50 protein-coding genes and 1 pseudogene (1 of these 51 only partly in view) are annotated in these 53,380 nt (G+C 56.4%); 28 read left to right on the forward strand and 23 right to left on the reverse strand.

What is annotated here, in order from left to right; genetic code table 11:
- From rhaS to rhaM, 6 genes are all read left to right on the forward strand, one after another.
- A protein-coding gene (rhaS, locus tag N5C09_RS19000) for a rhamnose ABC transporter substrate-binding protein (RefSeq protein ID WP_047364479.1) crosses the window boundary here: on the forward strand, positions 1-725 show its 3' portion. 262 nt of this gene lie to the left of the window's left edge; only the last 725 of its 987 coding nucleotides appear in the window; its start codon lies beyond the left edge, outside the window; it ends in the stop codon at positions 723-725.
- Between the two features lie 99 nt (positions 726-824).
- Positions 825-2,327, forward strand: a complete 1,503-nt coding sequence (locus tag N5C09_RS19005) for a sugar ABC transporter ATP-binding protein (RefSeq protein WP_279749664.1) — start codon at positions 825-827, stop codon at positions 2,325-2,327.
- Positions 2,328-3,332 carry an ABC transporter permease gene (locus N5C09_RS19010; RefSeq protein WP_279749665.1) on the forward strand — a complete coding sequence of 335 codons (1,005 nt, stop codon included), beginning with the start codon at positions 2,328-2,330 and terminating at the stop codon, positions 3,330-3,332.
- Complete coding sequence (locus tag N5C09_RS19015) at positions 3,329-4,333, forward strand: ABC transporter permease (RefSeq protein WP_279749666.1); 1,005 nt, start codon at positions 3,329-3,331, stop codon at positions 4,331-4,333. The genes N5C09_RS19010 and N5C09_RS19015 overlap by 4 nt, the downstream gene beginning before the upstream one ends.
- A gap of 97 nt (positions 4,334-4,430) precedes the next feature.
- Positions 4,431-5,579 (forward strand): lactaldehyde reductase, encoded by a 1,149-nt coding sequence (fucO, locus tag N5C09_RS19020; RefSeq protein ID WP_279749667.1) that lies wholly within the window; start codon positions 4,431-4,433, stop codon positions 5,577-5,579.
- On the forward strand, positions 5,576-5,890 hold the full coding sequence (gene rhaM, locus N5C09_RS19025) for an L-rhamnose mutarotase (RefSeq protein WP_063449695.1): 315 nt from the start codon (positions 5,576-5,578) through the stop codon (positions 5,888-5,890). The genes fucO and rhaM overlap by 4 nt, the downstream gene beginning before the upstream one ends.
- Positions 5,891-5,928: 38 nt before the next feature.
- On the opposite strand, the gene N5C09_RS19030 is transcribed toward rhaM, so the two are convergent.
- From N5C09_RS19030 to N5C09_RS19050, 5 genes are all read right to left on the reverse strand, one after another.
- Positions 5,929-6,663 (reverse strand): hypothetical protein, encoded by a 735-nt coding sequence (locus N5C09_RS19030; RefSeq protein WP_226847953.1) that lies wholly within the window; start codon positions 6,661-6,663, stop codon positions 5,929-5,931.
- 404 nt (positions 6,664-7,067) lie between these two features.
- Entirely contained in the window at positions 7,068-8,339 is a 1,272-nt protein-coding gene (locus N5C09_RS19035; protein WP_279749668.1) for an MFS transporter, read from the reverse strand.
- Positions 8,340-8,383: 44 nt separating this feature from the next.
- Positions 8,384-10,507: an alpha-galactosidase gene (locus N5C09_RS19040; protein ID WP_279749669.1), complete on the reverse strand. Its 2,124-nt coding sequence runs from the start codon at positions 10,505-10,507 to the stop codon at positions 8,384-8,386.
- A gap of 104 nt (positions 10,508-10,611) precedes the next feature.
- Positions 10,612-11,607, reverse strand: a complete 996-nt coding sequence (locus tag N5C09_RS19045) for a LacI family DNA-binding transcriptional regulator (RefSeq protein WP_279749670.1) — start codon at positions 11,605-11,607, stop codon at positions 10,612-10,614.
- 17 nt (positions 11,608-11,624) lie between these two features.
- A complete protein-coding gene (locus N5C09_RS19050; RefSeq protein WP_003861973.1) occupies positions 11,625-12,173 on the reverse strand; it encodes an XRE family transcriptional regulator in 549 nt (182 codons plus the stop codon).
- Between the two features lie 103 nt (positions 12,174-12,276).
- Here N5C09_RS19050 and N5C09_RS19055 point away from each other — a divergent pair, with 103 nt between their 5' ends.
- Together N5C09_RS19055 and N5C09_RS19060 are read left to right on the forward strand one after the other, a co-directional pair.
- Positions 12,277-12,936 carry an AzlC family ABC transporter permease gene (locus N5C09_RS19055; RefSeq protein ID WP_063449690.1) on the forward strand — a complete coding sequence of 220 codons (660 nt, stop codon included), beginning with the start codon at positions 12,277-12,279 and terminating at the stop codon, positions 12,934-12,936.
- Complete coding sequence (locus tag N5C09_RS19060) at positions 12,936-13,259, forward strand: AzlD domain-containing protein (RefSeq protein ID WP_193037566.1); 324 nt, start codon at positions 12,936-12,938, stop codon at positions 13,257-13,259. The genes N5C09_RS19055 and N5C09_RS19060 overlap by 1 nt, the downstream gene beginning before the upstream one ends.
- Before the next feature lie 40 nt (positions 13,260-13,299).
- Here N5C09_RS19060 and N5C09_RS19065 read toward each other — a convergent pair whose 3' ends face one another.
- Both N5C09_RS19065 and fdhD read right to left on the reverse strand, forming a co-directional pair.
- Entirely contained in the window at positions 13,300-13,512 is a 213-nt protein-coding gene (locus tag N5C09_RS19065) for a DUF1471 domain-containing protein (RefSeq protein WP_003861966.1), read from the reverse strand.
- Between the two features lie 114 nt (positions 13,513-13,626).
- Positions 13,627-14,463, reverse strand: a complete 837-nt coding sequence (gene fdhD / locus N5C09_RS19070) for a formate dehydrogenase accessory sulfurtransferase FdhD (RefSeq protein WP_279749671.1) — start codon at positions 14,461-14,463, stop codon at positions 13,627-13,629.
- Between the two features lie 371 nt (positions 14,464-14,834).
- Between fdhD and fdnG the strand changes: the two genes are divergently transcribed.
- From fdnG to fdhE, 4 genes are read left to right on the forward strand one after another with little or no spacing between them, the layout of a single operon-like run.
- Positions 14,835-17,885, forward strand: a complete 3,051-nt coding sequence (gene fdnG, locus N5C09_RS19075) for a formate dehydrogenase-N subunit alpha (protein ID WP_279749672.1) — start codon at positions 14,835-14,837, stop codon at positions 17,883-17,885.
- A 12-nt stretch (positions 17,886-17,897) separates the two neighbouring features.
- Positions 17,898-18,800, forward strand: coding sequence for a formate dehydrogenase subunit beta (gene fdxH / locus N5C09_RS19080; protein ID WP_003861960.1), 903 nt, complete (start codon positions 17,898-17,900; stop codon positions 18,798-18,800).
- Positions 18,797-19,432, forward strand: coding sequence for a formate dehydrogenase cytochrome b556 subunit (fdoI, locus tag N5C09_RS19085; RefSeq protein WP_015569914.1), 636 nt, complete (start codon positions 18,797-18,799; stop codon positions 19,430-19,432). The genes fdxH and fdoI overlap by 4 nt, the downstream gene beginning before the upstream one ends.
- Positions 19,429-20,358, forward strand: coding sequence for a formate dehydrogenase accessory protein FdhE (gene fdhE, locus N5C09_RS19090; protein WP_003861956.1), 930 nt, complete (start codon positions 19,429-19,431; stop codon positions 20,356-20,358). The genes fdoI and fdhE overlap by 4 nt, the downstream gene beginning before the upstream one ends.
- Before the next feature lie 39 nt (positions 20,359-20,397).
- On the opposite strand, the gene N5C09_RS19095 is transcribed toward fdhE, so the two are convergent.
- The gene (locus N5C09_RS19095) at positions 20,398-20,769 is read right to left on the reverse strand and encodes a type II toxin-antitoxin system VapC family toxin (RefSeq protein WP_077221056.1); all 372 of its coding nucleotides are present in this window, start codon (positions 20,767-20,769) and stop codon (positions 20,398-20,400) included.
- Positions 20,770-20,771: 2 nt separating this feature from the next.
- The gene (locus N5C09_RS19100; RefSeq protein ID WP_279749674.1) at positions 20,772-21,014 is read right to left on the reverse strand and encodes a ribbon-helix-helix domain-containing protein; all 243 of its coding nucleotides are present in this window, start codon (positions 21,012-21,014) and stop codon (positions 20,772-20,774) included.
- A gap of 198 nt (positions 21,015-21,212) precedes the next feature.
- On the opposite strand from N5C09_RS19100, the gene N5C09_RS19105 reads away from it, so the two are divergent.
- Positions 21,213-22,133 (forward strand): alpha/beta hydrolase, encoded by a 921-nt coding sequence (locus N5C09_RS19105; protein ID WP_279749675.1) that lies wholly within the window; start codon positions 21,213-21,215, stop codon positions 22,131-22,133.
- 8 nt (positions 22,134-22,141) lie between these two features.
- Here N5C09_RS19105 and fabY read toward each other — a convergent pair whose 3' ends face one another.
- From fabY to N5C09_RS19135, 6 genes are all read right to left on the reverse strand, one after another.
- Positions 22,142-23,083 (reverse strand): fatty acid biosynthesis protein FabY, encoded by a 942-nt coding sequence (gene fabY / locus N5C09_RS19110; protein ID WP_279749676.1) that lies wholly within the window; start codon positions 23,081-23,083, stop codon positions 22,142-22,144.
- A 44-nt stretch (positions 23,084-23,127) separates the two neighbouring features.
- On the reverse strand, positions 23,128-23,565 hold the full coding sequence (gene dtd / locus N5C09_RS19115) for a D-aminoacyl-tRNA deacylase (RefSeq protein WP_063449680.1): 438 nt from the start codon (positions 23,563-23,565) through the stop codon (positions 23,128-23,130).
- Positions 23,562-24,443, reverse strand: a complete 882-nt coding sequence (locus N5C09_RS19120; protein ID WP_063449679.1) for a virulence factor BrkB family protein — start codon at positions 24,441-24,443, stop codon at positions 23,562-23,564. Before N5C09_RS19120 ends, dtd begins: the two co-directional genes overlap by 4 nt.
- Complete coding sequence (gene yihX, locus N5C09_RS19125; RefSeq protein WP_063449678.1) at positions 24,437-25,036, reverse strand: glucose-1-phosphatase; 600 nt, start codon at positions 25,034-25,036, stop codon at positions 24,437-24,439. Before yihX ends, N5C09_RS19120 begins: the two co-directional genes overlap by 7 nt.
- A gap of 118 nt (positions 25,037-25,154) precedes the next feature.
- A complete protein-coding gene (locus N5C09_RS19130) occupies positions 25,155-25,955 on the reverse strand; it encodes a DeoR/GlpR family DNA-binding transcription regulator (RefSeq protein ID WP_063865422.1) in 801 nt (266 codons plus the stop codon).
- A gap of 34 nt (positions 25,956-25,989) precedes the next feature.
- On the reverse strand, positions 25,990-26,886 hold the full coding sequence (locus N5C09_RS19135; protein WP_204643958.1) for a sugar kinase: 897 nt from the start codon (positions 26,884-26,886) through the stop codon (positions 25,990-25,992).
- A gap of 155 nt (positions 26,887-27,041) precedes the next feature.
- Here N5C09_RS19135 and yihU point away from each other — a divergent pair, with 155 nt between their 5' ends.
- The 7 genes from yihU (at position 27,042) to ompL (ending at position 35,779) form a co-directional block, all read left to right on the forward strand.
- On the forward strand, positions 27,042-27,932 hold the full coding sequence (yihU, locus tag N5C09_RS19140) for a sulfolactaldehyde 3-reductase (RefSeq protein ID WP_063865420.1): 891 nt from the start codon (positions 27,042-27,044) through the stop codon (positions 27,930-27,932).
- Between the two features lie 17 nt (positions 27,933-27,949).
- On the forward strand, positions 27,950-28,825 hold the full coding sequence (gene yihT, locus N5C09_RS19145; protein ID WP_045260226.1) for a sulfofructosephosphate aldolase: 876 nt from the start codon (positions 27,950-27,952) through the stop codon (positions 28,823-28,825).
- 14 nt (positions 28,826-28,839) lie between these two features.
- Positions 28,840-30,081, forward strand: coding sequence for a sulfoquinovose isomerase (gene yihS / locus N5C09_RS19150; RefSeq protein WP_064910937.1), 1,242 nt, complete (start codon positions 28,840-28,842; stop codon positions 30,079-30,081).
- Between the two features lie 16 nt (positions 30,082-30,097).
- Positions 30,098-32,122 (forward strand): alpha-glucosidase, encoded by a 2,025-nt coding sequence (locus N5C09_RS19155; RefSeq protein ID WP_279749677.1) that lies wholly within the window; start codon positions 30,098-30,100, stop codon positions 32,120-32,122.
- A gap of 45 nt (positions 32,123-32,167) precedes the next feature.
- On the forward strand, positions 32,168-33,550 hold the full coding sequence (locus N5C09_RS19160) for an MFS transporter (RefSeq protein ID WP_049138041.1): 1,383 nt from the start codon (positions 32,168-32,170) through the stop codon (positions 33,548-33,550).
- Positions 33,551-33,593: 43 nt separating this feature from the next.
- Complete coding sequence (locus N5C09_RS19165) at positions 33,594-35,018, forward strand: MFS transporter (protein ID WP_279749678.1); 1,425 nt, start codon at positions 33,594-33,596, stop codon at positions 35,016-35,018.
- 74 nt (positions 35,019-35,092) lie between these two features.
- Positions 35,093-35,779 (forward strand): porin OmpL, encoded by a 687-nt coding sequence (gene ompL / locus N5C09_RS19170; protein ID WP_279749679.1) that lies wholly within the window; start codon positions 35,093-35,095, stop codon positions 35,777-35,779.
- Positions 35,780-35,858: 79 nt separating this feature from the next.
- Here ompL and typA read toward each other — a convergent pair whose 3' ends face one another.
- Complete coding sequence (typA, locus tag N5C09_RS19175) at positions 35,859-37,682, reverse strand: ribosome-dependent GTPase TypA (RefSeq protein WP_006808726.1); 1,824 nt, start codon at positions 37,680-37,682, stop codon at positions 35,859-35,861.
- Positions 37,683-38,059: 377 nt separating this feature from the next.
- Between typA and glnA the strand changes: the two genes are divergently transcribed.
- The 4 genes from glnA to N5C09_RS19195 all read left to right on the forward strand — a co-directional run bounded on the left by glnA (position 38,060) and on the right by N5C09_RS19195 (position 42,330).
- On the forward strand, positions 38,060-39,469 hold the full coding sequence (gene glnA, locus N5C09_RS19180; RefSeq protein ID WP_003861925.1) for a glutamate--ammonia ligase: 1,410 nt from the start codon (positions 38,060-38,062) through the stop codon (positions 39,467-39,469).
- A 167-nt stretch (positions 39,470-39,636) separates the two neighbouring features.
- Positions 39,637-40,686 (forward strand): nitrogen regulation protein NR(II), encoded by a 1,050-nt coding sequence (gene glnL / locus N5C09_RS19185; protein WP_003861923.1) that lies wholly within the window; start codon positions 39,637-39,639, stop codon positions 40,684-40,686.
- Positions 40,687-40,697: 11 nt separating this feature from the next.
- Positions 40,698-42,110 carry a nitrogen regulation protein NR(I) gene (gene glnG / locus N5C09_RS19190; RefSeq protein ID WP_063449670.1) on the forward strand — a complete coding sequence of 471 codons (1,413 nt, stop codon included), beginning with the start codon at positions 40,698-40,700 and terminating at the stop codon, positions 42,108-42,110.
- 109 nt (positions 42,111-42,219) lie between these two features.
- Positions 42,220-42,330: a YshB family small membrane protein gene (locus N5C09_RS19195; protein ID WP_017382667.1), complete on the forward strand. Its 111-nt coding sequence runs from the start codon at positions 42,220-42,222 to the stop codon at positions 42,328-42,330.
- Positions 42,331-42,430: 100 nt separating this feature from the next.
- Here N5C09_RS19195 and hemN read toward each other — a convergent pair whose 3' ends face one another.
- The 3 genes and pseudogenes from hemN to N5C09_RS21360 form a co-directional block, all read right to left on the reverse strand.
- Positions 42,431-43,804, reverse strand: coding sequence for an oxygen-independent coproporphyrinogen III oxidase (hemN, locus tag N5C09_RS19200; RefSeq protein WP_279749680.1), 1,374 nt, complete (start codon positions 43,802-43,804; stop codon positions 42,431-42,433).
- A gap of 188 nt (positions 43,805-43,992) precedes the next feature.
- Positions 43,993-44,508, reverse strand: a complete 516-nt coding sequence (gene yihI, locus N5C09_RS19205; RefSeq protein ID WP_006808729.1) for a Der GTPase-activating protein YihI — start codon at positions 44,506-44,508, stop codon at positions 43,993-43,995.
- A gap of 145 nt (positions 44,509-44,653) precedes the next feature.
- Positions 44,654-44,810, reverse strand: a pseudogene (locus tag N5C09_RS21360) (hypothetical protein).
- Positions 44,811-45,088: 278 nt separating this feature from the next.
- Here N5C09_RS21360 and yihA point away from each other — a divergent pair.
- Positions 45,089-45,718, forward strand: a complete 630-nt coding sequence (gene yihA, locus N5C09_RS19210) for a ribosome biogenesis GTP-binding protein YihA/YsxC (protein ID WP_003861913.1) — start codon at positions 45,089-45,091, stop codon at positions 45,716-45,718.
- A 311-nt stretch (positions 45,719-46,029) separates the two neighbouring features.
- Here the strand turns inward: yihA and polA are convergent, their stop codons facing one another.
- Positions 46,030-48,822, reverse strand: a complete 2,793-nt coding sequence (gene polA, locus N5C09_RS19215; protein ID WP_063865409.1) for a DNA polymerase I — start codon at positions 48,820-48,822, stop codon at positions 46,030-46,032.
- 439 nt (positions 48,823-49,261) lie between these two features.
- Here polA and N5C09_RS19220 point away from each other — a divergent pair, with 439 nt between their 5' ends.
- Positions 49,262-50,170, forward strand: a complete 909-nt coding sequence (locus N5C09_RS19220; protein WP_279749681.1) for an acyltransferase — start codon at positions 49,262-49,264, stop codon at positions 50,168-50,170.
- A gap of 22 nt (positions 50,171-50,192) precedes the next feature.
- Here the strand turns inward: N5C09_RS19220 and dsbA are convergent, their stop codons facing one another.
- The 3 genes from dsbA to N5C09_RS19235 all read right to left on the reverse strand — a co-directional run bounded on the left by dsbA (position 50,193) and on the right by N5C09_RS19235 (position 52,175).
- Positions 50,193-50,816 carry a thiol:disulfide interchange protein DsbA gene (gene dsbA / locus N5C09_RS19225; RefSeq protein ID WP_063449666.1) on the reverse strand — a complete coding sequence of 208 codons (624 nt, stop codon included), beginning with the start codon at positions 50,814-50,816 and terminating at the stop codon, positions 50,193-50,195.
- 27 nt (positions 50,817-50,843) lie between these two features.
- Positions 50,844-51,830: a serine/threonine protein kinase gene (locus N5C09_RS19230; protein WP_279749682.1), complete on the reverse strand. Its 987-nt coding sequence runs from the start codon at positions 51,828-51,830 to the stop codon at positions 50,844-50,846.
- 75 nt (positions 51,831-51,905) lie between these two features.
- The gene (locus N5C09_RS19235) at positions 51,906-52,175 is read right to left on the reverse strand and encodes a YihD family protein (RefSeq protein WP_003861904.1); all 270 of its coding nucleotides are present in this window, start codon (positions 52,173-52,175) and stop codon (positions 51,906-51,908) included.
- Between the two features lie 68 nt (positions 52,176-52,243).
- Here N5C09_RS19235 and mobA point away from each other — a divergent pair, with 68 nt between their 5' ends.
- A complete protein-coding gene (gene mobA / locus N5C09_RS19240; RefSeq protein WP_279749683.1) occupies positions 52,244-52,828 on the forward strand; it encodes a molybdenum cofactor guanylyltransferase MobA in 585 nt (194 codons plus the stop codon).
- Positions 52,825-53,328: a molybdopterin-guanine dinucleotide biosynthesis protein MobB gene (gene mobB / locus N5C09_RS19245; RefSeq protein WP_279749685.1), complete on the forward strand. Its 504-nt coding sequence runs from the start codon at positions 52,825-52,827 to the stop codon at positions 53,326-53,328. The genes mobA and mobB overlap by 4 nt, the downstream gene beginning before the upstream one ends.
- Positions 53,329-53,380: the final 52 nt, after the last annotated feature.

Below are 53,380 nucleotides of genomic sequence, written 5' to 3' on the forward strand. Positions count from 1 at the left end.
CCGCGAACGATCCGGACGCCGTCGTGCCGGTGCTGAAAAAAGCGATGCAGCGCGGCATCAAGGTTGTGTCGTGGGATTCCGGCGTGGCGAAAGCCGGACGTCAAATCCATCTCAATCCCTCCAATAACGCCCTGATTGGCGAAACCAACGTCAAGCTCGCCGCCGATGCCCTGAAAGCGCTGAACGTGGAGAAGGGCGACGTCGCCGTGCTGAGCGCCACGCCAACCTCCACCAACCAGAACACCTGGATTGCGGAGATGAAAAAGGTGCTGCCGAAGTACCCTTCCGTCAACCTGGTGACGGTGGCCTACGGGGACGATCTCTCTGACAAAAGCTACCGTGAGGCGGTCGGTCTGCTGAAAACCTATCCGGACCTGAAGGTTATCGTCTCGCCTTCATCCGTGGGCATCGTGGCCGCCGCGCAGGCGGTAAAAGACCAGGGCAAGATTGGCAAAGTGTACGTCACCGGCTTAGGTCTGCCGTCTGAGATGGCGGGCGCGGTGAAATCCGGCGCGAGCAAGAGCTTTGCCATCTGGAACCCGATCGACCTCGGCTATGCGGCAACCTACCTGGCGGATGATCTGGTGAAAGGCACGGCCACGAAAGGCGAGGCCAGCATGGGCAAACTGGGCAAAGTGAAGCTGGATGCGGACGGCAACGGCGCGATGGCCGAGCCGTTCGTCTACGATGCCAGCAATATTGATAAGTTCTCAAAAATCTTTTGATGCGATTTGTAGGCCGGATAAGCGTAGCGCCATCCGGCAAAAGGCGGGTGGCGCTGCCGCTTACCCGCCCTACACATTCCCTTGTCCAGGAGAACTATCATGACCCCATTGCTACAGCTTTCTGGCATCACGAAGGTGTTCCCCGGCGTGCGTGCCCTTGAGAACGTGCAGCTTGCGCTGTGGCCCGGCAAAGTGACGGCGCTTATCGGCGAAAACGGCGCGGGCAAGTCGACGCTGGTCAAAGTGATGACCGGCATTTATCAGCCCGACGAGGGCGAGATCCTCTACAAAGCGATCCCCGTGCACCTCCCGACGCCGGAGTCGGCGCATAAAATCGGCATCACCGCCATTCACCAGGAAACCGTACTGTTCGATGAGCTATCGGTCACCGAAAATATCTTTGTCGGTCAGTACCTTCACAAGGGCTTCCTGAAAAAGCTCGACTGGCCGGAAATGCACCGCCGGGCGCAGGCCATCCTCACACGGCTGGAAGTGCAAATCGACCCGCGCGCGACGCTGAAAACCCTGAGCATCGCCCAGCGTCACATGGTAGCGATTGCCCGCGCGCTCTCCTTTGAGGCGCAGGTGGTTATTCTTGATGAACCCACGGCGGCGCTGTCGCAGCATGAAATCCTCGAGTTTTACCAGATTGTGGAGCGCTTAAAGCAGGAGGGAAAAGCCATCCTGTTTATCTCCCACAAGTTCGACGAGATTTTTGAGCTGGCGGATCATTACACCATTTTGCGCGACGGCGCGTTCGTCGGCGCAGGTGCAATAAATGAGATCACCGAGGAGCGCATGGTGTCGATGATGGTCGGGCGTGCCATTACGCAAACCTTCCCGAAAATCGACTGCGAGAAGGGCGAAACGGTGCTGGAAGTGAAAAACCTCTGCCACCCGACCGAGTTCGCACACATCTCCTTCTCCCTGCGTAAAGGCGAAATCCTTGGCTTCTACGGGCTGGTTGGTGCCGGGCGTACCGAACTGATGCAGGCGCTTTCCGGCGTTACGCGGCCAGCGTCCGGGGAAATTATCCTCAACGGTCAGCCCCGTCGCTTTCGCCAGCCTGCGGATGCCATCAAAGCCGGTATTGTCTGCGTGCCGGAAGAAAGGCAGAAACAGGGGGCGATTATCGCGCTGCCGATTGCCCAGAACATCAGCCTGCCTCAGCTCAGCACGCTCAATCCGAGCGGCGTACTGCACGACGACCGCGAATGGAAGCTGGCAGACGAGTATGCCAAACGTCTGCACGTGAAGGCCTTCAGCTGGAAGCAGGCGGTGGAGACCCTCTCCGGCGGCAACCAGCAAAAGGTCGTTATCGGCAAATGGCTGGCAACGCACCCTGATGTGATCATCCTTGATGAGCCGACAAAAGGCATTGATATCGGCTCAAAGGCAGCCGTTCATCAGTTTATGTCCGAGCTGGTCAGTCAGGGGCTGGCGGTGATTATGGTCTCGTCCGAACTGCCGGAAGTGATGGGCATGGCGGACCGCATCATCGTAATGCACGAGGGGCTGATGGTCGCCCAATACCGAGCGGGGGATGCGACGGCGGAAACCATCGTCAGCGCCGCCAGCGGTGCAAAACAGGAGGCGGCATAAATGCTGAGCTCACTCTTAAAACACCGTGAAGCGCTGCTTGGCGCGGTGATTGTACTGATGATCGTCGCCATCGGCAGCCGCGTACCGTCGTTTGTCGCGCCGGGCAACCTGGTGGAAATGTTTAACGACACCGCCATTCTGATCGTCCTCGCGCTCGGGCAGATGATGGTGCTGCTCACCAAAGGCATCGACCTGTCGATGGCGGCCAATCTTGCCCTGACCGGGATGATTGTCGCCCTGATTAACTTCCACTACCCGGACGTGCCCGTCTGGGCGCTGCTTATCCTGGCAAGCGCGCTTGGGCTGCTGATGGGCGCGATGAACGGCCTGCTGGTGTGGAAGCTGGGTATTCCGGCGATTGTGGTGACGCTCGGCACCATGAGCATCTACCGCGGAATTATCTTTTTGCTCTCCGGCGGCGGCTGGGTGAACGCCAACCAGATGAGCGCCGACTTCCTCGGGCTGCCGCGTGCCTCTTTGCTGGGCTTGCCGGTACTGAGCTGGTGCGCCATCGCCGCGCTGCTGCTGGTGGGCTACTTCCTGCGCTACAGCCGCACCGGACGGGCGCTCTATACCGCAGGCGGCAACGCGACGGCGGCGTACTATACCGGGATCAACGCCGGGAAAATGCAGTTCATCAGCTTTTGCCTCTCCGGACTGCTGGCCGGGTTCTGCGGCTACCTGTGGATCTCGCGCTTTGCCGTTGCGTATGTCGACGTCGCTAACGGTTTTGAATTGCAGGTGGTGGCCGCCTGCGTGATTGGCGGGATCAGCACCATGGGCGGCACCGGGCGCGTGCTCGGCTGTCTTTTTGGCGCCCTGTTCCTCGGGGTGATTAACAACGCCCTGCCGGTGATCGGCGTCTCGCCGTTCTGGCAGATGGCCATTTCCGGCACGGTAATTGTCGTTGCAGTGCTGCTGAATGAGCGCGGCAACAGGCGCAAAGGCAGGCTGATCCTGCGCGACGCCGCGCTGGCGCGTCAGAAACTGGCGGTGAAATCATGAGCAAAATGATGACATCTGAAGCGATCGAACCGACCTCTGCGACGGGCATCTTCCGGCGCCTGCTGTGCTGGGAAGGTTTCCTGCTGGCGGTGACGCTGGCGGTATTCATAGTGAACGCGCTCGCCTCGCCCTACTTCCTCAACGTCTGGAACCTTTCCGATGCGACGTTCAACTTCACCGAAAAGGCGATCATCGTGCTGCCGATGGCGATGCTGATTATCGCCCGGGAAATTGACCTGTCGGTGGCCTCCACCATCGCGCTCAGCTCCACGGTGATGGGCTTTTGCGCGGCGGCGGGCGTCGATACGCCGGTGCTGGTCTGCGTGGGACTTGGCGTCGGGCTGCTGTGCGGACTGCTTAACGGCATCCTGGTGACGCGCTTTAATCTGTCGTCCATCGTCATCACCATCGGCACCATGAGCCTGTACCGCGGGATCGCCTACATCCTGCTCGGGGACCAGGCGCTGAACAGCTACCCGGAAAGCTTCGCCTGGTTCGGCCAGGGCTACGTCTGGGGCGCGCTGTCGTTTGAGTTCGCGCTGTTTATCGTGCTGGCCGCTCTGTTTGCCTTTGTGCTGCACCGCACCAACTTTGGCCGCCGCACCTACGCCATCGGCAATAACCCGACCGGCGCGTGGTATTCCGGCATCAACATTAAACGCCACAATCTGATGCTGTTCGCGCTGGTGGGGCTAATGTCCGGCCTGGCGTCAGTGCTGCTCACCTCGCGTCTGGGCAGCACTCGCCCGACGATTGCGATGGGCTGGGAGCTGGCGGTGGTGACGATGGCGGTGCTCGGCGGCGTCAATATTCTCGGCGGGTCCGGCAGCATGGTGGGCGTGATTATCGCCGCCTTCCTGATGGGGCTGGTGACCTTTGGCCTGAGCCTGCTCAACGTGCCCGGCATTGTGATGTCGGTGATTATCGGCGCGATGCTGATTGTGGTGATTTCACTGCCGATTATTACCCGCCGGGTGATACAGCGAAGACGGATCTCATAGCCGGGTGGAGCTGCGTTTACCCGGCCTGCTTAACCGTAGGCCCGCGCAAGCGCAGCGCCGCCGGGCATAAAATTCACAGTAATTAAGGAGAATTATCATGAGCTTTATGTTGGCACTTCCAAAAATCAGCCTGCACGGCGCGGGGGCAATCGGCGATATGGTCAATCTGGTGGCAAACAAGCAGTGGGGAAAAGCGCTGGTTGTCACCGACGGCCAGCTGGTGAAGCTCGGCCTGCTCGACAGCCTGTTTACCGCGCTGGACGCCCATCAGATGGCGTATCACCTGTTCGATGAGGTGTTCCCGAACCCGACGGAGGCGCTGGTGCAGAAAGGCTTTGCCGCTTACCAGGACGCGGGATGCGATTACATCATCGCCTTTGGCGGTGGCAGCCCAATTGATACCGCCAAAGCGATAAAAATCCTCACCGCCAACCCGGGTCCGTCAACCGATTATTCCGGCGTCGGCAAGGTGAAAAACGCGGGCGTGCCGCTGGTGGCCATCAACACCACCGCGGGCACGGCGGCGGAGATGACCAGCAACGCGGTGATCATCGATTCCGCGCGTCAGGTGAAAGAAGTCATCATCGACCCGAACATCATCCCGGATATCGCGGTGGACGATGCCAGCGTCATGCTCGATATTCCGGCCTCCGTGACCGCCGCAACCGGCATGGACGCATTAACCCACGCCATTGAAGCCTACGTGTCCGTTGGCGCGCACCCGCTGACCGATGCCAATGCGCTGGAGGCGATTCGCCTGATCAACCTCTGGCTGCCGAAAGCGGTCGACGACGGTCATAACCTGGAAGCGCGCGAGCAGATGGCCTTCGGTCAGTACCTGGCGGGTATGGCGTTTAACAGCGCCGGGCTGGGGCTGGTACACGCTCTGGCGCATCAGCCGGGCGCAACGCACAACCTGCCTCATGGCGTATGTAATGCCATCCTGCTGCCGATCATCGAAAACTTTAACCGCCCGAACGCGGTCGCGCGTTTTGCCCGCGTGGCGCAGGCAATGGGCGTTGACACGCGCGAAATGAGCGACGAGGCCGCCAGCATGGCAGCGATTCAGGCGATTCGTGAGCTGAGCGCCCGCGTCGGCATTCCGTCCGGCTTCAGCCAGCTCGGCGTCACCAAAGCCGACATTGAAGGCTGGCTGGATAAAGCCCTCGCCGATCCGTGCGCGCCGTGCAACCCGCGCACCGCCAGCCGCGACGAGGTCCGCGAGCTGTATCTGGAGGCATTATGATCCGCAAAGCGTTTGTGATGCAGGTAAACCCGGACGCGCACGAAGAGTACGCCCGACGCCACAATCCGATCTGGCCCGAACTGGAAGCGGTGCTGAAAGCCCACGGCGCGCACCACTACGCCATTTATCTCGACAGAGAACGCAACCTGCTGTTTGCGACGGTGGAGATTGAGTCGGAGGAGCGCTGGAACGCGGTGGCGAATACCGACGTCTGCCAGCGCTGGTGGAAACATATGGCTGACGTCATGCCGTCGAACCCGGATAACAGCCCGGTGAGTTCGGATCTGAAAGAGGTGTTTTACTTAGCGTAACGGCAAAGCGGGTGATGCAACGCACGCGTCACCTGCTTTTAGCGCAAAGTTCTCAATCCATAAACTACCGTATCATGCTCCCAGATGATGGTTTCGTTCCTCTCTTTCGCATCGTGACAGTACTGTTCAATAACGGCAATCTGCTCGGGCGATAACGCACAAAACGGTTTCGTATAACGATAGATATTGAGCTCTTCTAGTGAGCAAACGCGTCTGGCATTCTCAAACAGCCCTACCTTTTTCATCACCTTAAGCAGATTAATATCAAGGGCTTCGATGATAAGTTCAATCTTGTTTATCTTGACTCTTATCGTATCAATCGCCGTTCTTGCGTCATTCACGTTTGGCGCTTTAACCCAGATAGGTTCGTGATGGAAAATACGGTTTCGATACTCTCTCAGTTCAAAGATGAGATCGATCAGCGCTTTTCTGACTTTTTGCGGGTTCGTGTTAATTCTGGCGTAATTTTTAAAGACTTTACTCAATGATTTTGGCCATAAATACCCATGGTTATCTCGCGGCGCGGGAGCGTTAAATTCATTGTTCAAAACATAATGCCAGGTACTAAAATCCGTTGAGGCAATAATCCGATCGTGACTCCATTCCGGGACCGGTTGCACCTGAGTATATGCTCCTCGCCTGCGTCCCATCTCTTTTTTGCGCCATTCACGGGTAAGGCACTCTTTAGCCTTCTCGATGTTTTTATAGAAATGACACTCATCCCGATCTTTTGTGCAGTGAATCGTTTCCCACCACATATCGCCAAATCTCATCCTGGCTTCTCTGTCGACGGCGTTTCTTAAAGAGATCTCAAGGTTTTGGAGGAGAGGATAAATGGACGCTGCTGCATGCTGAGACCAGATGTATATACCGTATAATTCGCATTCATTATTTGGACGAAACGTTGTGCGATATCCGTCCAGACGTATTGATGAGATCAATGAAATAATCGGTTTATAATTAGTGACTTGCGGCATTTTTTCGTGCTCCCAGAACGATGTGCCGAAGCATATCATAGACCTGTAGATACAGTTGACGGTGGATCCTTCAACCGTTAGAATTTGGTCCTGAAAGCCTGTACTGTCTACTTCCCCTTTTTATAGGTTCTGGTTGCGTACACCATAGGCAAAGCGATTTATGAAACCCACCTCTGGTGGGTTTCGTCGTTTTACAGCGCCTATGCCTGGTTCGCCTCCACCGTGTTACTTCGTGCAGCAATCTCCCGCCTGCTGCTCAGCGTAAACGCCGACACCACCGTAATCGCCAGCACGAAACAGCCCAGCATCAGGTACGTCTCCTGGAAGCCAATCCGGTCATACATATTTCCGGCAAAGGCGGAGAGGAAAATCGCTGCCGACTGTTTGGCAAACTGGAAGCCAATCAGGTAGATGGTGGCCGACAGGCGCGTATCAAACACTCCGGTAATGTATTTGAATGCCCCCACTAGCAGGAACGGGACCTCCAGCGCGTGCAGCATCTTCAGGGCGATCACCTCCACGGCGGTGGTGGCAAACGACGAACCGATGATGCGCGTCGCCATAATTACTCCGGCAATCAGCAGCGTGTTTTTCGCGCCGATGCGGTTAATGATCCACGGCGAGCAGAACATGATGATGGCGTTACAAACCTCCCCCGCCGTGGTGGCAAAACCGAACGCCCGGGTGCCCGCTTCCGGCGTAGCGAAGAAGGTTTTAAAGAAGGTGGCAAACTGCTGGTCGAAAACGTCATACACGCAGGCCACGCCAATCACGTACAGAATGAACATCCACATTCTGCGCTGGCGGAACAGGTTGAACACGGTTTTAGCGGTGATCTGCGGCTGGTTCGCGCCCAGGGCGTTCATCACCTGCGCCGTCTGGTTGGGCTTCGGTTTCGCGACCACCAGCAGCAGCATCAGCAAAAGCGCCGCCGCCGATCCCATCCAGAAAACATACGACGGGTCGATGCCGAACAGGATGCCGCCCGTTGAGGCGCACAGCCCCCAGCCGAGGCAGCCAAACATGCGCGCCTTACCGTACTCAAAGAAGCTGTTGCGGCTCACGCGTTCAATGTAGGCCTCAATCGCCCCGGATCCGGCTGAAAAAACAAAGCCGATATACAACCCGCCGCTCAGCGCGCCCAGCCAGATATTGGCTTTCAGCAGTGGTGCAAAGACGTACAGGAAGAACGGTGCGAACAGAAACAGCAGCACTGAGATTATCCACAGCAGGTGTTTTTTCAGCCCCAGCTTGTCCGAAATGACGCCCAGCACCGGCTGGAAGGCAATGGCCGACAGCGAGATGCAGGAGAAGACAATCCCGGTATGGGTTTTGTTCAGACCGATGATGTCCGACAGCCAGATCGGCAGGAACGGAAAGCAGGTGGCCATGATGAAGAAGTAGAGAAAGAAGAACAGCCCGAAGATCCAGAAGTTAGGGTTGTCTTTGTGGGTACAGGTTGTTGTGTTCATTATTTTTATCCTCAACGGAGGGCCGGCTGCCCGGCCCGTCACCTTTACACGCGTTCCACGCCAATCAGAATGGCGGTTTCCGGATCCAGAATCGGTAGCGCAATACCCGCCCGCATCAGCCATTCGCCGCTTGCCGTTTGCGGGGCTTCCATCCACGCCGGCAGCTTGCGCATGGTGTGCCCGCCCTCGCCCGTGATCTGAATGTTCGGATGATCCAGCAGCGTGATGCGGTACTGCGCGCTGGCGTCTAACCCCGGCATGCGCAGCGGCATCATCAGGGTGTAATCCGGCATCGCGAGCTGGCTGACCATAAACAGCCCCTGCGTTTTGTCTTCGCTCACTATACCCTGCGCCAGCGTGGTGGCATCCGGCATGTCCACGCGCCACTGGGTACCGTGATGAATCACCTCGCGCCACCGCTTATACAGCGCGGCGTAATGGCGATAGCCCTCACGCTCCTGCGCATCCACGGTGAGCGGATCCAGCTCCAGCCCCATATGCCCAAACAGCGCCGTCAGCCCACGGAAAGCGATGCTGTGCTGGCGGAAGGTGGCGTGACATTTATGATGACCGATATGCGCCCCCATCACCTCCGGCGGGAAGAAGTAACTCATGCCGCGCTGGATCGTGTTGCGCTCCAGCGCGTCGTTGTTATCGGACGCCCAGAAGCGGTGGCTGCGGGTCAGCACTTCATAATCGATTCGCCCGCCTCCGGAGGAGCAGGATTCAAACTCAATGTGCGGGAAACGCTCGCCCAGCACGTCCAGCAGGCGGTAAAACTGGCGGGTCTGCGCGTCGGCGGCGGCTTTACCGTTGTGCCCGGGCTGCACCAGCTCGCGGTTCATGTCCCATTTCACGTAGTCGACCGCATGCTCGCCCAGCAGCCAGCTCATGCGCTCCACGAGATAATCAAAGGCCTGCGGGATGTTCAGGTTGAGCACCAGCTGGTGCCGCCCGGTCGCCTGCGCGTAGCCCGGCAGCGCCAGCACCCAGTCAGGATGCGCGCGATACAGATCGGAATTCGGGTTAATCATCTCCGGCTCGATCCAGATGCCAAACTCCATGCCGAGCCGTTTAACGTGACTGATGACCGGCGTCAGGCCGTTAGGGTATTTTTTCTCATCCAGGTACCAGTCGCCCAGCGCGGCATGGTCGTCGTTGCGGCCTTTGAACCAGCCGTCGTCAATAATAAAGCGCTCCACGCCCAGCGCGGCGGCCTCGTCGGCCATGCGCATGATGTACTCCGGGTCGTGGCTGAAGTAGATCCCCTCCCAGGTATTGAGGTGTACCGGGCGCGGTTTGTTTTCCGGAAAGCGGATGATGTTGTCGCGCAGGTAGCGGTGGAGCTGCTGGCTCATGCCGTTCAGCCCGTGCGGGGAGTAGCTGGCATACAGGCGCGGCGTCCAGAGCGTTTCGCCCTCTTCAATCGCCATTTCACCCGGCAGGTAAAGCGCTTCGGCCTGTATATAACGGCGACCATCGGTTTTCGCTTCGGCGCGCAGACGGTGGTTGCCGCTCCAGCCCAGATGCACGCCCCAGACGTCGCCCTGCATTTCGCTGAACGATGGCGTACCGGCGATCAGCGCCGGGAAATGTTCGTGGGACGTTTTACCGCGACGGTTTTCAATGACAACGCTGTCGTGCTCAAGCGTAACGCGGTGCGGCTGAAATTCCCTGATCCAGCGTCCGTGAAAGGCCATTACCTCCTGCGCGCGCTCGGCCACCGGCAGCGTGACGGCGAATCGGTCCACCTGCCACGCCTGTGCTTTCAGGTTGGTTAACCCATGGCGCACCACCAGCACGCCGCTGGCCTCCAGCACCAGCTCGCTGGTCAGGCGCAGGCCCGCCTGTTTATCCTCCGCCGTTACCGTCAGGGTGTGTCCCTGCTGCTGCACGTCTGTGGTGGTAAAGACGGGGGAACCGTCCAGCCCCTGGCGATGCCCCTCAATACCGGGCGAGCCAAACAGCCCATGCCCCAGCTCGGCCATCAGCGTCACCGGGGAGTCCACGTCCAGCCTGCCGTTTGCCACCGGCCGCGCCAGCGTAGCGACATCCTGCGGCGAAAAGTGGTGAAGGTGCGGCCCCCAGTAGAGAATTTCGGCGAACGGATAGGTTTTTAGCACCACGTCAACCGTGGTGCTTTCGAGTCGTAAAATGGCCTCTTGCATCAGACATCTCCTGTCGTCGGGATGCCTTGAGTGTTGATCCGAAACGTTTCGGATACAAACCAAAACGTTTCGGATCTGTGATCGGGTTTGGAAATTTGCCCGGTTTAGGCCGTCTGGCCCGGGAAGAATTCCGGCTGCCAGAGCACCTGGAGCCGTTCGACGTCATCGCCGTTGATCAGCTGGCGCACCATGTCCGCAATCTGCTTTCCGACGCCCTGGCGGGTGGACTGGATCACCGCCGCCACGTCGATATCGACAATGCTGTCCTGCGGTAATCCGTCATAGACCACCAGCGAGATGGCATCGTCGCCGGACAGGCGCCCCATCTGCGCCAGCGCCATCGCCGCGCCGTCGCCGTGGGTGTTGCAGTCGGTAATGATGGCCGTGGGGGGCTGCGGCAGGGAGAGAAGTTCTTGCGTGGTGGCATACCCCACGCGGCGCGAAGGCGGCATGGCGCGCAGCCATTCGCTGGAGAGCCCGCCTTCCCGCAGCGCGTCCAGGTAGCCCTGCCGCCGCTGGGTGATGAATGCCTGATTGTTGCTTTCGCCCAGCAGGGCGATGCGCTGATGGCCTTTCTCGATCAGCCAGCGGGTGGCCTGGTACGTGCCGGCATAGTTGTCGAAATCGAACCACGCGTACGGCTGCGGCAGCTGGCTGCGGCCAAGCGCCAGGAACGGAAATCCGGCGGCCTGAAGCTGCTCAAGACGCGGATCGCGATCCAGCGTATGGGCCACAATCAGCGCATCCACGCGCCGGCTTTGCACCATGCGCATATAGCTGTGTTTGTCCGCCAGATCGTCGTCAGCAATGAGCAGCAGATCGATCTCATGTCGCGCCAGTTCATGGCTAATTTCGCCGACCATGTCCATAAAAACGCTGTTATTGAGCGGAACAGGATGTACGGGAAAAACGAGGCCGACGGCATCAATTTTGCCCATCTTCAGGCGGCGCGCGAACGTATTGGGTCGGTAGCCACGGCGCTGGGCCTCCGCCTCCACGCGGGCGCGCGTCTCAGCAGAAACGTCGTCATACCCGTTGAGGGCGCGGCTGACGGTAGTGACGGACAGCCCTAGTTCTTTAGCAATGGCTTTGAGCGACATGATTTTCCATATCTTCGTTAATTTTGTTCCGCCACCAGAAGGGCGTGCGTATCTGGCTCCAGCGCCTTAAAGATATGCGGCTGGTCGGCGGGGTAGCAAATGTAATCGCCCGGGCCGAGTTCTTCCGCCGCGTCGATCAGGCCGACCATCGCCCGCCCCTGGGTCACGATAATGTGCTCAACCGACCCCGGCGGATGCGGCTGGGAAATACGGTCTGCGCCCGGCTGAGTCAGCAGCAGATAGATATCACGACGCGCGCCCGGCGGACACGCCGCCAGCAAAATCGCCTCGTAGTTCGCCTGCCCGGCAACCACCTTTGTGCCCTCCCCGCGGCGGATCACCTGCGTGACGGGCTGCTGCGGCTCCAGTAACCGGGCAAACGGAATATCCAGCGCCACGCAAAGCGACCAGAGCGTTTCCAGGCTGGGATTGCCGTTGCCAGACTCCAGCTGAGAAAGCGTGGATTTGGCGATCCCGGCACGGCGGGCAATTTCCGCCAGCGATAGCCCGGTTCGCAGGCGTTCCCGCACCAGGCTTTTGGCGATCACGCTGATTGGCTGCGTCATAAAAACGGCCTCTGTCTCTCTATAACGAACGATTCGTTCATCTTGTAAAACGATCTTGATGCGTTCATTATAATGGAAATACGTTCGATATGGCTAAAAGGGTATGAAGAATCACCTCTCTTGTCTGAAAGGCGACACGATAAAAGCGATAATTTTGGTCTGCCTCGCGGTAGGCGTGGTCGGCATGTCTTACGGCTCGCTGGCGATGGCCTACGGCTTCCCGCTGTGGGTGCCGTTTGTGCTTTCCCTCACGGTGCTGGCGGGCGCATCCGAGTTTATGTTCATTGGCATCGTGGCGAGCGGCGGCAATCCGCTGGCAGCGGCGGCGGCCGGTTTGCTGGTTAACGCCCGCCATGTGCCGTTCGGCGTGACGGTACGTGAGCTGGTGGGCAAGCGCGGCCTGAGCTTTCTGGGCTGTCATATCATGAACGATGAAAGCGTGGTGTTCGGCCTGTCGCAAAAAACCGCCGAGCAGCGTAAGGCGGCCTACTGGCTGTGCGGGCTAGGCGTGGCAATCATCTGGCCGCTGGGGGCGGTGCTGGGGGCAATGGTCGGCAAGCTGCTGCCGGACCCGGAGACCATCGGGCTGGACGCGGTGTTTCCGGCGATCCTGCTGGCGTTAGTCGTGCCGGCATTTAAAAACCGCACCACGCTGATCCGCGCCTGTAGCGGCGCGGTGTTGTCGCTGGCAGCGGTGCCGTTTGCGCCGGTGGGCCTGCCGGTGCTGCTCTCTTTGCTCGGTCTCGCCGCGAGGAAAAAATAATGGAAAACATGACGGTCTTTATTCTCGGCATCGCCATTCTTTCTGCCGGAACCTATCTGATGCGTCTTGGCGGGGCAAAGCTCGGCAACCGGCTGGCGCTTTCTGAACGATCGCAGGCGCTGCTTTCCGATGCGGCTACCGTTTTGCTGTTCTCCGTCGCGCTGGCAACAACGTTTTATGAAGGGGAACATTTTGCGGGGATGGCGCGCGTGCTGGGCGTGGGGTTCGCGGTGTTTCTGGCCTGGCGAAAAATGCCGTTAATTGTGGTGATCGTCGCGGCGGCGGTGGTGACGGCGCTGCTGCGTCTGGCGGGTATAAACTAAAAAAGCGCCCCAGGGGCGCTCTTTCGACGGTATAGCGAAATTATTTGTTCAGTTCAGCGGTCATGTGGACGCGGTTACCGGTGAACGCCTGGGTAATTTTATAGGATGACGCGCCCGCTTCCTGAGCCTGTGCGGCGATTTTAGCTTCAGCACCGTCCAGCGTAGAGGCGGATGCGGTCACTGTCTGCGCAGCGAAAGAACCGAAAGAAGTAGCCAGAGCGATTACTGCGACAAAAGTTTTGATGCTTTTCATGAGATAAACCCTTTCGTTAAGTTGTTTTGGTAAGGCACCGTGCCTTGATGAGATAAATAGTAGCCCTCATCCCGATCAACTAAAAGCGGAAGGATTTGCCCATATTATTCAAAATTACTGATCAACTATTAACCGCTGTGGATGGGTGTAAATGGTTGCTCTTCCGGGTTTGCAGAAGCCCACCAGCGTCAGGTTACAGCGCTCCGCCACCTCCACCGCCAGCGTGGTTGCCGCCGACACCGCAAACAGGATTTCCACGCCGCACATGGCGGACTTTTGCACCATCTCATAGCTGGCACGGCTGGAGACTAACGCCGCGCCCTGCTGCCAGACGTTGTTTTCCCGTGCGCGGCGGCCCAGCAGCTTGTCCAGCGCCACGTGGCGGCCAACGTCTTCATGCCCGCCTGCAATACTTCCTGACGGCAATACCCACGCCGCCGCATGCGTACAGCCGCTGAGCTGGCCGATGGGCTGAACGTCGTTCAGATGCTCAAGCGCCCGGTCAAGATGCGCCAGATTAAACGTCTGGGTGAACGGCAGAGGAACAATCGGTTTACCAATATCGTTAAGCTGTTCAACGCCGCACACGCCGCAGCCGGTACGTCCGGCCAGCGCCCGTCGACGCTCTTTAAGCCCCATAAAGCGGCGGCTGGAGAGTTCGATTTGCACTTCGAGACCGTTGCAGGCCGGCACGACGTCCATGCCGTAGATCTCCTGCGGATGGGCAATAATGCCTTCCGAGAGGGAGAAACCGATGGCGAACAGCTCGAGATCTTTCGGCGAGGCCATCATCACCACATGCGAAATACCGTTGTAAACCAGCGCAACGGGGACTTCTTCCGCCAGAAAATCTGGCGTGGCATCTGAGATATGGGGCGGTCTGTGTACCGACAGTTCCACAATGCCCGCAGGCAGTGGCGACGCGTGGGCAGCACGGTTTTGTTTAGACACAACGGTATTCCTGAACAACCACGGAAGTGAGCCTGCTATTGCAACACAAACAGCAGACCTTACGCATAGTATGGATCAACTTTTCAGCAACCATTCTCCTACTCAATTCGGAGGGGTGCAACTGGTCGCCTGCTACACACCCTTAACATCCTCAGAGAAAAATGTGACTGATATCACATTTTATAATCAATGCCGTGATAATACGTTCACTTTGTTTTAACGCCGTTGGAACAGGCGTACCGACATTGTGGTATTCTGCGCTTATCCCTCGGAGAAATGGGGGTTTAATGCAAATTTTTCTCCTTTGCGGTTAATTCTCAACCGCAAAGTAAAACTACATAGCAATGTCGTAATGAACCAAGGAGTGACCCATGCAGGTCAGCAGAAGGCAGTTCTTTAAGATCTGCGCTGGCGGTATGGCAGGCACCACGGCGGCGGCACTGGGCTTTGCGCCCGGCGTAGCGCTGGCGGAAACGCGGCAGTATAAACTGCTGCGCACCCGCGAAACCCGTAACACCTGTACGTACTGCTCCGTCGGCTGTGGGCTGTTAATGTATAGCCTCGGCGACGGTGCGAAAAACGCCAAAGCATCTATTTTCCACATTGAAGGCGATCCGGATCATCCGGTCAACCGTGGTGCGCTGTGTCCGAAAGGGGCCGGTCTGGTAGATTTTATCCACTCCGAGAGCCGCCTGAAGTTTCCTGAGTATCGCGCGCCAGGCTCTGATAAATGGCAGCAAATCAGCTGGGAAGAGGCGTTCGATCGCATCGCTAAGCTGATGAAAGAAGACCGCGATGCCAACTTTATCGCGAAGAATGCCGAAGGCACCACCGTTAACCGCTGGCTCTCCACCGGGATGCTGTGTGCTTCAGCCTCCAGTAACGAAACCGGCTATTTAACCCAGAAATTTACGCGCGCACTCGGTATGCTCGCGGTCGACAACCAGGCGCGTGTCTGACACGGACCAACGGTAGCAAGTCTTGCTCCAACATTTGGTCGCGGTGCGATGACCAACCACTGGGTCGACATCAAGAACGCCAACCTCATTGTGGTGATGGGCGGTAACGCCGCTGAAGCGCACCCTGTCGGGTTCCGCTGGGCGATGGAAGCCAAAATCCACAACGGTGCGAAACTGATTGTGATCGATCCCCGCTTTACGCGTACGGCGTCAGTGGCGGATTTCTACACCCCTATTCGTTCAGGTACTGACATCACTTTCCTGTCAGGCGTATTGCTGTACCTGATGACCAACGAAAAATATAACCGCGAATACACCGAAGCCTATACCAACGCCAGCCTGATCGTGCGTGAGGATTACCACTTCGAAGATGGCCTGTTCAGCGGTTATGACGCCGAAAAACGTAAATACGACAAAACCAGCTGGAACTACGAGCTGGACGAAAACGGCTTTGCGAAGCGCGACACCACCCTGCAACACCCGCGCTGCGTGTGGAACCTGCTGAAAGAGCACGTTTCCCGCTACACGCCGGACGTTGTCGAGAACATCTGCGGGACGCCGAAGGCAGACTTCCTGAAAGTCTGCGAGCTGATCGCGGAAACCAGCGCGAAAGATAAAACCGCGTCGTTCCTGTATGCGCTCGGCTGGACGCAGCACTCCATCGGCGCGCAGAACATCCGCACCATGGCGATGGTTCAGCTGTTGCTCGGCAACATGGGGATGGCTGGCGGCGGCGTGAACGCCCTGCGCGGTCACTCTAACATCCAGGGTCTGACCGACCTCGGCCTGCTGTCTCAGAGCCTGACGGGCTACATGAACCTGCCAAGCGAAAAACAGACTGACCTGCAAACTTACCTGACGGCCAGCACGCCAAAACCGCTGCTCGAAGGCCAGGTGAACTACTGGGGCAACTATCCGAAGTTCTTCGTCTCGCTGATGAAAGCCTTCTACGGCGACAAGGCGACGGCGGACAACAGCTGGGGCTTTGACTGGCTGCCGAAGTGGGACAAAGGTTACGACGTCCTCCAGTACTTCGAGATGATGCACCAGGGGCAGGTCAACGGCTATATCTGCCAGGGCTTTAACCCGGTCGCGTCATTCCCGAACAAGAACAAGGTTGTCGAATCTCTGTCGAAGCTGAAGTTCCTGGTGACGATTGACCCGCTCAATACCGAAACCTCGACCTTCTGGCAGAACCACGGTGAGTCGAACGACGTTGATCCGTCGAAGATTCAGACCGAAGTGTTCCGTCTGCCGTCTACCTGTTTCGCGGAAGAGAACGGTTCTATCGTTAACTCTGGCCGCTGGTTGCAGTGGCACTGGAAAGGCGCGGACGCCCCGGGCATCGCCCTGAATGATGGCGAGATCCTGGCCGGCATCTTCTTACGCCTGCGTAAGATGTACGCCTCTGAGGGCGGCGCAACGCCTGAGCCGGTGCTGAACATGACCTGGAACTACTCGACGCCGGAAAACCCTGCGCCGGAAGAAGTGGCCATGGAGAGCAACGGTAAGGCGCTGGCGGACGTTATCGACCCGGCGACCGGTGCGGTTCTGGCGAAGAAAGGCGACCAGCTCAGCACCTTCGCGCACCTGCGCGATGATGGTACGACGTCAAGCGGCTGCTGGATCTTTGCCGGTAGCTGGACGCCGAAAGGCAACCAGATGGCCAACCGCGACAACGCCGACCCGTCGGGCCTCGGTAATACGCTGGGCTGGGCATGGGCGTGGCCGCTTAACCGCCGCATCCTCTATAACCGTGCCTCCGCTGACCCGCAGGGCAACCCGTGGGATCCGAAGCGTCAGCTTCTGAAGTGGGACGGCGCGAAATGGGGCGGCGTGGATATTCCGGACTACAGCACTGCCGCACCGGGCAGCGACGTTGGGCCGTTTATCATGCAGCCTGAAGGGATGGGGCGCCTGTTTGCTATCGACAAGATGGCGGAAGGGCCGTTCCCGGAACACTACGAGCCGTTTGAGACGCCGCTGGGCACCAACCCGCTGCACCCGAACGTGGTCTCTAACCCGGCAGCGCGTATCTTCAAGGGCGACTTTGAAGCGCTGGGTAAAAAGGACAAGTTCCCGTACGTGGGCACCACTTACCGTCTGACCGAACACTTCCACTACTGGACCAAGCACGCGCTGCTTAACGCCATCGCGCAGCCGGAACAGTTTGTGGAGATCGGCGAGAAGCTGGCGAACAAGCTCGGCATTGCCCATGGCGATACCGTGAAGGTCTCCTCCAACCGCGGCTACATCAAGGCCAAGGCGGTAGTGACCAAGCGTATTCGCACGCTGAACGTTCACGGTCAACAGGTGGATACCATCGGTATTCCGATTCACTGGGGCTATGAGGGCGTGGCGAAGAAAGGGTTCATTGCGAACACCCTGACGCCGTTCGTCGGCGATGCGAACACGCAGACGCCAGAGTTTAAGGCCTTCCTCGTGAACGTGGAAAAGGTGTAACGGAGACGACTTATGGCTTATCAATCTCAAGACATTATCCGTCGTTCCGCGACTAACGGTTTCACGCCCGCGCCTCAGGCGCGGGACCACCAGCAGGAAGTGGCGAAGCTTATCGACGTGACCACCTGTATCGGCTGTAAAGCCTGTCAGGTGGCCTGCTCTGAGTGGAACGACATCCGTGACGAAGTGGGTCACAACGTCGGGGTGTACGACAACCCGGCAGACCTGACCGCCAAGTCCTGGACGGTAATGCGTTTCTCGGAAGTGGAGCAGAACGACAAACTGGAATGGCTTATCCGCAAAGACGGCTGTATGCACTGTGCGGATCCGGGCTGCCTGAAGGCGTGTCCGTCAGAAGGGGCTATCATTCAGTATGCCAACGGCATCGTCGACTTCCAGTCCGAGCAGTGCATTGGCTGCGGCTACTGCATCGCGGGTTGTCCGTTCGACGTGCCGCGCATGAACCCGGAAGACAACCGCGTCTACAAATGTACCCTGTGCGTAGACCGCGTAAACGTCGGCCAGGAGCCAGCGTGCGTGAAGACCTGCCCAACCGGCGCTATCCACTTTGGCTCCAAAGAGGATATGAAAACGCTGGCGGCAGAGCGCGTGGGCGAGCTGAAAACCCGTGGTTACGATAACGCAGGCCTGTACGATCCGGCCGGAGTTGGCGGGACGCACGTGATGTACGTGCTGCACCACGCCGACAAGCCGAACCTGTATCACGGCCTGCCGGAGAACCCGGAAATCAGCGCCACCGTGAAGTTCTGGAAAGGCATCTGGAAACCGCTGGCCGCGGTCGGTTTTGCGGCTACCTTTGCAGCGAGCATCTTCCACTACGTCGGCGTCGGTCCGAACCGCGCGGAAGAGGAAGACGATAATCTGCATGAAGAGAAAGACGAGGTGCGCAAATGAGAAAACGTGACACCATCGTGCGCTACACCGCGCCGGAACGCATCAACCACTGGGTCACCGCCTTCTGCTTCATGCTGGCGGCGATAAGCGGGCTGGGGTTCTTCTTCCCCTCCTTCAACTGGCTGATGCAGATCCTGGGCACGCCGCAGCTGGCGCGCATCCTTCACCCGTTCGTGGGTGTGGTGATGTTTGCCTCGTTTATCATCATGTTTTTCCGCTACTGGCACCATAACCTAATCAATCGGGATGATATCTTTTGGGCGAAGAATATTCGTAAGATCGTCGTCAACGAGGAAGTGGGTGATACCGGGCGTTATAACTTCGGTCAGAAATGCGTATTCTGGGCGGCGATTATCTTCCTGGTCCTGTTGCTGGTGAGCGGCGTGATCATCTGGCGTCCGTACTTTGCGCCTGCTTTCTCAATCCCGGTGATCCGATTTGCGTTAATGCTGCATTCATTTGCCGCAGTGGCGTTAATTGTGGTTATCATGGTGCATATTTACGCCGCCCTCTGGGTGAAAGGCACCATTACCGCGATGGTGGAAGGATGGGTAACCAAAACGTGGGCGAAGAAACATCACCCGCGCTGGTACCGTGAAGTCCGCCAGAAACAGGAAAAGTCATCTGAATGAGTATTCGCATAATCCCGCAAGATGAGCTGGGGTCGAGCGAGAAACGTACGGCGGAGTATATTCCGCCGTTGTTATTCCCCAGACTCAAGAACCTCTACAACCGCCGCGCAGAGCGTCTGCGCGAGCTGGCAGAGAACAACCCGCTGGGCGATTTTCTGCGTTTTGCCGCGCTGGTCGCCCATGCGCAGGAGGTGGTGCTGTACGATCACCCGCTGCAAATGGACCTGACCGCGCGCATCAAAGAAGCTAACGAGCAGGGCAAGCCGCCGCTGGATATTCACGTCCTGCCGCGCGACAAGCACTGGCATAAGCTGCTGCATTCGCTGATTGCCGAGCTGAAGCCGGAGATGAGCGGCACGGCGCTGGCGGTCATTGAGAACCTTGAAAAAGCCTCCGATCAGGAGCTGGAAGAGATGGCGAGCGCGCTGTTCGCCTCCGACTTCTCGCTGGTCAGCAGCGATAAAGCGCCGTTTATCTGGGCTGCGCTGTCGCTTTACTGGGCGCAAATGGCGAGCCTGATCCCGGGCAAAGCCCGCGCCGAATACGGCGAAGCGCGCCAGTTCTGCCCGGTGTGCGGTTCAATGCCGGTCTCCAGCATGGTGCAGATTGGCACCACGCAGGGGCTGCGCTACCTGCACTGCAACCTGTGTGAAACCGAGTGGCACGTGGTGCGCATCAAGTGCAGCAACTGCGAGCAGACTCGCGATCTCAACTACTGGTCGCTGGAAAATGAAGACGCAGCGGTAAAAGCCGAAAGCTGCGGCGACTGCGGGACTTACCTGAAGATCCTGTATCAGGAAAAGGACCCGAAAGTCGAAGCGGTGGCCGACGATCTCGCCTCGTTGATTCTGGACGCCAAAATGGAGCAGGAGGGCTTTGCCCGTAGCTCGATTAACCCGTTCCTGTTCCCGGGTGAAGGGGAGTAATCTCCTGTAAGCGTGCCGGGCGGCGCGAGCTTGCCCGGCCTACAGCTGGTAAGGGGAAACAACCCCGGCTATTCCGGCAAAGTCTTTGGTATTGCGGGACACCAGGGGACAATTTCTGCTCTGGGCTGTGGCCAAAATGATGGCATCAGGTAGTTTCATCCCGTGTTTCTCACGGAGCACAACGCTTCTTTCAGCGATATCCCGCGAAACGTCGATAATTTCAAAAGCGCCCATGACAGCTGCCGTTTTCGCTTCATGACCATGCCTGCGCGCGCCGACCATGACCTCCATCCACGTGATAAGGCTAATCGCCCGATGCGAGGCCGTACGATCGATCGTATCGGCAGCTTCTACGTGATTGTTAAAGAGATCGATGAGAATATTGGTATCAAACACTGCCATGTGTTCCATGATTACCACTCCTCACGCAGCTTGCGTTCATACTCCAGCCCATCTTCTTGCTGATTTCCCCACAAACCAAGCGCATCACGAATTATCGAAGAACTCTGCTGATCGAGATATTGTTCAATGGCTTCCCGAAGCAATTCGGCGCGGGGCTGGTTACGCAGCTGCTTCAGGTTATCCAGCCGTTGAATTACGTCATCAGACAAATCAATCAGTATTCTGCCCATCTCAAAATCCGCCAAAAGACTCATATATCACCTTAGTATATCATCTGCGGTTAATTTTCAGGCAAAATACGCTTAAATACTTTAGGGTTAAAGTGCATTTTTTTGGGAAAAATGAATTTTGCGAGCCGCTTTCCAGAACGTTCACCTTTTCACATTTCTCTGTTTTCATCTGTTGTAAATCAGTTTATAAACTGTATAAAAACACAGTAAAAGGACGTAGCCATGGCGCTGGAAAAGGGTATTGATAAGCTTGTACAAGAGTTTATTGCAGCAGGACGGCCTTCCTCTCGGAAACAGAGTATTGATGACCGGAGAGCCGGGTATGTAGCCAGCACAGCGCTGGCTGGGGTGACAGAAACGCGCGTCCAGATTGAAACGCTTGTTCTTGAGGATCTGACCTTTCGGGTATTTTCTCCTCACAATGCTCCAGAAACGTTACCGTCTGCCCTTTACTATCATGGTGGATGTTTTGTCAGCGGTGGGTTTGAAACCCATGATAATCAGCTTCGCCAGCTGGCGTTTTACGGTAATTGCCGGGTCATTGCGGTTCAGTACAGACTCGCCCCCGAACACTCGTTCCCCGCTGCGCATGACGATGCAGAGAGAGCGGCAGAACTTGTCTGGCAAAACGCAGAGAAGTTAGGCGTGGATAAAAACCGGATTACGCTTTGTGGAGACAGTGCGGGAGGCCATCTTGCGCTGGTAACCGCGCTTCGGCTCAAGGCCAAAGGTCTCTGGGATCCGGCGCAGCTCATTCTTATCTACCCCATGCTTGACGCCACGGCCAGTTTTGAAAGCTATACCCTCAATGGCATAGATTATGTGATTACTCGCGATACCCTTCTGAGCGGCTATGAAATGTATCTGGCCGGAGCCGACCGCCAGCATCCTGAGGTCAGCCCCCTTTGGCGCAAGGACTTTAGCGGCCTGCCGAATGTCCATATTGTTATCGCTGAGTATGATCCGTTATGCGACGAAGGCGAGGCGCTTTATCAGCGCCTCACGGAGCAAGGCGTGAAATGTACCGCTCAGCAATGGCAGGGTGTAATACACGGTTTCTTCCAGTTGGGTGGAATTAGCCAGTCAGCACGAGACGTAATGCGGGATATTGCCTGGCGCATTCAGCATGCCGGGCGAGAGTAAAGAGGAGGCTACTCCTCCTCGTTCCCCCCCTCTTCATACGCGCCATACGGCTTCGCAGGAAGAACGATATAGGTGCCTTCAAACACAGCGCCTGGCGTATCATCGCCAAACAATTCAACCTGCATCTGCACGCGTGCTTTACGTCCACGCGCCAGGCGGTCGAGATCGCCACCCAGTGCGCCCAGGTCGGCCACCGCGCTCGGTTTGCCGCTGATCGGCGCGCTGTAACGAATATGGGCATCGGCAAGAATAATAGTGCCGCCGAGATGACGCTCGCGCAGCATCAGCCAGATCAGCCCCCAGCCGGTGAGCGTGGCGAGAGAAAACAGGCTCCCGGCAAACAGGGTATGGTGCGGGTTCTGGTTGCCGGTTTCCGGCATGGTGGTGATAAATTTTTGCCCGGTATACTGCTGAATACGCACGCCCATTTTTTCACTGAGCGGTATGTGCTGATACCACGCCTGCTGGAGCTGTCCGCACCAGTCGGCGCGATGGAGAATATCATCCAGGGTGGCGATAGGTTTGATCATCAAAAAGTGACGAATCGGTGTGGTTTGCGGGGCGCTGATTTCACCCTGACTCACAAAACCGAGCTTGGCAAAGAACTCAACGGCATCTTCGCGGGCGCTACAGGTGACGCGCTTAACCCCTTCCTGACGGGCGACGGATTCCAGCGTCATCGCCATCAGCGTTCCGAGGCCTTTGTCCTGCACGGAGGGGTGAACGGCCATAAAGCGAATAGAAGCTTCGTTGTCGGCATTGATATACAGACGCCCCACGGCGACGAGGTTGCCCTCTTCGTCCACCACCATCTGATGATGCGCCATCGCATCCCAGGCGTCGCGTTCAGATCCTTTCGGCTGATGTAATGGCTTGCGCAGCATTTCCCAGCGGAAATGGTAATAAACCTCTAACTCTTCTTCCGTTTGCGGTACTCGAAGGTGATACATAGCTGTACTCTCTCTTGTTACCCGCGGCCAGGCCGCCAGCTGGCTCAAACCTGGAGCCAGAATGTGACGGGGCCATCGTTCACCAGCGAAACCTGCATATCCGCAGCGAATCGTCCGGTTTGTGTATTCATGTCCTGTTGGCGACAGCGCTCAACAAAATACGCGTAAAGGGCTTCTGCGCGATCCGGTGCCGCGCCCTTCGAAAAACTCGGGCGCATGCCGCGCTCGGTATCGGCGGCCAGCGTAAACTGGGAGACCACCAGCACGCTGCCGCCAGCCTGCTGAACGTTCAGGTTCATCTTGCCTTCCGCATCGCTGAAAATCCGGTAGCCCAGCACACGCTCGCACAGGCGGTTGGCTTTTTGTTCGTCGTCATCCTTTTCGACACCCAGGAGCACCAAAAGTCCTGGGCCAATTTCACCCGTCACCTCATCCTCCACGGTGACGCTGGCACGGGTTACGCGCTGAATCAATGCAATCATGGTTGGTCTGCTTCTTGTTGTTTTTCAGCTTCTGCTGCTTTTTTGAGTTCGCGGTAGACCCCGAGAGTGACAGTTATTTCGGCGCCAAGCAAGACGATACACCACGTCCAGTAGACCCAGACAAACAAAATGGGGATTACCGCCAGCACGCCGTAAATCAGCTGATAAGAGGGGAACATGGTGATATAAAGCGCGAATCCCTTTTTCCCCAGCTCAAAGAGCAACGCCGCGACCAGCGCGCCAACCACGGCATCCCGGTTAGGTACACGCGTGGTTGGCACCACGCTATAAAGCAGCCAGAACGAGAGCCACGATAAAATCAGCGGGAAGATGCGCAGCATGTTATCGATCACGCTGTTTAAGTCACTCGCCCAGCGCAGCGAAAGAAGGTAGGAACTGATCGCCAGGCTCGCCCCCGCCAGCAAGGGGCCGAGGGTTAATATCATCCAGTAGACGGCAAAGGAATAGACCTTCGGGCGAACTTTTTTGCTCCGCCAGATGGTGTTGAGCGCGCTGTCGATGGAGTACATCAGCAGCAGCGCGGTGACAATCAGCCCACACGCGCCCACTGCCGTCATCTTGCTGGAGTTAGCGACAAACTGTTCGATGTAGTTCTGGATCACGTCGCCGGTGGCAGGAATGAAGTTCGCAAAGACGAAATGACGAAGCTGCATGCTCACATCGGCAAACATCGGAAACGCCGAAAAAAGCGCAAAAATCACCGCCACCAGCGGAACCAGCGAGAGCAATGACACGTAGGCGAGATTGCCTGCCAGCGTGGTCATGTTGTCCTCGTCAATGCGGTGCCAGAGGAGTTTCAGCCACGCCCTGAGAGGGCGCGTGTGGTGGTTGGCTTTTTGATGAACGGTTTTTAGCATAACTGCTTCGCAAAGTAGTTCGGTATCGTCTCTTTTCCGGTCACCAGAACGGAGGTGATGCCTAACTGGTTAGCCCCTTCTATATTATCGGCGTTGTCGTCAAAAAAGACCGCATCCGCCGCCGTGAATCCTTCTTCCTGCAACACCGCCTGGTAGATGCGCGCCTCCGGTTTACGCATCCCCATCTCCTGGGAGAGATACACTTTATCAGCCGCCGCGTGGATCTCCGGGTATTCATCCGGCCAGAAGGTGGTATGCAGGCGGTTGGTATTAGACAGCACAACAACGCGATGCCCCTGCTCGCGCAGCTTGTGCATGATGTCGATCACTTCGGGGCGGATCGCGACAAATATGGCCTGCCAGCCGTGGGAAAACTGCTCGTAGCTTAACGAGAGACCCATTTCCTGACAGAAACGCTCTGCGAACGTTTCATCGCTGATCTCACCGCGCTCGTGCAGATGGAAAGTCTCGCCCATCGCAAAATTCTGCTTTAACGTCGCCAGCGGAACACGGCTAAAATCGCTCCATGCGCCCAGCACCCGGTTAAAATCGATATCGACGATTACATTTCCTAAGTCAAAGATATAAAGCATGTTTATCTCCTTTCGCCGTGGAAAAGTAACTGTAGCGGGAAAGAGAAACTTTAGCTATGCGCCAGATTCAGCTTAGAGAAAGGAAAGGCCCGAATCGATATATCGGGCCATCAGAAGGTCAGCCAGCCTGCTGCTCTTCTCCGGAATTGACTTCGACAACCTCAACCTTGCTGGATTTGAGGTGGTTTTGCAGCGCCGAGCCGGGCAGCTCATCGGTGAACAGCGCCGTCGCCTGCGCCACGTTGCCGATTTCAACCGCCGCGGAGGCGTGGTATTTCGTATGATCTGCCGCCAGTAAAATGTGGCGGGAGTGGGCAATCATGGTTTTCACCACGCTGGCTTCGTTGACGTCAAATTCCATCATCGCGCCGTCGTGTTCAATCGCCCCGACGCTGGTCACGAGATAGTCCGCCCGGAAGCCCGACACAAACGCCGTCGCCGCCGGGCCGATAATGCCGCCGTTGTGCGGGCGCAGCGTGCCGCCCGGCACCATCACTTCAAAGCGCGGGTTCTTATACAGAATATGCGCCACCCGCAGGCTGTTGGTGATGATGCGCAGATGATTATGGTTAAGCAGCGCCCGGGCAACGTGCTCCACGGTGGTCCCGATCGTGATAAAGATGGTCGAGCCATCGGGAATATAGTCCGCAATGGCTTCGGCAATCGCCCGCTTCTCTTCAGTAAGCGACACTTCGCGCTGTTCGAACGCCGTATTTACCACGCTGGACGCCCTGCCCGCGCCGCCATGATGACGCGTAATCAGCCCCTGCTCGCTGAGCTTACGGATATCCCGGCGCACCGTTTGCGTCGACACGTCCAGCAGCTGCGCCAGTTCATCAATGTTCATATAGCCACGATCGGCAATCAGCGTCAGCAGCTGATCGTGACGCGGGTTGCCGGTCAGTTCGGTAAGGCTCATGGGCTGTCCTCTGAAAACCATCACGCCCCGCATTTTATACAAAAAGTGACAAAAAAGAGCGGGTTTGATCACAGTCGGGTATACCTGCGCGCCCGCCGGGCTTTGTGCATTTCAGCGCTGCGACGGCGCTGGCAAAACGCACGGCGTCTGCGGCGGTTAAATGCTGTCCCAGGCTGAACGCCAGCGCACCGTGGAAAACGTCGCCCGCGCCGGTGGTATCAATGACGTTCACCTCAAAGCCAGGCTGATGACATAGCGTGTCATTTTCCAGCCAGAAGCAGCCGTCTCGCCCCTGCGTGACATACACATGTCCATTTGTGAGCGTTTGTGCTTTTCTGAGGGCATTTTCTGTTTCGTCCCGCTGCGTAAGGCGGCGCAGCCCCGGCGCGGAGAAGGCCGCGTGGTCGCTTAAGGCGATCAGCTCCGCGATATCCTGCGGGGTGACATCCGCATCAAGCACCGTCGGTACGCCCTGCTGACGGGCCAGAGTAAATGCCTGTTTTGCCCCGTCATGCCAGCGCACGTCTGCTAATACAATATCCCACTGGGAGAAGTCGATTTCATGCAGCCAGTCTGCCTCGGCAGGGAGATCGGGGCTGGGGTAGTTGGCAATCACTCGCTCTCCGCCTGCGTCCACCAGCACCGCCGATTGTGACGATCGGGCACCGTTAAACACGCGCGTGTAGCGGGTGTTCACCCCCAGGGATTCCAGCTCCGCGAGCAGCCGTCTGCCGGTATCGTCGTCCCCCACCCGGCCAATAAAATCCACTTCAGCACCCAGCTTTGCCGCTGCCACCGCCGCCGTGGCCGCCGGGCCGCCGCCCACTTCCGTGTAGTCTTTTGCGACATATTTCCCACCTTCTTTCGGTAAATCATCGAGATACCAGATGCGATCCAGCACGGTAATGCCGACACAAACGATGCGAGTCATGGTGATTCCTTCTGCGATTTCTGATGCCTTCATTTTAATTTCACCAAATGTTTAAAAAGTGACCCGTGTCAATTTTTTGACTATAAATTACAAATACGATCAAAAACAGACAACACAAACGCGCAGAAATTGACACGATGTGACAGGAGAGAGGCATGTCAGCAATCGCATTTATCGGTTTAGGGCAGATGGGCGCGCCAATGGCGAAGAATCTGTTGAAGCAAGGTCACCAGCTTAACGTCTTTGACGTGAACCCGCAGGCGGTTCAGGTGCTGGTGGAGAGCGGTGCACGGGCGGCGGCTACGCCCGCTCAGGCCGCAACGGACGCCGAATTCGTCATTACCATGCTGCCAAACGGCGACCTGGTGCGCAGCGTACTGTTCGGCGAGCACGGCGTGTGCGAAGGGTTATCCCGCGACGCGCTGGTGATTGATATGTCCACCATCCACCCGCTGCAAACCGACGCGCTGATCCGCGACATGGCTGAGCGGGGCTTCAGCCTGATGGACGTACCCGTGGGACGCACGTCTGACCATGCCATCGCCGGCACGCTGCTCCTGCTGGCAGGCGGCACCGCGCAGCAGGTGGAACGCGCCACCCCCGTCTTAATGGCGATGGGCAATGAGCTGATTAACGCCGGCGGGCCGGGCATGGGCATCCGCGTGAAGCTCATCAATAACTACATGAGCATCGCCCTGAACGCGCTTTCCGCCGAGGCGGCGGTACTGTGTGAAGCGCTTGGCCTCTCCTTTGACGTGGCGCTGAAGGTGATGAGCGGCACGCCGGCGGGTAAAGGCCACTTCACCACCTCATGGCCGAACAAGGTACTGAAAGGGGATCTTTCACCCGCCTTCATGATCGACCTTGCGCATAAAGATCTGGGGATCGCCCTGGACGTGGCTAACCAGCTCCACGTTCCGATGCCGCTGGGCGCGGCGTCCCGCGAAGTTTACAACCAGGCTCGCGCCGCCGGGCGCGGGCGCGAAGACTGGACGGCCATTCTTGAACAGGTTCGCGCATCTGCCGGGCTGAAAAAATCACACTGATACGAAAGGACTGAGGAATGACGATGTACACCCTGAAAGATATCACCCGACCTTCCGGCGGTTTTGCAATGCTGGCCGTGGATCAGCGCGAAGCGATGCGCCTGATGTTTGCCGCCGCAGGCGCGCCGGTGCCCGTAACCGACCAGCACCTGACGGATTTTAAGGTCAACGCGGCGAAAATTCTGTCGCCGTACGCCTCTGCGATCCTCGTCGACCAGCAGTTCTGCTATCGCCAGATTGTCGAGCAGCAGGCCGTAGCCAACAGCTGCGCGATGATTGTGGCCGCCGACGAGTTTATTCCGGGGAACGGTATTCCGGTCGACAGCGTGGTGATCGACAAAAGCATCGACGCTCAGGCGGTCAAACGCGACGGCGGCAAGGCGCTCAAGCTGCTGGTGCTGTGGCGTAGCGATGAAGATCCGCAGCAGCGCCTGGAGATGGTGAAAGCGTTCAATACGCTGTGCCATGACAACGGGCTGCTGAGCATTATCGAGCCGGTGGTGCGTCCGCCGCGTCGCGGAGCCGAATTTAACCGCGAACAGGCGATTATCGATGCGGCGAAAGAGCTGGGCGACAGCGGTGCCGACCTCTACAAGGTGGAGATGCCGCTGTTTGGCAAGGGCACGCAGCAGGAACTGCTGGCGGCCTCGCAGAAGCTGAACGAGAACATCGCCATGCCGTGGGTGATCCTCTCCTCCGGCGTGGACGATAAGCTGTTCCCGCGCGCCGTGAGCGTGGCGATGCAGGCAGGGGCATCGGGCTTTTTAGCCGGTCGCGCCGTCTGGTCCTCGGTGATTGGCCTGCCGGATACCGAGCTGATGCTGCGTGATATTTCCGTACCAAAACTTCAGCGTCTGGGTGAGATTGTCGACGAAATGATGGCTCGCCGTTAAGAAAGGACCCGAACATGAAATGGTTTAACACCCTGAGCCACAACCGCTGGCTCGAACAAGAGACCGACCGCATTCTTGATTTCGGCAAAAACGCCGCCGTACCGACCGGCTTTGGCTGGCTGGGCAATAACGGGCAGGTTCGCAGCGATATGGGCACCCATCTGTGGATCACCGCTCGTATGCTGCACGTGTACGCGGTGGCGGCAAACATGGGCCGTCCCGGCGCGTATGCCCTGGTTGAACACGGCATTAATGCCCTCAACGGCCCGCTGCGCGACAAACAGCACGGCGGCTGGTACGCCTGCGTAAACGATGAAGGCGTAATGGATGCCTCCAAGCAGGGCTATCAGCACTTCTTCGTCCTGCTGGGCGCGGCGAGCGCCGTCACCACCGGCCACCCGCAGGCACGCAAGCTGCTGGACGATGCCATTGAGGTGATTGAGCGCTACTTCTGGAGCGAACAGGAGCAAATGTGCCTTGAGTCCTGGGATGAAGCCTTCAGCAAAACGGAAGATTACCGCGGCGGTAACGCCAACATGCACGCCGTGGAAGCCTTCCTGATTGTCTATGACGTAACTCACGATCGTAAGTGGCTCGACCGCGCCCTGCGAATCGCCTCGGTGATTATTCACGACGTGGCGCGCAAAGGTGAGTATCGCGTTAACGAGCATTTCGACACCGACTGGAACCCGATCCGCGATTACAACATCGATAACCCTGCTCACCGCTTCCGCGCTTACGGCGGCACGCCGGGGCACTGGATTGAGTGGGGCCGCCTGATGCTGCACCTGCGCGCCGCGCTGGAAGCGCGCTTTGAAACCCCGCCGGAGTGGCTGCTGGAAGATGCGAAAGGCCTGTTCCACGCCACCATCCGCGACGCCTGGGCACCCGACGGCGCCGACGGGTTTGTCTACTCCGTGGGCTGGGACGGCAAGCCTATCGTTCGCGAACGCGTGCGCTGGCCCATCGTCGAGGCGATGGGCACGGCCTATGCCCTCTATACCGTGACCGGCGAAGCGCAGTACGAAGCCTGGTATCAGAAGTGGTGGGATTACTGCATCACGTACCTGATGGATTACGAAAACGGTTCCTGGTGGCAGGAGCTGGACACCAATAACGAAGTGACCACCAAAGTCTGGGACGGTAAGCAGGATATTTACCATCTGCTGCACTGCCTGGTGATCCCCCGCCTGCCGCTGGCGCCCGGCTTAGCGCCTGCCGTCGCCGCCGGATTGCTGGATAGCCAGGCCAAATAATAAAGACGGAGTTTTTATGCGTACCCTACACAATATTGACCTGAAGAATAACGAACGTGGCTTCACCCTGCGCTGGCAGGATCGCCTGATTTTGTCCCACTCCGAAGATGCGCCTTGCCTGTGGATCGGAGCAGGCGAGGCCGATATCGAGATGTTTCGCGGCAATTTCAGCATTAAAGACAAGCTCAACGAAAAGATTGCCCTGACGGACGCGACCGTCACGCAGCAAAGCGCGGGCTGGGCGATCCGCTTTACCCGCGGCGATGCGGTGAGCGCCACGCTGCTGGTGGGCGTGGATGCGGAAGGCCGTCTGGAGCTGAAGCTGAAAAATGATGCCGCCAGTCATAACCGCATCTGGCTGCGGCTGGCGGCGCAGCCAGAAGATCATATCTACGGCTGCGGCGAGCAGTTCTCGTACTTCGATCTGCGCGGCAAGCCGTTCCCACTGTGGACCAGCGAGCAGGGCGTGGGCCGCAACAAGCAGACCTACGTCACCTGGCAGGCCGACTGCAAAGAGAACGCGGGCGGCGATTACTACTGGACCTTTTTCCCGCAGCCTACCTTCGTGAGCACCCAGAAGTATTACTGCCACGTGGATAACAGCTGCTACATGAACTTTGACTTCAGCGCGCCGGACTTCCACGAGCTGGCGTTCTGGGAAGATAACGCCACGCTGCGCTTCGAATGTGCACAAACCTACGTCGATCTGCTGGAAAAACTGACCGGCCTGCTGGGGCGCCAGCCTGAGCTGCCGGACTGGATTTACGACGGCGTGACGCTGGGCATCCAGGGCGGCACCGAGGTGTGCCAGCAGAAGCTCGACGCCATGCGCGAGGGTGGCGTGAAGGTGAACGGCATCTGGGCGCAGGACTGGTCCGGCATCCGCATGACCTCCTTCGGCAAACGCGTGATGTGGAACTGGAAGTGGAACAGCGAGCTCTATCCGCAGCTTGACGAGCGGATCGGGCAGTGGAAGCAGGAGGGCGTACAGTTCCTCTCCTATATCAACCCGTACGTCGCCAGCGATAAAGATCTCTGCGAAGAGGCGGCGAAACGCGGCTATCTGACCAAAAACGCCGACGGCGAGGATTACCACGTTGAATTCGGCGAGTTCTACGCAGGCGTTATCGACCTGACCAACCCGGAAGCCTACGGCTGGTACAAAGAGGTCATTAAAAAGAACCTGATCGAGCTGGGCTGCGGCGGCTGGATGGCCGATTTCGGGGAATATCTGCCGACTGATACCTTCCTGCACAACGGCGTCAGCGCGGAGATCATGCATAACGCCTGGCCTGCCCTGTGGGCGAAGTGTAACTACGAGGCGCTGGAAGAGACCGGCAAGCTCGGGGAGATCCTGTTCTTCATGCGCGCGGGCTACACCGGCAGCCAGAAGCACTCGGTGATGATGTGGGCGGGGGATCAGAACGTTGACTGGAGCCTGGACGACGGTCTGGCGTCCGTCGTGCCCGCGGCGCTGTCGCTGGCGATGACCGGGCACGGCCTGCACCACAGCGACATCGGCGGCTATACCACCCTGTTCGAGATGAAGCGCAGCAAGGAACTGCTCCTGCGCTGGTGCGACTTCAGCGCCTTTACGCCGATGATGCGCACCCACGAGGGCAACCGCCCCGGCGACAACTGGCAGTTCGACGGCGATGCGGAAACCATCGCGCACTTCGCGCGCATGACCACCGTGTTCACCACCCTGAAGCCGTATATCAAAGCTGCGGTTGCGCAGAACGCGAAAAGCGGCCTGCCGGTGATGCGTCCGCTGTTCCTGCACTACGAGGACGACGCGCGCGCCTACACGCTGAAATACCAGTACCTGTTTGGCCGCGATCTGCTGGTGGCGCCGGTTCATGAAGAGGGCCGCCGGGACTGGTCGCTCTATCTGCCGCAGGACAGCTGGGTCAATGCGTGGACGGGGGAAATCTGCCAGGGCGGTGACGTGACCGTTGATGCCCCGATCGGCAAGCCGCCGGTCTTCTATCGCCAGCACAGCGAATGGGCAGATCTGTTTAGCACCTTACGTGATATCTGATAAGGCTCGCCCGCAGGGAAACCTGCGGGCAGACGGAGAACAATAATGAGTCAACATACTTCCGATCCGGCAACCCTACGCCTGCCGTTTAAAGAAAAACTCGCCTACGGGATGGGCGATCTCGGCTCTAACATCCTGCTGGATATCGGCACGCTCTATTTGCTGAAGTTTTACACCGACGTGCTGGGGCTGCCCGGCACCTACGGCGGGATCATCTTCCTGATTGCGAAGTTTTTTACCGCCTTCACCGATATGGGCACCGGGATCATGCTCGACTCCCGACGCAAGATTGGCCCGAAAGGAAAATTCCGCCCGTTCGTGCTGTACGCGGCGTTCCCGGTGACGCTGCTGGCGATTGCCAACTTCGTCGGTACGCCATTTGAGATGACCGGCAAAACGGTGATGGCGACGGTGCTGTTCATGCTGTACGGCCTGTTCTTCAGCATGATGAACTGCTCTTACGGCGCGATGGTGCCCGCCATCACCAAAAACCCGGACGAGCGCGCCTCGCTGGCGGCCTGGCGTCAGGGCGGCGCCACGCTCGGCCTGTTGCTCTGTACGGTGGGCTTTGTCCCGGTGATGAACCTGATTGAGGGTAACGACCAGCTTGGCTACATCTTTGCCGCTACCCTCTTCTCGCTGTTCGGGCTGTTCTTTATGTGGTGGTGCTATAAGGGCGTCACCGAGCGTTACGTCGAGACGCAGCCTGCTAACCCGGCGCAAAAGCCGGGGCTGTTGCAGTCGTTTCGCGCCATTGCCGGGAACCGTCCGCTGTTTATCCTGTGCATCGCGAACCTGTGCACGCTGGGCGCGTTTAACGTTAAGCTCGCCATTCAGGTCTACTACACGCAGTACGTGCTGAACGACCCGATCCTGCTGTCGTACATGGGCTTCTTCAGCATGGGTTGTATTTTTATCGGCGTCTTTATGATGCCCGGCGCGGTGCGGCGCTTCGGCAAGAAAAAGGTCTACATCAGCGGGCTGATGATTTGGGTGGCGGGCGATCTGCTCAACTACTTCTTCGGCGGTGGCTCGGTGAGCTTTGTGGCGTTCTCCTGCCTGGCGTTCTTCGGCTCCGCGTTCGTGAACAGCCTGAACTGGGCGCTGGTGTCCGATACCGTGGAATACGGCGAGTGGCGCACCGGCGTACGCTCCGAGGGGACGGTCTATACCGGCTTTACCTTCTTCCGTAAGGTCTCGCAGGCGCTGGCGGGCTTCTTCCCGGGGATCATGCTCACGCAGATCGGCTATGTGCCCAACGTGGTGCAGTCCGCCGGGACGGTTGAAGGGCTGCGGCAGCTGATATTTATCTACCCGAGCCTGCTGGCGGTCATCACCATCGTGGCGATGGGCTGCTTCTACAACCTCAACGAGAAGATGTATGTGCGCATCGTGGAAGAGATCGAACTGCGCAAACGTACGGCATAAATGACGTGATAGAGCGCCCTGCGGGGCGCTCTGAGGATCGACCATGACACACAATACTGATCCGTTAACCCTGAAATTGAGCCTGCGAGAGAAGTGCGCCTACGGGATGGGCGATTTTGGCTCGAATCTGATGCTGTGTATTGGCACGCTGTACCTGTTGAAGTTTTACACCGATGAACTGGGGATGCCCGCGTTCTACGGCGGCATTATTTTCCTGGTGGCAAAGTTTTTTACCGCCTTTACCGACATGCTTACCGGGGTGCTGCTGGATTCCCGGCGAAACATCGGCGCGCGGGGAAAATTCCGGCCATTCATTTTGTACGCCTCCGTGCCGGTGGCGCTGGTCGCGACGGCGCAGTTTATGGCCAACGACTTTAGCCTGACGGTCAAAACGGCCATCGCCACCGTGCTCTTCATGATGTTTGGGCTCTGCTACAGCCTGATGAACTGTGCCTACGGTGCGATGGTGCCGGCTATCACCAAAAACCCGAACGATCGCGCGCAGCTTGCCGCGTGGCGTCAAGGCGGCGCAACGGTGGGGCTGTTGCTCTGCACCGTCGGCTTTATGCCCATTCAGGCGCTGTTCGTCAGCCAGCCTTCCCTCGGCTATCTGGTGGCCGCGCTGGTGTTCGTCACCGGCGGCCTGTTCTGCATGTGGTGGTGCTACAGCGGGGTGAAAGAGCGCTACGTCGAGATAACGCCCGATCACCATAAGCCCGGCATTCTGAAATCGTTCTGTGCGATTTTTCGCAATCCGCCGCTGCTGGTGCTGTGCATCGCCAACCTCTGCACCCTCGCCGCGTTTAACATCAAGCTGGCGATTCAGGTCTATTACACCCAGTACGTGCTAAACGACCTGCATTTACTGTCGTGGATGGGCTTTTTCAGCATGGGCTGCATTCTGATTGGCGTGTTTCTGGTGCCCGGCGCGGTGAAGCGCTTTGGCAAGAAGCCCGTCTATCTGGGCGGGCTGGCGCTGTGGGCGGTGGGCGACGTGCTGAACTTCTTCTGGGGAACCAGCTCCCTGCTGTTCGTGCTCTTTTCCTGCATGGCCTTCTTCGGCACTGCATTTGTAAACAGCCTGAACTGGGCGCTGGTGCCGGATACCGTTGATTACGGCGAGTGGAAAACCGGCATCCGCGCCGAGGGATCGGTTTACACCGGCTACACCTTCTCACGCAAAATCTCCGCCGCCCTCGCCGGCTTCCTGCCCGGCATCATGCTGACCCAGATCGGCTACGTTCCCCACGCCGTGCAGAGCGCGGGCACGCTGCTGGGGTTGCGTCAGCTTATTTTCCTCTGGCCGTGCGGTCTGGCAATCATCGCCGCCGTGACCATGGGGCTGTTTTATAAACTCAACGAAGCGCGCTTCGCCTTTATCATCGAGGAGATTGGAAAACGGAAAAAACAGTCAGCGAATACCCCTGAGATAACACCCAACAATAAAGCGTCAGCAGTCACTTTATAACAATAAATTCGGCCCGTATTTCCTTCCTGTTCATCAGGAGGGAGGCCTTTCTGTACCTGATACATGGACAAATTATGAAAAGAATCATCACTGTACTGATCGTGTCGTCTGTGTCCTGCCCGGTATTCGCCGGGGCCTATGTTGAAACCCGTGAAGCCTACAATACGGCCTCTGAGCTGCACGAAGTGATCCTGCGTGCCGGCTATAACTTCGATATGGGCGCGGGGCTGATGTTCACCAACGCCTACAACGTGGGGAGATGGGATGAGCTCAAGCACAGCTATAACGAAATAGAGGGGTGGTATCCGCTCTTTAAACCGACGGATAAACTCACCTTTCAGCCCGGCGGGTTGATCAACGACAGCAGCGCCGGTTCGGGTGGCGCGGTGTATTTAGATACCAACTATAAATTCACGGACGGGTTTAATCTGACGTTCCGCTATCGCTATAACCGTAACAATTACGATACGCCGGACTACAACGGGCAGATGGATAAGAACGACACGCACGAATTCGCCAACTACTGGAATTTCAAAGTGACGGATGCGTTTTTCTATACCTTTGAGCCGCACTTTTTCCAGCGGATAAATGATTACCACAGCAAAAATGGCAAAGACCATCACTGGGAAATTACCAACAAGTTCAGCTACAGGATCGACAGAAACTGGCTGCCGTACCTCGAACTTCAGTGGCTGGACCGATGGAATGATTACAACCGCGAGCAGTACCGGATTCGGTTAGGGTTGCGGTATTCGTTCTAATAAAAAAGCCGCTGATCGCTCAGCGGCTTTTTCGTTGCCGGGCGGCGCTCGCGCTTACCCGGCCTACGGCATAACCGAATTACTCTTCTTTCGCACCGCGCATAGCACGTTTACGATCGTTCTCGGTCAGGTGACGTTTACGGATACGAATTGACTGCGGCGTCACTTCGACCAGTTCGTCATCATCGATGAATTCCAGAGCCTGCTCCAGGGTCATCTTGATCGGTGGAACCAGAACCGTTGCTTCGTCAGTACCGGACGCACGCATGTTGGTCAGTTTCTTACCGGTCAGGCAGTTTACCGTCAGGTCGTTAGAACGGCTGTGAATACCGATGATCTGGCCTTCGTAAACTTCAGCACCGTGACCCAGGAACAGCTTACCGCGATCCTGCAAACCGAACAGCGCAAACGCAACCGCTTTACCCTGACCGTTGGAGATCAGCACGCCGTTGTTACGCTGGCCCACTTCGCCCGGACGCACGTCGTCGTAGTGGCTGAAGGTGGAGTACAGCAGACCCGTACCGGAGGTCATGGTCATGAACTCAGAACGGAAGCCGATCAGGCCACGGCTTGGGATCACGTAGTCGAGACGTACGCGGCCTTTGCCATCTGGATTCATGTTTTTCAGGTCGCCTTTACGCTCGCCCAGCGCCTGCATCACAGAACCCTGATGCTGCTCTTCAACGTCCAGCGTTACGTTTTCGAACGGCTCTTGTTTACGGCCATCGATTTCGCGGAAGATAACTTTCGGACGGGAAACCGCCATCTCGAAACCTTCACGACGCATGTTTTCAATCAGAACGGACAGGTGCAGCTCACCACGACCGGAAACGCGGAATGCATCAGCGTCTTCAGTTTCTTCAACGCGCAGCGCAACGTTGTGCACCAGCTCTTTGTTCAGGCGGTCAAGGATCTGACGAGAGGTAACGAACTTACCTTCTTTACCACAGAACGGAGAGGTGTTGACGTTGAAGAACATAGATACGGTTGGTTCATCAACGGACAGGGCTGGCAGCGCTTCAACGTTCTGCGGATCGCAGATGGTGTCGGAGATGTTCAGCTCACCCAGACCGGTGATGGCGATGATGTCGCCCGCTTCAGCGATGTCGCTCTCGATACGCTCAAGACCCAGGTGAGTCAGAACTTTACCGACTTTACCGTTACGGGTTTTGCCTTCGCTATCGATGATAGTGACCTGCTGGTTAGGCTTCACTTTACCGCGCTTGATACGACCAATGCCGATTACGCCAACGTAGTTGTTGTAGTCGAGCTGGGAGATCTGCATTTGCAGGGTGCCTTCCAGGTCAACGTTTGGCGCAGGAACGCGGTCAACAATCGTCTGGTACAGCGGAGTCATGTCTTCAGCCATGTCTTCGTGATCCAGACCCGCGATACCGTTCAGCGCAGAGGCGTAAACGATAGGGAAGTCCAGCTGCTCGTCGGTCGCGTCGAGGTTAACGAACAGGTCGAATACCTGGTCAACAACCCAGTCAGGACGCGCGCCAGGACGGTCAACCTTGTTGATCACAACGATAGGTTTCAGGCCGTGGGCAAATGCTTTTTTGGTCACGAAGCGCGTTTGCGGCATAGGGCCATCAAATGCGTCAACCACCAGCAGCACGGAATCCACCATGGACATCACGCGCTCAACTTCACCACCGAAGTCGGCGTGCCCTGGGGTATCAACGATGTTGATACGGTAGTCATTCCATTTGATAGCGGTGTTTTTGGCGAGGATGGTAATCCCACGCTCTTTCTCCAAATCGTTGGAGTCCATCACACGCTCTTGAGTTTCGGCACGAGCATCAAACGTACCAGACTGCTGTAGCAGCTTATCAACCAGGGTAGTTTTACCATGGTCGACGTGCGCGATGATGGCGATATTACGCAATTTTTCGATCACAACTTTGCCTCAGGCATTTAGAAATAGCGCGTTATTGTACACGGATTAATCGCACTACAAAACAGGATCACAAACATCCCCCGCAAACAAGTATTGCAGAGATGCTTTGTGATCGCTTTCACGGAGCGGTAAAAGGGCACTTTAACGTAAATTGCACCAATATGGTGCTCAATGTTCACATTGAAGCACTATAATGGTGCAACGAATCCAATGTGGTGCAGCCCTTCTGCACTATGGTGCGCATGATAACGCCTTTTGGGGGTGTTTTAAAAGTTGGCACAGATTTCGCTTTACAGAAATACAGTAAAAATATGGCAGCCCAGCCGATTTGAAGACCTCGTTACCACGACGACAATGACCAATCTGGAGAGTTAAGTATGTCCGCTGAACACGTTTTGACGATGCTGAACGAACATGAAGTGAAGTTTGTTGATCTGCGCTTCACCGATACCAAAGGTAAAGAACAGCACGTCACGATCCCTGCTCATCAGGTGAACGCCGAATTCTTTGAAGAAGGCAAAATGTTTGACGGCTCCTCCATTGGCGGCTGGAAAGGCATCAACGAATCCGACATGGTTCTGATGCCAGATGCAACCACTGCGCTCATTGACCCGTTCTACGAAGAACCTACGCTGATCATCCGCTGCGATATCCTGGAACCCGGCACGCTGCAAGGCTATGACCGTGACCCACGCTCCATCGCAAAACGCGCTGAAGAGTACCTGCGCTCTACCGGCATCGCAGACACCGTTCTGTTCGGGCCAGAGCCAGAGTTCTTCCTGTTCGACGACATCCGTTTTGGTGCTTCCATTTCTGGCTCCCACGTGGCTATCGATGACATCGAAGGCGCATGGAACTCTTCCACCAAATACGAAGGCGGTAACAAAGGTCACCGTCCTGGCGTGAAAGGCGGTTACTTCCCGGTTCCTCCGGTCGATTCTTCACAGGACATCCGTTCTACCATGTGTCTGATCATGGAAGAGATGGGCCTGGTTGTTGAAGCGCACCACCACGAAGTGGCGACGGCTGGCCAGAACGAAATCGCTACCCGCTTCAATACCATGACCAAAAAAGCGGATGAGATTCAGATCTACAAATACGTTGTGCACAACGTTGCGCACCGTTTCGGTAAAACCGCGACCTTCATGCCAAAACCAATGTTCGGCGATAACGGTTCCGGTATGCACTGCCACATGTCCCTGTCTAAGAACGGCACCAACCTGTTCTCTGGCGACAAGTACGCGGGTCTGTCTGAGCAGGCGCTGCACTACATCGGCGGTGTTATCAAGCACGCTAAAGCGATCAACGCCCTGGCGAACCCGACCACCAACTCCTACAAGCGTCTGGTCCCAGGCTACGAAGCACCGGTAATGCTGGCTTACTCTGCCCGTAACCGTTCTGCATCTATTCGTATCCCTGTGGTGGCGTCTCCGAAAGCGCGTCGTATCGAAGTGCGCTTCCCGGACCCGGCGGCTAACCCATACCTGTGCTTCGCAGCACTGCTGATGGCCGGTCTGGACGGTATCAAGAACAAGATCCACCCAGGCGAAGCAATGGACAAAAACCTGTACGACCTGCCGCCAGAAGAAGCGAAAGAGATCCCACAGGTTGCCGGCTCTCTGGAAGAAGCCCTGCAAGCGCTGGACGCAGACCGCGAGTTCCTGACCGCTGGCGGCGTGTTCACCGATGAAGCGATCGACGCTTACATCGCGCTGCGTACCGAAGAAAACGACCGCGTTCGCATGACGCCGCACCCGGTTGAGTTCGAGCTGTACTACAGCGTTTAATTGATTTGTTTTGCCCGGCGCTTTCGCGTCGGGAGTAGTTGCCGTGGAAACTTTAGCCCATCTTCGGATGGGCTTTTTTCTCCACCAACAACCTGATCTCACGCGCTTTTTACCTTTAAAACGCTATACTGCACTAAAATAGTGCAACTACTCCAGGAGACTGCTGAATGGCAACTGGCACGCTGCCCGATGCTGGGCAGATCCTCAATTCTTTGATTAACAGTATTTTGCTGGTCGACGACGAGCTGGCGGTGCATTACGCCAACCCGGCGGCGCAGCAGTTGCTCGCCCAAAGCGCCCGTAAGCTGTTTGGCACGCCGCTGCCGGAACTGCTGAGCTATTTCTCGCTGAATATTGGCCTGATGCAGGAGAGTTTGCAGGCGGGCCAGGGCTTCACCGATAACGAAGTGACGCTGGTGATTGACGGACGCTCGCATATTTTGTCCCTCACCGCCCAGCGCCTGCCGGATGGCATGATTCTGCTGGAAATGGCGCCGATGGATAACCAGCGTCGTCTCAGCCAGGAACAGCTTCAGCATGCGCAGCAGATTGCGGCGCGCGACCTGGTGCGCGGGCTGGCTCATGAGATCAAAAACCCGCTGGGCGGCTTACGCGGTGCGGCACAGCTCCTGACCAAAGCGCTGCCAGACCCTGCCCTGGCGGAGTATACCAACGTCATTATTGAGCAGGCGGACCGTCTGCGTAATCTGGTCGATCGTCTGCTCGGGCCACAGCAGCCGGGGATGCACGTTTCAGAAAGCATTCACAAAGTTGCAGAGCGAGTGGTGAAACTCGTCTCTATGGAGCTGCCGGATAACGTCACGCTGGTGCGTGATTACGACCCAAGCCTGCCGGAGCTGGCGCACGATCCGGACCAGATTGAACAGGTGCTGTTGAACATTGTGCGTAACGCGTTGCAGGCGCTGGGCCCGGAGGGGGGCGAAATTATTCTGCGTACCCGCACCGCGTTCCAGCTGACGCTGCACGGCGTGCGTTATCGTCTGGCGGCACGTATTGATGTGGAAGATAACGGGCCGGGGATCCCGCCGCATCTCCAGGACACCCTGTTCTACCCGATGGTCAGCGGTCGCGAAGGCGGCACCGGGCTGGGGTTATCCATAGCCCGTAATTTGATTGACCAACACTCCGGCAAAATTGAATTTACCAGTTGGCCGGGACATACCGAGTTTTCGGTTTTCCTGCCGATTAAAAAATAAAGGTGACGTTTATGCAACGAGGGATAGTCTGGGTAGTCGATGACGATAGCTCCATCCGTTGGGTGCTTGAACGCGCGCTCACGGGAGCGGGATTAAGCTGCACGACGTTTGAGAGCGGCAGCGAGGTGCTCGATGCGCTTACCACCAAAACGCCGGACGTGCTGCTCTCGGATATTCGCATGCCGGGAATGGACGGACTGGCGCTCTTAAAGCAGATCAAACAGCGCCACCCTATGCTTCCGGTCATCATAATGACCGCCCACTCCGACCTGGATGCCGCCGTCAGCGCATACCAGCAGGGGGCGTTTGATTACCTGCCAAAACCGTTTGATATCGACGAAGCCGTTGCCCTGGTCGAACGCGCCATCAGCCACTATCAGGAGCAACAGCAGCCCCGCCACGCACCGGATTTCGGGCCTACGACGGACATCATCGGTGAAGCGCCGGCCATGCAGGACGTGTTTCGCATCATCGGGCGTTTGTCCCGGTCGTCCATCAGCGTATTGATTAACGGTGAATCGGGCACCGGTAAAGAGCTGGTCGCGCACGCCCTGCATCGCCACAGCCCGCGGGCGAAAGCGCCCTTTATCGCCCTCAACATGGCGGCGATCCCCAAGGATTTGATTGAATCTGAACTGTTTGGCCACGAAAAAGGGGCGTTTACCGGCGCGAACACCATTCGTCAGGGGCGCTTTGAACAGGCTGACGGTGGAACGCTTTTCCTGGATGAAATCGGCGATATGCCGCTGGATGTACAGACCCGTCTGCTGCGCGTACTGGCAGATGGTCAGTTTTACCGCGTGGGCGGCTACGCGCCGGTGAAGGTGGACGTGCGTATTATCGCCGCGACGCACCAGAATCTGGAGCTGCGCGTGCAGGAGGGCAAGTTCCGTGAGGATTTATTCCATCGCCTGAACGTGATCCGCGTGCACCTGCCGCCGCTGCGCGAGCGTCGGGAAGATATTCCGCGCCTGGCGCGTCATTTCCTGCAAGTGGCGGCCCGCGAGCTGGGCGTGGAAGCCAAGCAGCTTCACCCCGAAACGGATGCCGCCCTCACCCGTCTGGCGTGGCCGGGCAACGTGCGTCAGCTGGAAAACACCTGCCGCTGGCTGACCGTGATGGCCGCCGGACAGGAGGTATTGATTCAGGATCTCCCTGCCGAACTGTTTGAAGCCACCGTGCCCGAAAGCAGCACCGGACATGCGCTGCCGGACAGCTGGGCGACGTTGCTGGCGCAGTGGGCCGATCGCGCGCTGCGTTCCGGTCATCAAAATCTGCTCTCCGAAGCGCAGCCTGAGATGGAGCGCACGCTGTTGACTACCGCGCTTCGTCATACTCAGGGCCACAAACAGGAAGCGGCTCGCCTGCTGGGATGGGGTCGAAACACCCTGACGCGCAAGCTGAAAGAGCTGGGAATGGAGTGATCTCTACCGCAGTGTAAAGATGATTAATTGAGCGCAAATTGCCGTTATTTTGCGCTTTACTGTTCCGATGAGTTTTGTATGATCGTGCCCGGAAATTGGGGGGAGCATCATGCTGGAATCATTAGTGACTTTGCTTTCGAGCGGAGCAGCGGAAAGCCACACGCCACAAACTGCCGTTGCGGCGGTGCTGTGTGCGGCGCTGGTTGGGCTGTTTAGCTAGCGAGCTGTTGAGGAAAAGCCGGGTGGCGCTTCGCTTACCCGGCCTACATCCCGTACTTAAGTTGGCCGGGAAAGGCAAAGCCGCCACCCGGCATTGCAGCTCAAATCACCCGCGAGAACTGCTGCATACGCGCTTTCTGGCGCAGATAGGCGTCGAAGCACATGCAGATATTACGAATCAACAGACGCCCTTTCGGCGTGACCTCAATCGCGCTCTCCGACACATCCACCAGCCCGTCTTTCGCCAGCGGCGCCAGAAGCTTCAGGTCTTCGGCAAAGTAATCGCTGAAGTGCAGATCCCATTGCGACGCCACCTCGCTGAAATCGAGGCGGAAGTTGCAGATCAGCGCCTTAATCACATCACGACGGATGCAGTCGTCGCGCGTTAACGCGATGCCGCGCCACAGCGCGTTGCCGGTTTCGTCTACCTGCTGATAGTACAGCTTCAGCTCTTTCTGGTTCTGGGCGTAGCAGTCGCCAATCATGCTAATGGCGGAGACGCCCATTCCAAGCAGATCGGTATCGCCCTGAGTGGTGTATCCCTGGAAGTTACGGTGGAGAATACCTTCGCGCTGGGCAATCGCCAGCTCGTCGTCCGGACGGGCAAAGTGATCCATACCGATAAACTGATAGCCGGTTTCGGTCAGCGAGGCGATGGTCTCCTGCAAAATGTCCAGCTTCTGCTGGGCGGAGGGCAGATCCGCATCTTTGATTTTGCGCTGAGCGGCGAACAGCGTCGGCAGGTGCGCATAGTTAAAGACGCTCAGGCGGTCCGGGTTGAGCTCAGCCACGCGTTTAAGCGTGAAGGCAAAGCTTTCCGGCGTCTGCTTCGGCAGGCCGTATATCAGGTCGATGTTCGTTGAGGTAAAGCCGATTTCACGCGCATGGTTGAGTAAGGCAAAGATAAACGCTTCATCCTGCTCGCGGTTGACCAGGCGCTGTACTTCTTTGTTGAAGTCCTGCACGCCCATGCTCAGGCGGTTGAAGCCCTCGGCGCGTAAATGATCGAGCACATCCAGCTCGATTTCACGCGGATCGACCTCGATCGAGATTTCGGCGTCGTTGATGAAGCTGAAGTTCTCGCGCAGCAGCGTCATCAGGCGGCTAATTTGCGCTTTATTCAGGTAGGTTGGCGTACCGCCGCCCCAGTGAAGCTGGCTGACGTGGCGCCCGGAAAACAGCGGTGCGCGGTGCAGGATTTCCTGCTCTAGCGCATCGAGGTATTGGTCAGCTTTGTGCTGCTGGCGGGTAACGATTTTATTGCAGCCGCAGAAGTAGCAAAGCTTGTGGCAGAACGGAATATGGACGTAGAGCGACAGCGGTCGCTCGGGGTAGCGCGCGACAGCCTGCTGAAAATCCGCCTCGCCGAAAGCGTCGGAGAACTCCAGCGCGGTGGGGTATGAAGTATAACGCGGCCCGGAATAGTTATATTTCTGGATCAGGGCCAAATCCCAGTCAATAGATGGTACAGACATGCTCACTCCTTCCGTTGATGTCGCGTTCGTATACGGCGGCCCGTTCTGGTCCCGTTGCGGGCCATCATTCGGGTGCGCAGCCACTTCTGTCGCCGCGACAACCGCCGTAGTTTAACGAATAACCACACCAGATAACATATAACCGGAAGGGTTATAAGCAGGACGAGTGTACCTGCCGGGTGCAAATGTTAGTTTCCACCTTTCAGCAGACGCATCATATCTTCCTGCTTTTCATCTTCCTCTTCGTCTTCTTCATCATCGTAGGACAGACCCAGCTTTTGCATCAGTTCATCAATGCGGTCCAGTTTGGCGTCCACCCAGGACTGCTCTTCGGCGGTCAGGGTTTCACCCTCTTCAAGACGTTCCAGCAGCGCGTCCAGGCGCTCATCGTTCTCCAGCATATCCAGCTCAGCCTGCGGTGAAAGCATAGGTTTCTCGCTCTTTGGTTTGTGCTGCTTAGTGACCGGCGTGTCTGTCACGCCCAGTGGAATGGGAGTTTTACTGCCGATACGAGGATCTTTCTGCTGTTTGCCTTTTGCAGAAGCGCCTGCGGCACCGCCACCGTTAGCACGGCTACCCGAAGCATGGCCACGGTGTTTTTTATCGCGTTTGCGATCGCGCGCTTCCTGATTCAGTTCTTCGCGCGTTTTGCGGCGTGCTTTTGCAGGGCGTTTCGCACCCGCAGCGGAGGTCGGTTTTTTCATGATGTTTTATCTTTAAGTCGTTTTCTTCAGTATAGAATTGCGGCGAAATCTAGCAGAAAGCAAGCAAAGAAAAAAGGCGACAGAGCAATCTGTCGCCTTTTTTCCTGACTCACAACCCTTAACGGGCCAGACATTCCGTGTTTGCCTACAACAAACCCTGTTTATCCCTTAGCTACTACCGTCCGTGATACGGTTCCGTTTCCTGTTAAAAACGCCTCCAGGCGCCGGTCGTCCTGACAATCCTGAGTCTTCGCCTCCTGGCGCTCCTGACCCTTATCCTTAAGTCGTTATCCTGCTGGCATCCTCGCCTTGACGCACACTTTACCTTGTTCTCTTAAACTAACAAGCAACGAAAAGGTACTAAACCGGATTTTCAGATAATTACTCATTATTAACTATTTGAATTTTAATGTTTTGATTCTTTTAGCGCCTGCGATTTCTCTTAAATTTCTCATAAGCATAAAGGCAGATCTCTCACACGCCGTAAGGTCTTTACTTACAGCTCAATGACGATGGGAAAAGCCTTTTGCCCGCATTCAGGTATAATCCCCCGCAGATTACGATTTTTGGAGACGACCACGTGACTACCTGGAACTACCAACAGACGCATTTTGTCACCAGTGCGCCCGATATTCGCCACCTGCCCTCAGACACAGGGATTGAAGTGGCATTTGCTGGCCGCTCCAATGCGGGAAAATCCAGCGCCCTGAATACGCTGACCAATCAGAAAAACCTGGCGCGTACCTCAAAAACACCTGGCCGTACTCAGCTGATTAACCTGTTTGAAGTGGCTGAAGGCAAACGCCTGGTCGACTTACCGGGCTACGGTTACGCGCAGGTACCGGAAGAGATGAAGATCAAATGGCAGCGTGCGCTGGGTGAATACCTGGAAAAACGCATGTGTCTGAAAGGTCTGGTGGTGCTGATGGATATTCGACACCCGCTAAAAGATCTCGACCAGCAGATGATTGACTGGGCGGTGGCAAGCGATATTGCGGTGCTGGTGCTGCTGACAAAAGCGGATAAGCTGGCGAGCGGCGCGCGCAAGGCGCAGGTGAACAAGGTTCGTGAGGCGGTGCTGGCATTCAACGGTGATGTGCAGGTTGAACCGTTCTCCTCGCTGAAAAAGCAGGGCGTGGACAAACTGCGGCAGAAGCTCGACAGCTGGTTTAACGACCTGGAACCGGCGACAGAAGCGGAAGCAGAGTAACAACAGGCGCGGCGATGACCGCGTTTTTTTCGCCCGAAACTTTCCTTGCCGCAATAAAAAACGCCCCAGTCATTACTGACTGGGGCGGCTAAAATATTCAGCCAAATCCGATTACGTGAAGTAAAAGGTCTGAAAGATAGAACATCTTACCTCTGTACCCTACATCGCTAACTCTACTCTTTTTTTATCGTTGGAAAAAGCACTTTTTGTAGTTTTTTTTCATTCTTTACATAGGGAATTCTAATGATCGTCACAAAATGCGCGTTCTTATGTTGCTTACTTACATAAAACGCGCGTTGTTCCGTGAACCTTTAGTGAGCCTGATCCCAGTTTTCGCCGCTGCCTACTTCCACCAGCAACGGAACGTCCAGCTTCATGCTGTTTTCCATCAGTTCATGGATTTTCTGTGAGACCGTATCCAGGTCGTCTTTATGAACTTCAAATACCAGTTCATCGTGTACCTGCATGATCATTTTTACGCGCGGTTTCTCTTTTTCCAGCCAGGCATCAACGGCGATCATCGCACGTTTAATGATGTCTGCGGCCGTGCCCTGCATCGGGGCGTTGATCGCAGCACGTTCAGCACCCGCGCGGCGCGCGGCGTTGCTGGATTTGATGTCCGGAAGGTAGAGACGACGACCGTCCAGCGTTTCAACGTAGCCTTTCTCTTTCGCCTGCGCGCGGGTGCGCTCCATATATTCCAGCACGCCCGGATACCGCTCGAAGTAGAGATCCATATACTTCTGCGACTCTTTACGCGGAATGTTGAGCTGACGTGACAGGCCAAAGGCGCTCATACCGTAAATCAGACCAAAGTTGATCGCTTTTGCGCTACGACGCTGTTCGTTCGTCACGCTCTCCAGCGGCAGCCCAAACACTTCGGCAGCGGTTGCCCGGTGGATGTCTTTCCCTTCGGCAAACGCCGTCAGCAGGCCTTTATCACGCGACAGGTGCGCCATAATGCGCAGTTCGATTTGCGAGTAGTCTGCGGAAACAATCAGATAATCCTCTGGCGCAATGAAAGCCTGGCGAATACGGCGGCCCTCTTCATTACGCACCGGAATGTTCTGGAGGTTAGGATCGGTTGATGAAAGGCGCCCGGTCGCCGCCACGGCCTGATGATAAGAGGTGTGTACGCGGCCCGTTTTCGGGTTGATCATCAGCGGCAGTTTGTCGGTATAGGTCGATTTCAGCTTCGCCAGACCACGGTATTGCAGAATAACTTTTGGCAGCGGATAGTCCAGCGCCAGCTCTTCCAGCACCTCTTCAGAGGTTGAAGGAGCGCCACCCGGGGTTTTCTTCAGCGGCTTGATACCCTGTTTTTCAAACAGGATGGTTTGCAGCTGTTTCGGGGACGACAGGTTGAACGCCTCGCCCGCCAGCTCATGCGCTTTCTGTTCCAGCTCGGTCAGTCGCTGCGCCAGCTCGCCAGAGTGGTTATGCAACACGGTTGGGTCGATTTTAACGCCGTTACGCTCAATGCGGGACAGCACCGGCACCAGCGGCATCTCAATGTTCTGGAACACATTCAGCGGCCCTTCGTGCTTCTGCAATTTTGGCCACATTTTAAGGTGCAGCTGTAGCGTGACGTCAGCGTCTTCCGCGGCGTAGCGGCCAGCCTCTTCCAGCGCAATCTGGTTAAAGGTCAGCTGATTTTTACCCTTACCGGCAATTTCTTCAAAAGTGATGGTTTTGTGCTTCAGCCAACGGTCAGATAAGGAGTCCATATCGTGGCGGCCCGCCACGCTGTCCAGAATGTAGGATTCCAGCATGGTGTCAAAAGCGATACCACGCAGCTCAATGCCGTAGTTTTGCAGAATACCGCGGTCGTACTTCAGGTTTTGCCCCACCTTCAGCGCGTTCTCGTCTTCCAGAATCGGCTTCAGCAGTTCTAAGGCACGCTCGCGGGAGATTTGCTCTGGCGCATCCAGATAGTCATGCGCTACCGGAACATAGGCTGCAATACCCGGCTCCGTTGCGAAGGACAGGCCCACCATATTGGCAGAAATATTATCGAGGCTGTCCGTTTCGGTATCGAAAGCAAACACGGGTGCTTTTTTCAGCTTTTCAATCCAGGCGACGAGCTGTGATTCCTCAAGGAGGGTTTCATAGTTGTCGAAGGAGAGCGCTGCCGCCTCTTCTTCTTCCTGCTCTTCAGCATCAACGACGAGGGTCTCTTTCGGCTTCGCGGCAGGTTTTGCCCCTTTCGCCTGAAGCCATTTCCCGGCTTCGACATCCGTGGTCCAGCGTTTAAATTCGTATTTTCTGAACAGGCCAAGCAGTTCGTCTGCCGCGGGTTCCTGCACTTCAAGCTGCTCGCAGGTAAGCTCCAGCTCTACGTCGGTTTTGATGGTGGCCAGCTGATAGGAGAGATAAGCCACCTCTTTGTTATCGGCGAGCTTTCCGGCCATGGTTTTTGCGCCACGGAAGGTAAGCCCGGCAATTTTGTCGGACTCTGCGTACAGCGTATCCAGCCCACCCAGCCCTTGCAGCAGTGCCTGAGCCGTTTTTTCGCCCACGCCCGGCACGCCAGGAATGTTATCTGAGGAATCCCCCATCAGGGCGAGGAAATCAATAATGAGTTCTGGCGGCACGCCATATTTGGCGACAACTTCTTCCGGGCCAAGAATGGTATTGGTCATGGTGTTGATCAGCGTGATCCCCGGCGTTACCAGCTGCGCCATGTCTTTATCACCGGTACTGATCAGGACCGGGCGGCCGGCTTTTTCCGCTTCGCGCGCCAGAGTACCTATTACGTCATCAGCTTCAACTCCTGAGACCGCCAGTAATGGCAGCCCCATCGCTTTCACCATAGCGTGCAGCGGTTCAATCTGCGCACGCAGATCGTCAGGCATGGGAGGGCGGTGAGATTTGTAATGCTCAAATAATTCATCGCGGAAGGTTTTACCCTTCGCATCAAACACCACGGCCGCATGGGTTGGGTGATATTGCAGAATGAGGCTGCGCAGCATATTCAGCACGCCGTACATTGCGCCGGTAGGTTCCCCTGCGCTGTTGGTCAGAGGAGGAAACGCATGATACGCCCGATACAGGTAAGAAGAGCCATCGACGAGTATAAGTGGGTTTTCTGGGATCTGAACCATAATGTCCGTGCCTGTTATGAATTTATGGGTAAAGGATGCCACAGAAGGATGAAAACATCAGGTTTTAGCGCTTTATACAGAAAAAGATTTTGCGATCGTGAAGATCGCTCGCAAAATCAAACTGTGGATAAGTTTGTGCATATTTTTAATACAGGTGAATAACAGTTCAATAAAGCTGATGAGGCAAACTTATTTATTCAATAAAAACAACTGGTTGAGTTGAGATCGCTTAAGATCCCTTCCCACTGGTGGTTATTTAGTCTATGTGGATATAAGCCTTAAGCACCATGTCTATATAGTGAATTTTGCTGCATAGCAGGAAAAGCAGCAGCCTCTTCGTGTGAAAGCGCCCTGGTCTGGGCGTATTTCTGATAAGATCGGCGCCCAGCACCGGATAGCCGGCTGCTCAATTACAGCTAACTATCTGAAAATATTCATTATGTCGAGACTACTCGCTGCGATAACATTATTGCTAAGCGTCATTTTAACTATTCTGGTTACCATCGCCTGTTCTGTGCCAATCATCGTTGCCGGAATAATTAAGCTCCTGCTGCCCGTCCCTCCGGTATGGCGCGCAGTGTCTGCTTTTTGTAATTTTATGATGTACTGCTGGTGTGAAGGGCTGGCGATCCTGTTGTATCTGAACCCCTGGCTGAAGTGGGATGTTGAGGGCCTGGAAAAGCTGAACAAAAAGCACTGGTATCTGCTGATCTGCAATCACCACAGCTGGGCCGATATCGTTGTATTGTGTGTGCTGTTTCGCAAACACATCCCGATGAACAAATACTTCCTGAAGCAGCAGCTGGCCTGGGTGCCCTTCATTGGTTTGGCCTGCTGGGCGCTGGATATGCCGTTTATGAAACGCTATTCACGCAGCTATTTAATTCGTCATCCGGAACGTCGCGGTAAGGATGTGGAAACCACACGCCGTTCTTGCGAGAAGTTTCGCGCGCATCCCACCACCATCGTTAACTTCGTCGAAGGGTCACGCTTTACCGAAGAGAAGCGACAGCAGACACGCTCTCCCTATCAGAATCTATTGCCGCCAAAGGCCGCGGGTATCGCGATGGCGCTCAACGTGCTGGGCGAGCAGTTTGATAAGTTGCTGAACGTAACGCTCTGCTATCCGGAAAACGACAGGACGCCGTTTTACGATATGCTCAGCGGCAGGCTGACACGTATCGTAGTCCGCGTTGATCTGGTGCCCGTAGATGCGGCGCTGCACGGTGATTACGTAAACGATAAGAACTTCAAACGTCGTTTCCAGCTTTGGCTTAATACACTCTGGAAAGAGAAAGACGAACAGATAGCGAAGATTAAATCTTCATACAAAAACGCCGGTCAATGACCGGCGTTTTTCTTTATGTTTGTTACTTTTTCTCAACCAGGTGTTTCACGGTATCAGCGTACTGTTGTACGAAGATATCCATGCTGGTCGTGTCCATACCACGCATATTCACCTGGTATTTGCCGTTAACATACATCGCCGGCACGCCCTGCAACTGGAAGTCTGCGGCAGCTTTTTCCTGCTGTGCCACGAGAGATTTCACCACAAAGCTGTTCCAGGCTGCGTCGTAGTCTTCACCTTTCACGCCGGCATCCACGAACACTTTACGGATATCTGCCGTGGTCTGTACGGTCTGGGTTTTCTGTACCGCTTCAAACATTGGCGCGGTGATCTTATCTTCCACACCGAGCGCGATCGCCACCGCCCACGCCTGAGTCAGGTCTTTACCCAATGGGCCAAGGAACTCAACGTGGTATTTCGTCATTTTGGTGCCTTCAGGCAGCTTTTTCTTCACGTTGTCAGAAACATGAAGCACCTGCTCAAACTCGTAGCAGTGCGGGCAGTAGAAGGAGAAGAACTCCAGCACCTGAGGCTCGCCAGCAACAGGCTTGTCCAGCGTAATGTACTGCTTGCCGTCGGTAAACTGCGCAGCAGTTGCGCTAAATGCCAGAATCATACCAGCCAGCGCCAGCCAAATTTTTTTCATGATTAACTCTCTCCTGAGTGTGTCCAATTAATACATCGGCGTTAATTGCAAAGGGGGTTCCTGAAGAACCTTAACCTGCTCGGTAAATGTGGATATCTGGCTGCGCCAGTAATCCTCCCCGGTAAGCCAGGGGAAATTTCGGGGAAAAGCCGGGTCTTCCCAACGCCTGATTAACCACGCGAGATAATAAACAAATCGCATCGCACGTAAAGGCTCTATCAAGGCAATTTCATCTGAATTAAAGGGGCTAAATTCTTCATAAGCTTCAATTATGGTCTCAAGCTGCATGCGCTGCTCGGCTTTATCACCGTTGAGCAGCATCCACAGATCCTGAACCGCAGGCCCCATACGTGCGTCATCGAGATCGACAAACAGGGGGCCATCACGCCAGAGAATATTCCCGGCGTGGCAGTCACCGTGCAGGCGCAGAGCGGTAATATCATCCCGCCAGCAGGTTTTTACCGCATCAATAAGCTTATCGGTCGCCGAAAGAAATTTATCCTTAAGCGCCTTCGGGATCAGCGCCGATGTTTCGAATACCTGTCGCGGCTCATTAAGGTATTCCTGAACACCAATCATCGGACGGGCAACAAACGGTTTTTTGCGTCCCGTCTGATGAATGCGCCCCAGATAGCGGGCGACCCATTCCATCTGATCGATATTATCCGCCTCAAACTGTCTTCCGCCCAGGCTCGGAAATATCGCGTAGTAAAAGCCCTGATGGCTCAGCAGCGTTTGGTTATTGAATTTGATCGGTGCCGCAACGGGAACATCGTCAGCCAGCAGATCGTGGGCAAACTGATGCTCTTCCTGAATTTGTTCTGCGGACCAGCGCTGCGGACGGTAGAACTTTACGACAAAGCGCTGGCGCTCTTCGTCCTGGAATTGATAGACGCGGTTTTCGTAGCTGTTTAAAGGGGTTAACCCGGAATCCACCCGAATACCCTGCTCGAACAGCGCATCCACAATGGTATCCGGGTGTAATGTCTGGAAAGTAAAAGCCTGGTCGTTCATCCGATCATCCGGAAATTATACGAATGATTCAGGATATCATCTTGTGGCGATTTCGGTGGCTCCGCTTACAAGCTTTTACTCTTTAATTACGCCTCGGGCGCGCAGTAATGCGGTTTTAAAATCCTCTTCATAATCTTTCTGAATGCCAGGGATTACAGCATCTTTAGCCGAGTCACGCATTTTGAGGTGGTAGATCAGGATGTCGTCAGAAAGGTCTGCCAGTTCACCATCAAAACCTGACTCTTTCGCCAGTTTCTGTAAAAATTGCATCAGATTCAGCTCTGGCTCTTTTTGCCAGGCCGGCTGGAGAAGCTCAATGACTTCATTAAGACGTTTACATTTCATGGTAGTGCTCCTTTCATTTAGAGAGACACGTTAGCAGGGTCAATCCCACAATAAAAGAGGCGATATTCGTGAATCAATGCCAGCAAATCATCGGGGTCGTTCTGGCCGGGGGCCGGGCAACGCGAATGGGCGGAAAAGATAAGGGTCTTCAGCTCCTGAACAATACCCCCTTATGGCAGCATGTTGCTGATACGCTGGCAAATCAGGTGTCGTCGATGGCGATCAGCGCTAACCGGCATATTGATATTTATCAGCGCAGTGGATATCCGGTTTATCAGGATAACCTGGTGGACTACCCCGGCCCGCTGGCGGGAATGCTTTCCGTTATGCAGCAGTCACACGGAGAGTGGTTTCTCTTTTGTTCATGTGATACGCCCTTCATCCCGTCCTGTCTGGCTGAACGTCTGGCGGAGCGGCGCGATGGTGCTCCCGTCGTCTGGGTGCACGACGGTGAACGCGACCATCCTACGATCGCATTGATTCACCGCGCGTTAATCCCCGCGCTGGAGGCTTATTTGGCTTCAGGAGAGCGACGCGTAATGGTATTTATGCGCCAGTCAGGGGGGCACGCCGTTGATTTTAGCGACATGAAATCGGCGTTTATGAATGTAAACACGACGGAAGATTTGCAGATGATGCAGGAGAAGAAATGATACCCGTTTTAGCGATCTCTGCCTGGAGCGGCACCGGGAAAACTACGCTGCTAAAAAAACTGATACCTGCACTTTGCGCTAAAGGCATTCGTCCCGGACTGATTAAGCACACGCACCATAACATGGACGTCGATAAGCCGGGGAAAGATAGCTATGAGCTGCGTAAGGCTGGCGCTGCGCAAACGATGGTGGCGAGTAACCAGCGCTGGGCGTTAATGACAGAAACCCCGGATGAAGCCCCGCTGGATCTCGCTTATCTTGTCAGCCGGATGGATTACTCCACGCTGGATCTGGTGCTGGTTGAGGGGTTCAAGCATGAGGCTGTTGCGAAGATCCTGCTGTTCAGAAGCGATGCGGGGCATAACGTAAGTGAGTTAACGCTGGATGAGCATGTTATTGCCGTAGCCAGTGACGTTGCGTTGTCGCTGGACGTACCGGTTCTGGATTTGAATAACGTGGACGGGATTGCTGAGTTTATTATGGAGTGGTGTGCAGTCTGAGATCTGCCAGGTGACGGCTTCGCCTTACCTGGACTACATTTTTTCGACGTAT

Source organism: Enterobacter sp. GD03975, assembly GCF_029838645.1.
Taxonomy (GTDB): Bacteria; Pseudomonadota; Gammaproteobacteria; order Enterobacterales; family Enterobacteriaceae; genus Enterobacter; species Enterobacter quasihormaechei.

Coding starts and splice junctions, on each gene's coding strand:
- N5C09_RS19005 (WP_279749664.1), top strand. CDS start 825: ATGACCCCATTGCTACAGCTTTCTGGCATCACGAAGGTGTTCCCCGGC.
- N5C09_RS19010 (WP_279749665.1), top strand. CDS start 2,328: ATGCTGAGCTCACTCTTAAAACACCGTGAAGCGCTGCTTGGCGCGGTG.
- N5C09_RS19015 (WP_279749666.1), top strand. CDS start 3,329: ATGAGCAAAATGATGACATCTGAAGCGATCGAACCGACCTCTGCGACG.
- fucO (WP_279749667.1), top strand. CDS start 4,431: ATGAGCTTTATGTTGGCACTTCCAAAAATCAGCCTGCACGGCGCGGGG.
- rhaM (WP_063449695.1), top strand. CDS start 5,576: ATGATCCGCAAAGCGTTTGTGATGCAGGTAAACCCGGACGCGCACGAA.
- N5C09_RS19030 (WP_226847953.1), bottom strand. CDS start 6,663: ATGAGATTTGGCGATATGTGGTGGGAAACGATTCACTGCACAAAAGAT.
- N5C09_RS19035 (WP_279749668.1), bottom strand. CDS start 8,339: ATGAACACAACAACCTGTACCCACAAAGACAACCCTAACTTCTGGATC.
- N5C09_RS19040 (WP_279749669.1), bottom strand. CDS start 10,507: ATGCAAGAGGCCATTTTACGACTCGAAAGCACCACGGTTGACGTGGTG.
- N5C09_RS19045 (WP_279749670.1), bottom strand. CDS start 11,607: ATGTCGCTCAAAGCCATTGCTAAAGAACTAGGGCTGTCCGTCACTACC.
- N5C09_RS19050 (WP_003861973.1), bottom strand. CDS start 12,173: ATGACGCAGCCAATCAGCGTGATCGCCAAAAGCCTGGTGCGGGAACGC.
- N5C09_RS19055 (WP_063449690.1), top strand. CDS start 12,277: ATGAAGAATCACCTCTCTTGTCTGAAAGGCGACACGATAAAAGCGATA.
- N5C09_RS19060 (WP_193037566.1), top strand. CDS start 12,936: ATGGAAAACATGACGGTCTTTATTCTCGGCATCGCCATTCTTTCTGCC.
- N5C09_RS19065 (WP_003861966.1), bottom strand. CDS start 13,512: ATGAAAAGCATCAAAACTTTTGTCGCAGTAATCGCTCTGGCTACTTCT.
- fdxH (WP_003861960.1), top strand. CDS start 17,898: ATGGCTTATCAATCTCAAGACATTATCCGTCGTTCCGCGACTAACGGT.
- fdoI (WP_015569914.1), top strand. CDS start 18,797: ATGAGAAAACGTGACACCATCGTGCGCTACACCGCGCCGGAACGCATC.
- fdhE (WP_003861956.1), top strand. CDS start 19,429: ATGAGTATTCGCATAATCCCGCAAGATGAGCTGGGGTCGAGCGAGAAA.
- N5C09_RS19095 (WP_077221056.1), bottom strand. CDS start 20,769: ATGGAACACATGGCAGTGTTTGATACCAATATTCTCATCGATCTCTTT.
- N5C09_RS19100 (WP_279749674.1), bottom strand. CDS start 21,014: ATGAGTCTTTTGGCGGATTTTGAGATGGGCAGAATACTGATTGATTTG.
- N5C09_RS19105 (WP_279749675.1), top strand. CDS start 21,213: ATGGCGCTGGAAAAGGGTATTGATAAGCTTGTACAAGAGTTTATTGCA.
- fabY (WP_279749676.1), bottom strand. CDS start 23,083: ATGTATCACCTTCGAGTACCGCAAACGGAAGAAGAGTTAGAGGTTTAT.
- dtd (WP_063449680.1), bottom strand. CDS start 23,565: ATGATTGCATTGATTCAGCGCGTAACCCGTGCCAGCGTCACCGTGGAG.
- N5C09_RS19120 (WP_063449679.1), bottom strand. CDS start 24,443: ATGCTAAAAACCGTTCATCAAAAAGCCAACCACCACACGCGCCCTCTC.
- yihX (WP_063449678.1), bottom strand. CDS start 25,036: ATGCTTTATATCTTTGACTTAGGAAATGTAATCGTCGATATCGATTTT.
- N5C09_RS19130 (WP_063865422.1), bottom strand. CDS start 25,955: ATGAGCCTTACCGAACTGACCGGCAACCCGCGTCACGATCAGCTGCTG.
- N5C09_RS19135 (WP_204643958.1), bottom strand. CDS start 26,886: ATGACTCGCATCGTTTGTGTCGGCATTACCGTGCTGGATCGCATCTGG.
- yihU (WP_063865420.1), top strand. CDS start 27,042: ATGTCAGCAATCGCATTTATCGGTTTAGGGCAGATGGGCGCGCCAATG.
- yihT (WP_045260226.1), top strand. CDS start 27,950: ATGACGATGTACACCCTGAAAGATATCACCCGACCTTCCGGCGGTTTT.
- yihS (WP_064910937.1), top strand. CDS start 28,840: ATGAAATGGTTTAACACCCTGAGCCACAACCGCTGGCTCGAACAAGAG.
- N5C09_RS19155 (WP_279749677.1), top strand. CDS start 30,098: ATGCGTACCCTACACAATATTGACCTGAAGAATAACGAACGTGGCTTC.
- N5C09_RS19160 (WP_049138041.1), top strand. CDS start 32,168: ATGAGTCAACATACTTCCGATCCGGCAACCCTACGCCTGCCGTTTAAA.
- N5C09_RS19165 (WP_279749678.1), top strand. CDS start 33,594: ATGACACACAATACTGATCCGTTAACCCTGAAATTGAGCCTGCGAGAG.
- ompL (WP_279749679.1), top strand. CDS start 35,093: ATGAAAAGAATCATCACTGTACTGATCGTGTCGTCTGTGTCCTGCCCG.
- glnA (WP_003861925.1), top strand. CDS start 38,060: ATGTCCGCTGAACACGTTTTGACGATGCTGAACGAACATGAAGTGAAG.
- glnL (WP_003861923.1), top strand. CDS start 39,637: ATGGCAACTGGCACGCTGCCCGATGCTGGGCAGATCCTCAATTCTTTG.
- glnG (WP_063449670.1), top strand. CDS start 40,698: ATGCAACGAGGGATAGTCTGGGTAGTCGATGACGATAGCTCCATCCGT.
- N5C09_RS19195 (WP_017382667.1), top strand. CDS start 42,220: ATGCTGGAATCATTAGTGACTTTGCTTTCGAGCGGAGCAGCGGAAAGC.
- hemN (WP_279749680.1), bottom strand. CDS start 43,804: ATGTCTGTACCATCTATTGACTGGGATTTGGCCCTGATCCAGAAATAT.
- yihI (WP_006808729.1), bottom strand. CDS start 44,508: ATGAAAAAACCGACCTCCGCTGCGGGTGCGAAACGCCCTGCAAAAGCA.
- polA (WP_063865409.1), bottom strand. CDS start 48,822: ATGGTTCAGATCCCAGAAAACCCACTTATACTCGTCGATGGCTCTTCT.
- N5C09_RS19220 (WP_279749681.1), top strand. CDS start 49,262: ATGTCGAGACTACTCGCTGCGATAACATTATTGCTAAGCGTCATTTTA.
- dsbA (WP_063449666.1), bottom strand. CDS start 50,816: ATGAAAAAAATTTGGCTGGCGCTGGCTGGTATGATTCTGGCATTTAGC.
- N5C09_RS19230 (WP_279749682.1), bottom strand. CDS start 51,830: ATGAACGACCAGGCTTTTACTTTCCAGACATTACACCCGGATACCATT.
- N5C09_RS19235 (WP_003861904.1), bottom strand. CDS start 52,175: ATGAAATGTAAACGTCTTAATGAAGTCATTGAGCTTCTCCAGCCGGCC.
- mobB (WP_279749685.1), top strand. CDS start 52,825: ATGATACCCGTTTTAGCGATCTCTGCCTGGAGCGGCACCGGGAAAACT.